The 55,270-nt window shown below is 68.9% G+C and carries 54 protein-coding genes, 1 tRNA gene and 1 pseudogene (1 of these 56 cut by a window edge); 36 read left to right on the top strand and 20 right to left on the bottom strand.

Annotation, left to right across the window (positions count from 1 at the left end; all coding sequences use genetic code 11):
* Positions 1–780, bottom strand: the 5' portion of a protein-coding gene (locus tag HXX10_RS19615; RefSeq protein ID WP_296524529.1) for an alpha-D-ribose 1-methylphosphonate 5-triphosphate diphosphatase. 423 nt of this gene lie to the left of the window's left edge; the window shows 780 of its 1,203 coding nt (coding positions 1–780); it begins with the start codon at positions 778–780; the stop codon falls past the left edge of the window.
* A 5-nt stretch (positions 781–785) separates the two neighbouring features.
* Complete coding sequence (locus HXX10_RS19610; protein WP_296524528.1) at positions 786–1,448, bottom strand: chloramphenicol acetyltransferase; 663 nt, start codon at positions 1,446–1,448, stop codon at positions 786–788.
* A 181-nt stretch (positions 1,449–1,629) separates the two neighbouring features.
* Here HXX10_RS19610 and phnC point away from each other — a divergent pair, with 181 nt between their 5' ends.
* From phnC to phnE (HXX10_RS19590), 4 genes are all read left to right on the top strand, one after another.
* Complete coding sequence (gene phnC, locus HXX10_RS19605; protein WP_296524526.1) at positions 1,630–2,445, top strand: phosphonate ABC transporter ATP-binding protein; 816 nt, start codon at positions 1,630–1,632, stop codon at positions 2,443–2,445.
* Positions 2,446–2,502: 57 nt separating this feature from the next.
* Positions 2,503–3,417 (top strand): phosphonate ABC transporter substrate-binding protein, encoded by a 915-nt coding sequence (gene phnD / locus HXX10_RS19600; RefSeq protein ID WP_296524525.1) that lies wholly within the window; start codon positions 2,503–2,505, stop codon positions 3,415–3,417.
* Between the two features lie 70 nt (positions 3,418–3,487).
* Positions 3,488–4,372 carry a phosphonate ABC transporter, permease protein PhnE gene (phnE, locus tag HXX10_RS19595; RefSeq protein ID WP_296524524.1) on the top strand — a complete coding sequence of 295 codons (885 nt, stop codon included), beginning with the start codon at positions 3,488–3,490 and terminating at the stop codon, positions 4,370–4,372.
* Positions 4,369–5,232 (top strand): phosphonate ABC transporter, permease protein PhnE, encoded by an 864-nt coding sequence (gene phnE, locus HXX10_RS19590; RefSeq protein WP_296524522.1) that lies wholly within the window; start codon positions 4,369–4,371, stop codon positions 5,230–5,232. The genes phnE (HXX10_RS19595) and phnE (HXX10_RS19590) overlap by 4 nt, the downstream gene beginning before the upstream one ends.
* A gap of 9 nt (positions 5,233–5,241) precedes the next feature.
* Here phnE (HXX10_RS19590) and phnF read toward each other — a convergent pair whose 3' ends face one another.
* A complete protein-coding gene (gene phnF / locus HXX10_RS19585; RefSeq protein ID WP_296524564.1) occupies positions 5,242–5,949 on the bottom strand; it encodes a phosphonate metabolism transcriptional regulator PhnF in 708 nt (235 codons plus the stop codon).
* Positions 5,950–6,141: 192 nt separating this feature from the next.
* On the opposite strand from phnF, the gene phnG reads away from it, so the two are divergent.
* The 8 genes from phnG to HXX10_RS19545 are packed head-to-tail and all read left to right on the top strand — an operon-like array spanning position 6,142 to position 12,327.
* Positions 6,142–6,597: a phosphonate C-P lyase system protein PhnG gene (gene phnG, locus HXX10_RS19580; protein ID WP_296524563.1), complete on the top strand. Its 456-nt coding sequence runs from the start codon at positions 6,142–6,144 to the stop codon at positions 6,595–6,597.
* Between the two features lies 1 nt (position 6,598).
* Positions 6,599–7,195 carry a phosphonate C-P lyase system protein PhnH gene (gene phnH, locus HXX10_RS19575; RefSeq protein WP_296524521.1) on the top strand — a complete coding sequence of 199 codons (597 nt, stop codon included), beginning with the start codon at positions 6,599–6,601 and terminating at the stop codon, positions 7,193–7,195.
* 1 nt (position 7,196) lies between these two features.
* Positions 7,197–8,333 (top strand): carbon-phosphorus lyase complex subunit PhnI, encoded by a 1,137-nt coding sequence (locus HXX10_RS19570; RefSeq protein WP_296524520.1) that lies wholly within the window; start codon positions 7,197–7,199, stop codon positions 8,331–8,333.
* Positions 8,330–9,229 (top strand): alpha-D-ribose 1-methylphosphonate 5-phosphate C-P-lyase PhnJ, encoded by a 900-nt coding sequence (locus HXX10_RS19565; protein WP_296524519.1) that lies wholly within the window; start codon positions 8,330–8,332, stop codon positions 9,227–9,229. The genes HXX10_RS19570 and HXX10_RS19565 overlap by 4 nt, the downstream gene beginning before the upstream one ends.
* Positions 9,222–9,692: a GNAT family N-acetyltransferase gene (locus HXX10_RS19560; RefSeq protein ID WP_296524518.1), complete on the top strand. Its 471-nt coding sequence runs from the start codon at positions 9,222–9,224 to the stop codon at positions 9,690–9,692. Before HXX10_RS19565 ends, HXX10_RS19560 begins: the two co-directional genes overlap by 8 nt.
* Complete coding sequence (gene phnK / locus HXX10_RS19555) at positions 9,689–10,471, top strand: phosphonate C-P lyase system protein PhnK (RefSeq protein WP_296524517.1); 783 nt, start codon at positions 9,689–9,691, stop codon at positions 10,469–10,471. The genes HXX10_RS19560 and phnK overlap by 4 nt, the downstream gene beginning before the upstream one ends.
* 9 nt (positions 10,472–10,480) lie before the next feature.
* Positions 10,481–11,176, top strand: coding sequence for a phosphonate C-P lyase system protein PhnL (gene phnL, locus HXX10_RS19550; protein WP_296524515.1), 696 nt, complete (start codon positions 10,481–10,483; stop codon positions 11,174–11,176).
* A complete protein-coding gene (locus tag HXX10_RS19545) occupies positions 11,173–12,327 on the top strand; it encodes an alpha-D-ribose 1-methylphosphonate 5-triphosphate diphosphatase (RefSeq protein ID WP_296524514.1) in 1,155 nt (384 codons plus the stop codon). The genes phnL and HXX10_RS19545 overlap by 4 nt, the downstream gene beginning before the upstream one ends.
* A 27-nt stretch (positions 12,328–12,354) precedes the next feature.
* On the opposite strand, the gene HXX10_RS19540 is transcribed toward HXX10_RS19545, so the two are convergent.
* The 4 genes from HXX10_RS19540 to HXX10_RS19525 are packed head-to-tail and all read right to left on the bottom strand — an operon-like array spanning position 12,355 to position 15,986.
* Positions 12,355–13,320 (bottom strand): tripartite tricarboxylate transporter substrate binding protein, encoded by a 966-nt coding sequence (locus HXX10_RS19540; RefSeq protein ID WP_296524513.1) that lies wholly within the window; start codon positions 13,318–13,320, stop codon positions 12,355–12,357.
* 41 nt (positions 13,321–13,361) lie between these two features.
* Positions 13,362–14,129, bottom strand: a complete 768-nt coding sequence (locus HXX10_RS19535; RefSeq protein WP_296524511.1) for an ABC transporter permease — start codon at positions 14,127–14,129, stop codon at positions 13,362–13,364.
* The gene (locus HXX10_RS19530; RefSeq protein ID WP_296524509.1) at positions 14,126–14,920 is read right to left on the bottom strand and encodes an ABC transporter ATP-binding protein; all 795 of its coding nucleotides are present in this window, start codon (positions 14,918–14,920) and stop codon (positions 14,126–14,128) included. Before HXX10_RS19530 ends, HXX10_RS19535 begins: the two co-directional genes overlap by 4 nt.
* A 40-nt stretch (positions 14,921–14,960) precedes the next feature.
* Complete coding sequence (locus HXX10_RS19525) at positions 14,961–15,986, bottom strand: ABC transporter substrate-binding protein (protein WP_296524506.1); 1,026 nt, start codon at positions 15,984–15,986, stop codon at positions 14,961–14,963.
* A 263-nt stretch (positions 15,987–16,249) separates the two neighbouring features.
* Between HXX10_RS19525 and HXX10_RS19520 the strand changes: the two genes are divergently transcribed.
* The 7 genes from HXX10_RS19520 (at position 16,250) to HXX10_RS19490 (ending at position 21,726) form a co-directional block, all read left to right on the top strand.
* A complete protein-coding gene (locus HXX10_RS19520; RefSeq protein WP_296524504.1) occupies positions 16,250–16,960 on the top strand; it encodes a GntR family transcriptional regulator in 711 nt (236 codons plus the stop codon).
* A 74-nt stretch (positions 16,961–17,034) separates the two neighbouring features.
* On the top strand, positions 17,035–18,099 hold the full coding sequence (locus tag HXX10_RS19515) for an Ldh family oxidoreductase (RefSeq protein WP_296524503.1): 1,065 nt from the start codon (positions 17,035–17,037) through the stop codon (positions 18,097–18,099).
* A 26-nt stretch (positions 18,100–18,125) separates the two neighbouring features.
* A complete protein-coding gene (locus HXX10_RS19510; RefSeq protein ID WP_296524502.1) occupies positions 18,126–18,533 on the top strand; it encodes a RidA family protein in 408 nt (135 codons plus the stop codon).
* On the top strand, positions 18,530–19,453 hold the full coding sequence (locus HXX10_RS19505; RefSeq protein WP_296524501.1) for a fumarylacetoacetate hydrolase family protein: 924 nt from the start codon (positions 18,530–18,532) through the stop codon (positions 19,451–19,453). The genes HXX10_RS19510 and HXX10_RS19505 overlap by 4 nt, the downstream gene beginning before the upstream one ends.
* Positions 19,450–19,842: a hypothetical protein gene (locus HXX10_RS19500; RefSeq protein WP_296524500.1), complete on the top strand. Its 393-nt coding sequence runs from the start codon at positions 19,450–19,452 to the stop codon at positions 19,840–19,842. Before HXX10_RS19505 ends, HXX10_RS19500 begins: the two co-directional genes overlap by 4 nt.
* A gap of 44 nt (positions 19,843–19,886) precedes the next feature.
* Positions 19,887–20,711 carry a cupin domain-containing protein gene (locus HXX10_RS19495; protein WP_296524498.1) on the top strand — a complete coding sequence of 275 codons (825 nt, stop codon included), beginning with the start codon at positions 19,887–19,889 and terminating at the stop codon, positions 20,709–20,711.
* Positions 20,692–21,726 (top strand): amidohydrolase family protein, encoded by a 1,035-nt coding sequence (locus HXX10_RS19490; protein ID WP_296524497.1) that lies wholly within the window; start codon positions 20,692–20,694, stop codon positions 21,724–21,726. The genes HXX10_RS19495 and HXX10_RS19490 overlap by 20 nt, the downstream gene beginning before the upstream one ends.
* A gap of 258 nt (positions 21,727–21,984) precedes the next feature.
* Here HXX10_RS19490 and HXX10_RS19485 read toward each other — a convergent pair whose 3' ends face one another.
* From HXX10_RS19485 to HXX10_RS19475, 3 genes are read right to left on the bottom strand one after another with little or no spacing between them, the layout of a single operon-like run.
* On the bottom strand, positions 21,985–22,536 hold the full coding sequence (locus HXX10_RS19485; RefSeq protein ID WP_296524495.1) for an NADPH-dependent FMN reductase: 552 nt from the start codon (positions 22,534–22,536) through the stop codon (positions 21,985–21,987).
* 41 nt (positions 22,537–22,577) lie between these two features.
* Positions 22,578–23,105, bottom strand: a complete 528-nt coding sequence (locus HXX10_RS19480; RefSeq protein ID WP_296524493.1) for a VOC family protein — start codon at positions 23,103–23,105, stop codon at positions 22,578–22,580.
* A gap of 38 nt (positions 23,106–23,143) precedes the next feature.
* A complete protein-coding gene (locus HXX10_RS19475; RefSeq protein ID WP_296524492.1) occupies positions 23,144–23,569 on the bottom strand; it encodes a DoxX family protein in 426 nt (141 codons plus the stop codon).
* 119 nt (positions 23,570–23,688) lie between these two features.
* Here HXX10_RS19475 and HXX10_RS19470 point away from each other — a divergent pair, with 119 nt between their 5' ends.
* The 5 genes from HXX10_RS19470 to HXX10_RS19450 all read left to right on the top strand — a co-directional run bounded on the left by HXX10_RS19470 (position 23,689) and on the right by HXX10_RS19450 (position 28,856).
* A complete protein-coding gene (locus tag HXX10_RS19470; RefSeq protein ID WP_296524491.1) occupies positions 23,689–24,615 on the top strand; it encodes a LysR family transcriptional regulator in 927 nt (308 codons plus the stop codon).
* 107 nt (positions 24,616–24,722) lie between these two features.
* Positions 24,723–25,703: a tripartite tricarboxylate transporter substrate binding protein gene (locus HXX10_RS19465; RefSeq protein WP_296524489.1), complete on the top strand. Its 981-nt coding sequence runs from the start codon at positions 24,723–24,725 to the stop codon at positions 25,701–25,703.
* Positions 25,704–25,944: 241 nt separating this feature from the next.
* The gene (locus HXX10_RS19460) at positions 25,945–26,772 is read left to right on the top strand and encodes a substrate-binding domain-containing protein (protein ID WP_296524487.1); all 828 of its coding nucleotides are present in this window, start codon (positions 25,945–25,947) and stop codon (positions 26,770–26,772) included.
* A 105-nt stretch (positions 26,773–26,877) separates the two neighbouring features.
* Entirely contained in the window at positions 26,878–27,756 is an 879-nt protein-coding gene (locus HXX10_RS19455) for an NAD(P)-dependent oxidoreductase (RefSeq protein ID WP_296524485.1), read from the top strand.
* 152 nt (positions 27,757–27,908) lie between these two features.
* The gene (locus HXX10_RS19450) at positions 27,909–28,856 is read left to right on the top strand and encodes a tripartite tricarboxylate transporter substrate binding protein (RefSeq protein ID WP_296524484.1); all 948 of its coding nucleotides are present in this window, start codon (positions 27,909–27,911) and stop codon (positions 28,854–28,856) included.
* On the opposite strand, the gene HXX10_RS19445 is transcribed toward HXX10_RS19450, so the two are convergent.
* From HXX10_RS19445 to HXX10_RS19435, 3 genes are all read right to left on the bottom strand, one after another.
* Positions 28,853–31,243, bottom strand: coding sequence for a tetratricopeptide repeat protein (locus tag HXX10_RS19445; RefSeq protein ID WP_296524483.1), 2,391 nt, complete (start codon positions 31,241–31,243; stop codon positions 28,853–28,855). The genes HXX10_RS19450 and HXX10_RS19445 overlap by 4 nt on opposite strands.
* 206 nt (positions 31,244–31,449) lie before the next feature.
* A complete protein-coding gene (locus HXX10_RS19440; protein WP_296524481.1) occupies positions 31,450–31,896 on the bottom strand; it encodes a hypothetical protein in 447 nt (148 codons plus the stop codon).
* 210 nt (positions 31,897–32,106) lie between these two features.
* Complete coding sequence (locus HXX10_RS19435) at positions 32,107–33,045, bottom strand: hypothetical protein (RefSeq protein ID WP_296524479.1); 939 nt, start codon at positions 33,043–33,045, stop codon at positions 32,107–32,109.
* 248 nt (positions 33,046–33,293) lie between these two features.
* On the opposite strand from HXX10_RS19435, the gene HXX10_RS19430 reads away from it, so the two are divergent.
* Both HXX10_RS19430 and HXX10_RS19425 read left to right on the top strand, forming a co-directional pair.
* Positions 33,294–33,977 (top strand): nitroreductase, encoded by a 684-nt coding sequence (locus tag HXX10_RS19430; RefSeq protein WP_296524478.1) that lies wholly within the window; start codon positions 33,294–33,296, stop codon positions 33,975–33,977.
* 17 nt (positions 33,978–33,994) lie between these two features.
* Positions 33,995–34,630: a YciI family protein gene (locus HXX10_RS19425; RefSeq protein WP_296524476.1), complete on the top strand. Its 636-nt coding sequence runs from the start codon at positions 33,995–33,997 to the stop codon at positions 34,628–34,630.
* A gap of 115 nt (positions 34,631–34,745) precedes the next feature.
* Here HXX10_RS19425 and HXX10_RS19420 read toward each other — a convergent pair.
* Positions 34,746–34,820 (bottom strand) — tRNA-Val (locus HXX10_RS19420).
* A gap of 179 nt (positions 34,821–34,999) precedes the next feature.
* On the bottom strand, positions 35,000–35,362 hold the full coding sequence (gene cpdR, locus HXX10_RS19415) for a cell cycle two-component system response regulator CpdR (RefSeq protein WP_296524475.1): 363 nt from the start codon (positions 35,360–35,362) through the stop codon (positions 35,000–35,002).
* Positions 35,363–35,653: 291 nt separating this feature from the next.
* Between cpdR and HXX10_RS19410 the strand changes: the two genes are divergently transcribed.
* Positions 35,654–36,541 (top strand): N-formylglutamate amidohydrolase, encoded by an 888-nt coding sequence (locus tag HXX10_RS19410; protein WP_296524474.1) that lies wholly within the window; start codon positions 35,654–35,656, stop codon positions 36,539–36,541.
* Positions 36,542–36,910: 369 nt separating this feature from the next.
* Here HXX10_RS19410 and HXX10_RS19405 read toward each other — a convergent pair whose 3' ends face one another.
* Entirely contained in the window at positions 36,911–38,188 is a 1,278-nt protein-coding gene (locus HXX10_RS19405) for a nitrate/nitrite transporter (protein ID WP_296524473.1), read from the bottom strand.
* Positions 38,189–38,500: 312 nt separating this feature from the next.
* Between HXX10_RS19405 and hisN the strand changes: the two genes are divergently transcribed.
* On the top strand, positions 38,501–39,286 hold the full coding sequence (gene hisN, locus HXX10_RS19400) for a histidinol-phosphatase (RefSeq protein ID WP_296524472.1): 786 nt from the start codon (positions 38,501–38,503) through the stop codon (positions 39,284–39,286).
* Between the two features lie 184 nt (positions 39,287–39,470).
* Here the strand turns inward: hisN and HXX10_RS19395 are convergent, their stop codons facing one another.
* Complete coding sequence (locus tag HXX10_RS19395; RefSeq protein ID WP_296524469.1) at positions 39,471–40,418, bottom strand: alpha/beta hydrolase; 948 nt, start codon at positions 40,416–40,418, stop codon at positions 39,471–39,473.
* A gap of 252 nt (positions 40,419–40,670) precedes the next feature.
* On the opposite strand from HXX10_RS19395, the gene HXX10_RS19390 reads away from it, so the two are divergent.
* Positions 40,671–41,150, top strand: a complete 480-nt coding sequence (locus tag HXX10_RS19390; protein WP_296524466.1) for an Hsp20 family protein — start codon at positions 40,671–40,673, stop codon at positions 41,148–41,150.
* 169 nt (positions 41,151–41,319) lie between these two features.
* On the opposite strand, the gene HXX10_RS19385 is transcribed toward HXX10_RS19390, so the two are convergent.
* On the bottom strand, positions 41,320–41,757 hold the full coding sequence (locus HXX10_RS19385; protein WP_296524464.1) for a hypothetical protein: 438 nt from the start codon (positions 41,755–41,757) through the stop codon (positions 41,320–41,322).
* A 496-nt stretch (positions 41,758–42,253) separates the two neighbouring features.
* On the opposite strand from HXX10_RS19385, the gene gltB reads away from it, so the two are divergent.
* The 3 genes from gltB to HXX10_RS19370 are packed head-to-tail and all read left to right on the top strand — an operon-like array spanning position 42,254 to position 48,773.
* Positions 42,254–46,969 carry a glutamate synthase large subunit gene (gene gltB, locus HXX10_RS19380; protein WP_296524462.1) on the top strand — a complete coding sequence of 1,572 codons (4,716 nt, stop codon included), beginning with the start codon at positions 42,254–42,256 and terminating at the stop codon, positions 46,967–46,969.
* 5 nt (positions 46,970–46,974) lie between these two features.
* Complete coding sequence (locus HXX10_RS19375; RefSeq protein ID WP_296524461.1) at positions 46,975–47,343, top strand: hypothetical protein; 369 nt, start codon at positions 46,975–46,977, stop codon at positions 47,341–47,343.
* 14 nt (positions 47,344–47,357) lie between these two features.
* Positions 47,358–48,773, top strand: a complete 1,416-nt coding sequence (locus HXX10_RS19370; RefSeq protein ID WP_296524460.1) for a glutamate synthase subunit beta — start codon at positions 47,358–47,360, stop codon at positions 48,771–48,773.
* A gap of 26 nt (positions 48,774–48,799) precedes the next feature.
* Here the strand turns inward: HXX10_RS19370 and HXX10_RS19365 are convergent, their stop codons facing one another.
* Positions 48,800–49,729 (bottom strand): LysR family transcriptional regulator, encoded by a 930-nt coding sequence (locus HXX10_RS19365; RefSeq protein ID WP_296524459.1) that lies wholly within the window; start codon positions 49,727–49,729, stop codon positions 48,800–48,802.
* A 241-nt stretch (positions 49,730–49,970) separates the two neighbouring features.
* Between HXX10_RS19365 and HXX10_RS19360 the strand changes: the two genes are divergently transcribed.
* The 4 genes from HXX10_RS19360 (at position 49,971) to HXX10_RS19345 (ending at position 54,003) form a co-directional block, all read left to right on the top strand.
* Positions 49,971–51,329 (top strand): citrate:proton symporter, encoded by a 1,359-nt coding sequence (locus HXX10_RS19360; protein WP_296524458.1) that lies wholly within the window; start codon positions 49,971–49,973, stop codon positions 51,327–51,329.
* Between the two features lie 51 nt (positions 51,330–51,380).
* Complete coding sequence (locus HXX10_RS19355; protein WP_296524457.1) at positions 51,381–52,253, top strand: NAD(P)-dependent oxidoreductase; 873 nt, start codon at positions 51,381–51,383, stop codon at positions 52,251–52,253.
* A 22-nt stretch (positions 52,254–52,275) separates the two neighbouring features.
* Positions 52,276–52,965 carry an RraA family protein gene (locus tag HXX10_RS19350; RefSeq protein ID WP_296524456.1) on the top strand — a complete coding sequence of 230 codons (690 nt, stop codon included), beginning with the start codon at positions 52,276–52,278 and terminating at the stop codon, positions 52,963–52,965.
* Positions 52,966–53,040: 75 nt separating this feature from the next.
* A complete protein-coding gene (locus tag HXX10_RS19345) occupies positions 53,041–54,003 on the top strand; it encodes an amidohydrolase (RefSeq protein WP_296524455.1) in 963 nt (320 codons plus the stop codon).
* Between the two features lie 188 nt (positions 54,004–54,191).
* Here HXX10_RS19345 and HXX10_RS19340 read toward each other — a convergent pair.
* A pseudogene (locus HXX10_RS19340) lies at positions 54,192–55,270 on the bottom strand (DUF459 domain-containing protein); the annotation flags it as partial.

Raw genomic sequence — 55,270 nt, 5'->3', positions numbered from 1 at the left:
CTCCTGGGCGGTCTCCAACGTGGTCGGGAACTCGGCGACCCGGCAGCCGAGCGCGCGATAATGAAGGCGCTGCTCCGGGCTCGCATCGTCGTGCGACAGCATCGGCACGCCACATGCCTCGGCTGCGGCCGCGATCCGCGCCACCGAGCCGGGCACCTCGCTCCGGCGCTCGCGGACACGCGCGGCGATCCGCAGGAACTCCTCGCGCGAAACGCCGGACCGCTCGACCATGCGGGCGAGGCTCTGCTTGCGGGTCATGCCCTCGGCTGTCGCGGCCATGTGGTCGTTGAAGGCCAGGATGTCGATCCGCTTGTCGGAGAGCCATTCCACGATCGTCGCTTCGGCGTCGAGATTGAACACTTCGTGGCGCAGATGAAAGCGCGTGTCGGCCGAAAGCGTCGGCCGCAGCCGCTCGATCGCGGCGAGCAGCCGACGCGCATTGTCGGGTCCGCGCAGGCCCGGCTCCCACGACCAGGTGACGCCGTGGAACACCGTGGTGATGCCGTTGGCGACCGCCTGGCGATCGCTGTCGGCGAGCGCGACGTCGATCGGAAAGTCGACGCCGGGCCGCGGCATGATCTGGCGCTCGAAGGCGTCACCGTGGATGTCGACGATGCCGGGCAGCACCAGCAGCCCGCTCGCGTCGACGACGCAATCATCCGCGACCTCCGGCGCAACGGCGAGGCCGTCGGGTGAGGCCGCGATCGTCTCGGTGACGAAGCCGTCGTCGATCAGGCACTGGCCATCCGCGATCGTGAGGCCGGCCGCAGTGCGCGCCATGAGTCTCATGGTCCGACCGCCGAGATGGCGCGCTCCGCCGCCTCCGGTTCGTGCGCCTCGTACGTCTCCAGGAAGTCCTCGATATCGAGCCGCCGGAAATCCGGGAGCGCAGCGCGCAGGCGGTCGTGGTCCCAGTCCCACCAGGCGAGGTGCTGCAGCCGTGCCGCGATCTCCTCCGAAAAGCGCCGGCGCACCATCCGGGCCGGATTGCCGGCGACGATCGCGTAGTCCGGCACGTCCTTGGTGACGACCGCGCCGGCCGCGACCACGGCGCCGGTGCCGATGTTGCGACCGGCCAGCACGATCGCGCCATGGCCGATCCACACGTCGTGCCCGAGCGTGACGGCGTGGGTGCGCCGCCAGGCGAAGAACGCCTCGTCGTCGGCCTCGCCGGGAAAATAGGTGCTGGCCCGGTAGGTGAAATGCGCCTGGGTGGGCCGATGCATCGGATGGTTGCCCGGATTGATCCGCGTCATCGCTGCGATCGAGCAGAACTTGCCGATCGTCGCATAGGCGATGTCGCTGTCGTTGACGACGTAGGAGTAGTCGCCGAGCGCGACCTCGAGCAGCTTGGTTCGTGCCCCCACCTCGGTGTAGGCGCCGAGCCGGCTGTCGCCGACCGTCGCGGTCGGGTCGACGAGCGGCGTGGTCGAAAGGAGTTTTGTCATTGCGGTATCTGCGGCGTCCCGATCGAATGAACCGAGCCGATCGAGGCCATGCGCTGATCATGCTTTGATGACGGTCTGATGTCGATCGGATGACGATCGGCGCCGTCGACAAACGAGATCGTGAAAAGCCGTCACACGACTGTCGAGCGATCCCGCTAGTCATCAGGCGAGAGGATCGCCCATGCTCGTCGTCGAAGGCCTGACGCGTCGTTTCGGAAACCTCCATGCCGTGAGCGGCGCGAGCTTCGCGGTCGAGCGCGGCGCCTTCGTCGGCGTGATCGGGCCGTCCGGCGCCGGCAAGTCGACGCTGCTGCGCATGATCAATCGGCTGGTCGATCCGAGCGCCGGCCGCATCCGCTTCGACGGCCAGGACGTGACGGCGCTTACGGGCAGCGACCTGCGGCGCTGGCGGCGCCGCGCCGCGATGATCTTCCAGCAGTTCAACCTGGTCGGTCGGCTCGACGTGCTCACCAATGTGCTGATGGGCCGCATCGCCACGGTTCCGGCGTGGCGCTCGCTCGCCGGCCTGTGGCCGGACGACGACAAGCTGGTGGCGCTCTCGGCGCTCGAGCAGTTCGACATCGCGCCGCTGGCGGCGCGGCGCGCCGAGCATCTCTCCGGCGGCCAGCAGCAGCGCGTCGCCATCGCCCGCGCGCTCGTGCAGGAGCCCGAGATCATCCTCGCCGACGAGCCGATCGCCTCGCTCGATCCGCGCAACACCCGCGTCGTGATGGATGCGCTGCTGCGGATCAACAAGCATTTCGGCATCACGGTGCTGTGCAACCTGCATTCGCTCGACATCGCCCGCGCCTATTGCGACCGGCTGATCGGCATGGCGGCGGGACGGATCGTGTTCGACGGCGCGCCGGTCGCGCTCACCGACGCGCTCGCCCGCGACATCTACGGCCTCGACTCCGACCAGGTTCTGGACGGCGCCGCCCGCGCGCCGCAGCCGGATCTGCCCGAGGCGGCACTGGGCGAAGCCGCCGCGGCCTGAGGCCGCGCCGCAAACGTCCAGCTTCTCTTCGACATTCTGCAGCAGGAGACGCAAACCATGCTCGATCGTCGCACCCTCGTCGCCGGCGCGATGGCGCTCGCCGCCCTCGGCTCCGCCGTCCAGGCGCAGGACTACAAGGCCAAGTATCCGGAGCTGGTGTTCGCCAAGATCCCGGACGAGAACGCCTCCGGCACCACCGACCGCTGGACGCCCTTCGTCGCCTATCTCTCCAAGGAGCTCGGCGTGAAGGTGACGCTGCGCATCGCCAACGACTACGCCGCCGTGGTCGAGGGCCAGCGCGCCGGCAACATCCACATCGCCATGTACGGCCCTGCGTCGTACGCGCGCGCCTACATCACCGGTGCCCAGATCGAGCCCTTCGCCATCGAGGTCAGCGCCGACGGCACCAAGGGCTACTACTCGGTGCTCTACGTGAAGGCCGATTCGCCCTACAAGAGCGTGCAGGATCTCCAAGGCAAGAACCTCTGCCTGGTCGACCCGAACTCGACCTCCGGCAACAACGTGCCGCGCTACGCCATGAACAAGATGGGCATCGATCCGGAGGCCTTCTTCGGCAAGATCGTCTATGCCGGCAGCCACGAGAACGCGGTGATCGGCGTCCAGCAGGGCACCTGCGACGCCGCCTTCAACTGGTGGAACGACGAGACGGAGTCGAACCTCCTGCGCATGGCGCGCAAGAACATGGCCAAGGCCGAGGACTTCCGCATCGTCTTCAAGTCGGACCTGATCGTCAACTCGCCGATGGCCTATCTGACGACGCTCCCCGACAACCTCAAGGCGGCGATCCGCACCGCGGTGCTCGAGGTCGCGACCAAGGATCCGGCGGCCTTCAACGCGATCTACGAGGGCAAGCAGCTCCCCTTCGTGGCCGTCACCCACAAGGAGTACGAGCCGGTGGTCGAGCTGATCAAGTTCGTCGACGAGCTGCGCAAGAAGAAGCGCGCGTCCTGATGCGCCGATGAAAACGGGGCGGCGCCCGCCGCCCCGCTCACTGTGCACATCCCCGCTGTCAGCCCGCCCCATGGCCTCGACCCTCGTCCGGCTGCCGCCCGAGCAGGCCGCGCGTGCGCTCGACCACTACCGCGAGGCGGTGGGGGCGCGTCGCGCGCGCGTCGTGCTCGGCGTCGTGCTGCTCGCCGGCGCCATCGTGCTGGCCGGGATCGGCGGCGAGGTCGACATCGAGAAGTTTCTCGCCAACAGCCATCGGCTTCCCGCCTATGTGTGGAACCTGACGCCGCCGCTCGCGCTGGCGACGCTCGGTTCCGATCTCGCCGAATGGTTCTGGAATCTCGACGGCTGGCTGCTGCTGCTCGGCGACACGCTGCTGATCGCCTATCTGGGCACGCTGCTCGGCGCCGTCGGCGCCTTCGTGCTGTGCTTCGCCGCCAGCGCCAATCTCGAAAAGCGCCTGTGGCTGCGCTTCGCGGCGCGGCGTCTGCTCGAGTTCTGCCGCACCGTCCCGGAGCTGGTGTTTGCTCTGCTGTTCGTCATGGCGTTCGGCCTCGGCGCGCTGCCCGGCGTGCTGGCGCTCGCCATCCACACCATGGGTGCGCTCGGCAAGCTGTTCGCCGAGGTGGTGGAGAATATCGACATGAAGCCGGTCGAGGGCGCGGTCGCCACCGGCGCCGGCCGGCTCACCAGCATCCGCTTCGCCGTGCTGCCGCAGGTGCTGTCGAACTTCGCCTCCTACGCGCTGCTGCGCTTCGAGATCAATGTGAGGAGCGCCGCCGTGATGGGCTTCGTCGGCGCCGGCGGCATCGGGACCGACCTGATGGTGGCGATCCGCAAGTTCTACTACACGGACGTCTCCGCCATGCTGCTGCTGATCATCGCCACCGTGATGATCATCGATCTCGCCACCGAGCAGCTCCGCCATCGGCTGATCGGCCTGGAGCAACGCCCGTGAGCCCGCTTCGCCGAATTGCCGTGGCCAATGCCGACGCGCTCCGGGCCCGCCATTCCGACCTGTTCGACGGCGTGCTCGCCCGGCGGCTGACCGCAATCGCCGTCGTCGTCGTCCTGGCGGCACTGGCTGCGCTCGCGGTGTGGCGGCTCGACGTCTCGCTCGCCCGGTTCGGCAGCGGCCTGGTGCAGATCGCCAATATCGTCGGAGCGATGTTCCCGCCGACGCCGGGGACGCATCTGGTCGTTTTCCTGCATGCGCTCGCCGAGACGTTGGCGATCGCCTTTCTCGGCACGCTGATCGCGGCCGCGATCGCATTTCCGCTCGGCCTGCTCGCGGCCAAGAACGTCATCCCCAACGTCTTCGCCCACTTCGCCGTGCGGCGCCTGCTCGACACGGTGCGGGGCGTCGACGTGCTGATCTGGGCCCTGATCTTCATCAACGTGGTCGGGCTCGGGCCGTTCGCCGGTATTCTCGCCATCGCGGCCTCCGACACCGGCTCGTTCGGCAAGCTGTTTTCCGAAGCGATCGAGAACGCCGACCGGAAGCCCGTCGAGGGGGTGGTCGCGGCGGGCGGATCGGCGCTGCATGCGGTGCGCTACGGCCTGGTCCCGCAGGTGGTGCCGGTGATCGCCAGTCAGGTGCTCTATTATTTCGAGTCCAACACGCGCTCCGCCACCATCATCGGGATCGTCGGGGCCGGCGGCATCGGGCTGCACCTCGCCGAGCAGATCCGGGTGCTGGAGTGGGGCCAAGTCGCGTTCCTGGTGCTGCTGATCCTGGTCACGGTCGCGGTGATCGACTGGGTGTCGGGCCGGCTGCGCTTCGCGATCATCGGCCGCAGCACGGTCGGGGCTGGCTGACGCCGGGGCTCAGCTCTCGATCACCAGCTCGACCCGCTCGGCGGCGAAGCGCGCCCGGGTGGTGAGGACCGGCCTGCCTGCATGATCGACGTCGACGCTGTCGACCAGCAGGATCGGGCTGCCCGGCCGCAGGTCGAGCCGCGCCGCGTCGCCGAGGTCGACGGCGCCGGCCGTCACCCGCGTGCTGGCGCGCCGATAGTCCTTCACGCCGAGCTGCGCCAGCGTCGCCGTGATGGAGCGCTTCGCCGCATAGATTTTCGCCGCATCGGGAAATCGTCGCGCGCAAAGACATGTGGTGGCGATGCAGAGCGGCACCCGGTCGGCGTGCCGCATCAGCTCCAGCCGCACCACCAGGGCGCCGCGGGCGAGGCCGAGCCGCCGGGCGATCCCGGGCGGCGCCGGCTCGACGGCGCTGGCGATCAGCCGGCCGCCGGCCTGCCGGCCGCTGGCGCCGACGATCTGCGAGAAGCGCGTGCGCGCGCCGATCGGATAGGCGAGCCGCGGCGCCTCCACAAATGTGCCGCTGCCGCGCGCCGGCCGCACCAGGCCGCGCTCGCGCAACGCCGCCAGCGCGCGCCGCACCGTGTGGCGGTTGACCCGGTAGAGCTCGGCGATGTCCGTCTCGGCCGGCAGCTTGGTGCCGGTCGCGTAGGTGCCCCGCGAAATCTCGTCGGCGATCTGGTCGGCGACCTGGCGCCACAGCGTGACGCCCGGCATGGTCTCGGCGACCGCGGTCGTCGGGGCGGATCGAGGGCGACTGGAAACGGACCGCATCGGCCTGTCATCATTCGGTCGTAGGCGCGCGCTACGAAGTTGTCTAGTATCATAGACAACATGATCATGCCAGCCCAGACCGTGCATTCACCCTCCGATCCCGCCGCGACCGACGTCGCGACGAGCGACGTGTCGATGAGCGGCGTCTCGACAAACGGCGTCGCGATGCGGCGCGCCGTCATGGCCGTGCTGGTCGAGGCTTCGGCCACCGACCTCGCCGCTCTGGTGTCGCAGGTCGCGGTGCCGGAGCACGACATGATCCGGCGACCCGAGATCGGCCTCGTGATGGTGCAGGGCCGCGTCGGCGGCGACGGCCAGGCCTTCAATCTGGGCGAGGCCACCGTGACGCGGGCGGCCGTGCGGCTCGCCAGCGGCGAGACGGGATTTTCCTGCATGCTCGGGCGCGATCCCGAGAAGGCGCGCCTCGTCGCGCTGTGCGACGCGCTGGTGCAGACCGATGCGGCACCCGTGATCGAGCGCGCGGTCGTCGCGCCGCTGCGAGCGCGGCTCGCCGAGGTCCAAAAGCTCGCCGAGGCCCGCACGGCGGCGACACGGGTCGACTTCTTCACTCTGGTGCGCGGGGAGGACTGAGATGGGCGCGCTGCTCGCCGGCTTTGCCGATCCGGTGCTCGCCGCCCAGGCGACGTTCCGCGGCGTGATGGATGCGCTCGCGCGCCCGGGCACGATCGTGCCGTTGATCGACACGATTGCGGCCCCGGCGCCGCTTTCTGCTGCTGCCGCCGCCGCCGCCCTCACCTTGCTCGACGGCGACACGCCGGTTTGGCTCGATGCGCCGCTCGCCGCGCAGGCGGATGTCGCCGCATGGCTGCGCTTCCACACCGGCGCGCCCATCGTGTCGTCGCCGGCCGATGCGGCTTTCGCCATCGTCGCCGATCCCGAGCGGCTGCCGCCGTTCGAAAGCTTCGCCATCGGCAGCCTGGAGAATCCGGATTGCTCCGCGACCCTGATCCTGCAGGTGAGGAGCTTCGACGCCGGCGCGCCGCTCGCCGTCGCGGGACCCGGCATTGCCGACCGCGCGATCCTGAGGGCGGCGCCTTTGCCGAATGACTTTCCGGCCCGGCTGGTCGCCAACCGGGCAATGTTTCCGCGCGGCGTCGATCTGCTGCTGGTGACCGGCACCGCCGTCGCGGCGCTGCCGCGCTCGGTGACGCTGCTCGGGGAGGCCTGACATGTATGTCGCCGTGAAGGGTGGCGAGCGCGCCATCGAGAACGCGCACCGGCTGCTCGCGCACGAGCGGCGCGGCGACCGCAGTCTGCCGGAGATCACCACGGCGCAGATCGCCGAGCAGATGACGCTGGCGGTCGACCGGGTGATGACCGAGGGCTCGCTGTACGACCGCGAGCTCGCCGCGCTCGCCGTCAAGCAGGCGCGGGGCGACCTGATCGAGGCGATCTTCCTGCTGCGCGCCTTTCGCGCGACGCTGCCGCGCTTCGGTACGACGTTGCCGCTCGACACCGCGGCGATGCGGATCCGGCGGCGCATCTCGGCCGCCTTCAAGGATCTGCCTGGCGGTCAGGTGCTCGGCCCCACCTTCGACTACACGCACCGGCTGCTCGAGCCGTCATGCTCCGATCCGGCGGAGCCGGCGACCGCGGAGGCGGCCGCCGGGCCGACGCCGCGTGTCACCGATCTCCTGGCCGCCGACGATCTGATCGAGACGACGGCGCGGCCCGCTGGCGACGGTGGCGAGACGCCGCCCGGCGATCTCACCCGCGAGGCGCTGACCTTTCCGGCGGAGCGCGACCTCCGGCTGCAGAATCTCGCGCGCGGCGACGAGGGCTTTCTGCTGGCGCTCGGCTATTCGACGCAGCGCGGCTACGGCCGCACCCATCCGTTCGCCGGCGAGATCCGGCTCGGCGAGGTCGCGCTCGAATTCTTCGCCGAGGATGCCGGCTTCGCGCTGCCGCTCGGCCGCATCACCGTCACCGAGTGCCAGACCATCAACCAGTTCAAGGGCTCGGCCTCGACTCCGCCGCGCTTCACCCGCGGCTACGGGCTGGCCTTCGGCCACTGCGAGCGCAAGGCGATGAGCATGGCGTTGGTCGACCGCGCGCTGCGGGCGCGCGAGCTCGACGAGGAGGTCAAGGCGCCGGCCCAGGACGAGGAGTTCGTGCTGTCGCATTCCGACAACGTCCAGGCGACCGGCTTCGTCGAGCACCTGAAGCTGCCGCACTATGTCGACTTCCAGGCCGAGCTCGGCCTGGTGCGCCGCATGCGCCGCGATCACGAGGCGGCGAGCGGATCGTCGCGCGAGGCGTCGTCGGACGACCCTGCGCCGGAGCAGATCCGGGAGGCGGCGGAATGACCGTCACGTACAACTTCGCCTATCTGGACGAGCAGACCAAGCGGATGATCCGCCGCGCCATCCTGAAGGCGATCGCGATTCCGGGCTATCAGGTGCCGTTCGCCAGCCGCGAGATGCCGATGCCCTATGGCTGGGGCACCGGCGGCGTGCAGGTCACGGCCGCCATTCTCGGACCGACCGACATCCTCAAGGTGATCGACCAGGGCTCCGACGACACCACCAACGCGGTGTCGATCCGAAAGTTCTTCGGCCGCACCGCCGGCGTGCGCACCACGACCCGCACGGCGGATGCGACCGTGATTCAGACCCGCCATCGCATCCCCGAAACGCCGTTGCGGGACAACCAGGTGCTGGTGTTCCAGGTGCCGATCCCGGAACCGCTGCGCTTCCTCGAGCCGCGCGAGACCGAGACGCGGCGCATGCATGCGCTGGAGGAATACGGGCTCGTGCAGGTGAAGCTCTACGAGGACATCGCCCGCCACGGCCACATCGCCACCACCTACGCCTATCCGGTGAAGGTCGACGGCCGCTACGTGATGGACCCCTCGCCGATCCCGAAATTCGACAATCCGAAGATGAGCGATTGCCCGGCTCTGCAACTGTTCGGCGCCGGGCGTGAAAAGCGCATCTATGCGATTCCGCCGCACACGCGCGTCGCGTCGCTCGATTTCGACGACCATCCGTTCGAGCGCTGGCGCCATCCGGGCCGCTGCGCGCTGTGCGGCGCCGACGACAGCTTCCTCGACGAGGTGATCACCGACGACCACGGGACCCGGATGTTCGTATGCTCCGACACGGATTTTTGCGAGGCGCGGCGGGCGGCCGGGCACGGCCCAGATGCGCCCGGTGCCACTGCGCCCGATCCGGCGCGTGGGACGGAGGCGAGCCATGGCTGAGGCGGAGGTTCTCGACATCCGCGCCGCGCAAGACGCGGATCTGCCGGCCGTGCTGGCCCTCTATGCGCAGCCGGACTTCGACAATGGCGACGTGCTCTCGGATGACGAGGCGGAAGAGATCTTCCGGCGCTTCCAAAGCTATCCCGACTACACGCTCTATGTCGCCGTCGAGGCAGGCGCCGTGGTCGGCAGCTTCGCGCTGCTGGTGATGGACAATATCGGCCATCGCGGCGCGCCCTCGGCGATCGTCGAGGACGTGGTGGTGACGCCGCACGCGCAGGGGCGTGGCATCGGCGCGGCGATGATGCGCTTCGCGCTGGCGCGCTGCCGCGACAAGGGCTGCTACAAGCTGATGCTGTCGTCGAACGCGCGGCGCGAGGCCGCGCACGCCTTCTACGAGGGGCTCGGCTTCACGCGCCACGGCTACAGCTTCCGGGTCGACATCGCCGAGGCCGCGCCATGAACGGTGCCGACGAGCCGCTGCTGATCGCCGAGGGCCTCACCAAATGGTACGGCCGCCAGCTCGGCTGCCGAGACGTGTCCTTCGACATTCACGAGGGCGAGGTGCTGGCCGTGGTCGGCGAGTCCGGCTCGGGCAAGTCGACGCTGCTGCAGATTCTCTCCAGCTTGATGACGCCCGACGCCGGCTGCGTGCGCTACCGTATGCGCGACGGCGTCACTCGCGACATCGCCGCGCTGACCGAGGCGGAGCGCCGCTTTCTGTTCCGCACCGATTGGGGCTATGTCCACCAGGATCCGGCGGCCGGCCTGCGCATGGCGGTGTCGGCCGGCGCCAATGTCGGCGAGCGGCTGATGGCGATCGGAGCGCGCCACTACGGCCGCATCCGCGGCAGCGCGCTCGACTGGCTGGCCCGGGTCGAGATCGATCCGGACCGCATCGACGAGACGCCCCAAAACTATTCGGGCGGCATGCGCCAGCGCCTGCAGATCGCCCGCAACCTCGTCACCGCTCCGCGCCTCGTCTTCATGGACGAGCCGACCGGCGGCCTCGACGTCTCCGTGCAGGCGCGCCTGCTCGATCTCCTGCGCGGCCTCGTCGCCGAGCTCGGCCTCGCCGCGATCGTGGTCACGCACGATCTCGCGGTGGCGCGCCTTCTGTCGCAGCGCATGCTGGTGATGAAGGGCGGCGCCGTGATCGAGAGCGGGCTGACCGACCAGGTGCTCGACGATCCGCGCGAGGCCTATACGCAGCTCCTCGTCTCCTCCATCCTGCCGCCCTGAGGACCCGCCATGGCCGCGCTGGCGCTCTGCGGAGCCGAGAAGACCTTCACGATGCATCTGCGCGGCGGCATGCGCCTGCCGGTCGTCGCCGGCGTGGAGTTTTCCGTCGAGCCCGGCGAATGCGTCGTGCTGGCCGGCCCGTCCGGCGCCGGCAAGTCGTCGATCCTGAGGATGATCTGGGGCACCTATCGGTGCGACCGCGGCGCGATCCTGGTGCGGGACGGCGCCGCGATGGTCGATGTCGCTGCCGCGACGGCGCGCGAGATCCTGCGGCTGCGCAGCCGGGTGATCGCCAGCGTCAGCCAGTTCCTCCGCGTGGTGCCGCGCGTGCCGGCCCTCGACGTCGTCGCCGAGCCGCTCGGCCGCGCCGCCGACGAGGAGCCGCGCGCCGCGGCGGAAGCGATGCTGCGCCGGCTGAACGTTCCGGAGCGGCTGTGGTCGCTGCCGCCGGCCACCTTCTCGGGCGGCGAGCAGCAGCGCATCAACATCGCCCGCGGTTTCCTCCCCGAGCGGCCGATCCTGCTGCTCGACGAGCCGACCGCCTCGCTCGATGCCGCCAACCGGGCCCGGGTGGTGGAGCTGATCGGCGAGAAGAAGCGCCGGGGCACCGCCGTCGTCGCCGTCGTCCACGACGACGACGTGCGCACCAGGATCGCCGACCGGATCGTCGACGTCACCCAGTTCACCAAGCCGAGCGAGCCATGACCGAACCGCACGACCTGCTGCTGACCGAGGCCCGCCTGGTGCTCGCCGACTGGACGATCGAGCGGGGCTGGGTCGCCGTCTCCGGCGGCCGCATCGTCGAGATCGGCGAGGGCAAGGCGCCGGAGCGCGGCGAGGCGCTCGACGGCGATCTCCTGATGCCCGGGCTGGTCGAGCTTCACACCGATCATATCGAGGCGCATTTCATGCCGCGCCCCAAGGTGAATTGGCCGCCGGGCGCCGCCGTCGTGGCCTATGACGGGCAGATCGCGGTCAGCGGCATCACCACGGTGCTTGATTCGCTGCGGGTCTGGCGGGAGGAGGGTGCCGAGGAGGTCGACGGCGAGGCGGCGACGCTCGCCCGCGCCATCGCCGAGGCGCGCGACGCCGGGCTCCTGCGGGTCGACCACTTCCTGCATCTGCGCTGCGAGGTGCCGATGCCGCATTCCGTCGCCGAGGCCGCGGAGCTGATCGACCGCCCGGACGTGCGGCTGCTCTCGTTGATGGACCACACGCCGGGTCAGCGGCAGTTCCGCGACGAGGAGAAGCTGCGCACCTATTACCGCGGCAAGAAGGCCGGCGCGACCGATGCCGAGCTCGACGTGCTGTTCGCCCGGCGCGTCGCGTTCCAGGCGGCGCATGCCGAGCCGAACTATCGCGCGTTGGTCGAGCTGGCGCGGACGCGAAACATCCCCTTGGCGAGCCACGACGACACCACGCTCGACCATGTCGACGACGCGATCCGCGACCGCATCGCCATCGCCGAGTTCCCGACCACGCCGGAGGCGGCCGAGGCCCTGCATGCGGCCGGCGTCCGCGTCCTCATGGGGGCGCCCAATCTGGTGCGCGGCGGCTCGCATTCGGGCAATGTCGCGACCGCGGACCTGGCCCGCGCCGGGCTGCTCGACATCCTGTCGTCCGACTATGTGCCGTCGAGCCTGCTCGCTGCGGTGCTGCGGCTGCCTGATGTCGTCCCGGAGATCGATCTGCCGGCCGCCGTGCGTACCGCGAGCAAGACGCCGGCCGAGGCGGTCGGCCTGACCGATCGCGGCGAGATTGCCGGCGGCAAGCGCGCCGACCTCATCCGGGTCCGCCGCGTCGGCGACGTCGCGGCGGTGCGCAGCGTCTGGTCCGCCGGCCGCCGGGTCGCGTGAGCGCGGCGGCGGAGCAGGCCGCCGCCGTCACTCCAGGCGGATCTTCGCGGTGTCGACGACGGTCTTCCACATCAGGGTCTCGCGGGCGATGCGGTCCGCCAGCGCCGCGGAGCCGGCCGCCGCGACGTCGACGCCGGCGGCGGCGAGCTTTTCGCGTACGTCCGGCGCGGTCAGGGCGGCCAGCGCGGCGCGCTCGATCTCGGCGCGGCGCGCCTCCGGCACGCCCTTGCCGGTGAGGAGCGCGAACCAGGCCGTTGCGTCGAAGCCCGGCAGTCCGGACTCGGCGATGGTCGGCACGTCGGGCAGCCGCGGGTCGCGCGCCGCCGTGGTCACGGCGATGGCCTTCAGCGTGCCGGCCTTGATCTGCGGCAGCGAGGCCGGCAGGTTGTCGAACATGAGCTGGATCTGGCCACCGAGCAGGTCGTTGAGGGCCGGCGCGCTGCCCTTGTAGGGCACGTGCAGCAGCGCGACGCCGGTGCGCTGGCGGAACATCTCGCCGATCAGATGGCCGTTGGAGCCGACGCCCTGCGAGCCGTAGCTGAGCGCGCCCGGCTTCGCCTTGGCGAGCGCGATCAGCTCCGGCACCGTATTGGCGCCCACGCCCGGATGGGCGACCAGCACATTGGCGACCTCGCCCGTGCCCGTGATCGGCGCGAGGTCGCGCTCGACGCTGTAGGGCAGGGTCGAATAGACCAGCGGATTGAGCGTCAGCCCGCTCGATGCGGTGGCGAGCAGCGTGTAGCCGTCCGGCGCGGCGCGCACCACCGCCATGACGCCGAGCGCGCCATTGGCGCCCGGACGGTTCTCCACCAGCACGGGCTGGCCCCACGTCTCGGAGAGCTTTTGGGCCACCACCCGGGCGATGATGTCGCTCGTCCCGCCCGCCTGGTAGGGCGACACGATGGTGACGGGGCGGGTCGGGAACTCCTCGGCGGTCGCGGGATGCGACGCCACGCTGGCCAACAACGCAAGGCAGGCGGCAAGCCGAATCATGATGTCTCTCCGAAACAGGCGGCCGGCCGTGCCGCTGCCGCTCAGTGATGTCCCCACGGCATCAGCACCCGCTCGGCCGCGACGACCACGAAGAACAGCACGATGCCGAGCACGCTCAGCCACACCAGCGCGGCCCAGGCGAGCGGCCCGTCGAGCTGCGCATTGGCCGACAGCAGCAGGTTGCCGAGGCCCTCGTTGGAGCCGACGAACTCGCCGATCACGGCGCCGATGACGGCGAGCGTCACGGCGACCTTGGCGCCCGAGATGATGAACGGCATCGCGGCGGGAAACTGCACCTTCCAGAAGGTCTGGCTGGGCGAGGCACTGACCGAGCGGGCGAGCTCCAGCAGCCCGGCCGGCGTCGCCTTCAGGCCGGTCGCGGTGTCGACCACCACGGGGAAGAACGCCACCAGGAAGGCGATGACCAGCTTCGATTCCATGCCGATGCCGAACCACACCAGGATGATCGGCGCCACCGCGACCTTGGGGATCGACTGGGTGGCGATCAGGATCGGATAGAAGGTGAGATTGAGGATCCGCGAGTTGGCCACGCACACCGCCAGCGGAATGCCGACCAGCAGCGCGAGAACGAAGCCGTAGACGGATTCTCTCAGGGTCGGCCAGGTCTGCGACAGCAGGATCTCGTGGTTCGCGGCGGTGGCGCGCGCGATGGCGAGCGGGCTCGGCAGCACGATCGGATTGACGGCGAAGGCCCAGACATAGCCCTGCCACAGCGCCAGCACGGCGACCATGCCGGCGATCGGATAGACGATGGATTCGAGCGTGCGGATGCTGGTGCGAAGCCTCATCGGGTGATCCCCAGGGCGATGCCGGCGCGATGCTCGAAGTCCGTGAAGGCGGTCTCGTAGCGCAGCGCGGGCGTGCGCGGATAGGGCAGGTCGACCTCGATATAGTCGGCGATGCGGGCCGGCCGCTTGCTGAAGGCGACGATCACGTCCGACAGGTACACGGCCTCGCTGATGCTGTGGGTGACGAACAGCGTGGTCGCGTTGGTGACGCGGCGGATCTCCAGCAGCAGATCGTGCATCTCCATGCGGGTCAGCTCGTCGAGCGCGCCGAACGGCTCGTCCATCAGGAGAAGTTTGGGGGCATGGACGAGGGCACGGCACAGCGCGGCGCGCTGCTGCATGCCGCCGGAGAGCTGCGAGGGCCGCGCATTCTCGAAGCCGGCGAGGCCGACGAGCTCCAGGAGCTCCATCGCGCGGCGCTTTGCGGCGGCGTCCTTGCGGCGCTGGATCTCCATCGGGAACAGGACATTGTCCAGCACGGTGCGCCACGGCATCAGATTGGCCTGCTGGAACACGAAGCCGAAATCCGGCTGCGGTCGCGTCACCTGCCGGCCGCGGATCTCGACCACGCCGTAGGTCGCCTCGGCGAGCCCGGCGACGATCTTCAGGAAACTCGTCTTGCCGCAGCCGCTGGGGCCGAGCAGGCTGACCAGCGTGCCCTCCTTCAGATCGAACGAAATGTCCTCGATTGCGACCAGGCGCTTGCTGTCGTCCTGGAGGAATTCCTGGTGGACGTTGCGGAAGCGCCCGAACGCCCGGGCGGCCTCCGCCGCCGGGGAACTGTCGGTCATCGGCTGGGGGACCTGCGCGAGCATCCTCGGCCGCCCGCCCTCACGGCTTCACCGGCTGCGCCGGCAAGAAGCTCGTGTCGTAGAGATCGGCCGCCGTCGGCACCGCGCCGCTGACGCCGATATATTTCACCGTGAAATCCAGGCTCTTCTGCATCTTGGCCGGGTCGATGGTGCCGAGGCCGTTCTTCTCGGTATCGGGCGTGATGGCCAGCGCGCGCAACACCTCGATCTCCGGCACGATCGACTCCTCCTTCAGGCCGACCACCATCTTGCTCTGCAGCTCGGCCGCCTTCTGCGGGTTGTCGAAGGTGAACTTCCAGCCCTTCAGGGCGGCCCGAACGAATTTCTTCACGAGGTCCGGATTGGCCTTCAGATACTCGTCCTTGGCGGCGATGCCGTTCGAGTAGAGATCGAGGCCGTGATCGGCGAGCAGGAAGGTCGTCAGCGTCGCGCCGGAGTTTTTCGCGCCCGCCTCCAGGCCGGGCTTCGCCATCACGAAGAACTCGATGGCCGGCACCTGGGCCGTCATCAGCATGCTGGCGCGGGCCGGCGGCGCGACGTTGGTGATCTGCAGCTTGGCCGGGTCGAGGCCCTGCTGGGCCATGAAGCCCTGGATGATCTTCGGTGTGAAGCTGCCGGCGCCGCTGCCGAGGCTCAGGCCTTCGAGCTGCTTCGCCGTGGTGACGTTGGCGCCCTTGGCGAGCGAGAAGATCGCATAGGGCGATTTCTGATAGTTCACCGCGACCATCTTCAGGGTCGCGCCGCCGGCCCGCCCGAGCACCAGCGCCGGGACGTCGACGAAGCCGATGTCGGCGGCGCCCGACTGCACCGACTGGATCACCTCGGCCGTGCCCTTGCTCGGCACGATGGTGACGTCGAGGCCTTCGCCCTTGAAGTAGCCCTGGGCCACCGCGGCGTACCACGGGGCATGGCGGCCGAGCGGGATGAAGTCGAGCGCGAACGTCACCTTGGTGTCGGCCGCGCCGGCCGGCACGATGAGCGCCGCGACCGTGAGAACGGAGGCCGCCATACCGGCGCGAATGGCCGTGCTGAGCCGGTTGGACATCTGCTTCGAGCTCCTCTGCCAATGCCGCCGGCCGCAGCGCGGGGCGCTTTCCAAACGAGTTCGGTGAATGCCCGGCAGGACTCACCGCGACGGTGCCGCGTTTCCGGCCATCGAGAGGGTCTCCGGTCGATGGCCGTGATTTTATAAGATCGCCTCTCCAAGCCTCAGTCAACACATTTTATAAAATCATTTGATTTTGTGGAATCGCTTCGCTAAGCAGGAGGCACGCGCCGGCGTCGTGCCGGGCCGACACCGGGACTGCCATGTCGATCAAGAGCAATGCCCGCGGACGAGCCGAGCTCTCGGAACCGCAGACACTGGGGGGAATCGCGCTGGATGTCCTGCGCGCCGACATCCTGCAATGCCGGCTGCGGCCCAACACGCGGCTGCGGCTGGAGGAGCTGCGCGAGCGCTACGGGATGAGCATCAGCCCGCTGCGCGAGGCGCTGATGCGGCTCGAATCGGAAGGGCTGGTGACGCTCGCCGAGAACAAGGGCTTTCGCGTCTCGCCGGTGTCGCCGGCCCATCTGACCGACCTCACCGAGACCCGTATCGACATCGAGACCCTGATGCTCCGCCGCGCCGTCGCGGCCGGCGACGTCGCCTGGGAGGCCGAGATCCTCGGCGCCTTCCATCGGCTGTCGCGCCAGCAGAAGACCGATCCGGCGGCGCCCGGCGAGATCTCGCGGGCCTGGTGGCGCGAGCACCGCGCTTTCCATGCGAGCCTGTCGGCGGCGTGCCCGTCCGAGCTGCTGCGCGCGTTCCGCGACCAGCTTTTCGACCAGGCCGAGCGCTACGTCGCCCTGTCGATCGGCTTCACGGCCAAGCCGCGCGACGACATCGGCGAGCACGAAGGGCTGATGCGCGCCGTTCTGGCGCGCGACGCCGAGGCGGCGTGCCGGCTGTGCGAAAGCCACATCCGCCAGACCACCGCCAAGGTGCTCGCCGCCACCAATGCGCTCACCGCCATCTGACCGGCCGCCTGCGGCCACGGCCGCGCGCGCGGCTGACAGGTCATCTCGTATCCCCGGGTAAGGAGTCCCGCTTCATGACATCGGACGGTACGGTCGAGGTCGATGCCGGAACGCTGGTCGAGCGGGTCGCCGCGCTGTTCGTCGGGGCGGGCCTGTCGGCCTCGGCAGCCCGCACGGTCGCGACCGCGCTGGTCGATGCGGAGCTGGACGGCGTCGCCTCGCACGGCATCGCCATGGTCGAGATGTATCTCGATCGCCTGCGCAAGGGCTCGGTGTCGCGGCGCGAGACCGCCGAGGTGGTGTCCGACCGGGGCATCGCCGTGGTGCTCGACGCCGGCCATGCCTTCGGCCATCTCACCGGCCGGCAGGCGATCGGCATCGCGGTCGACAAGGCGAAGCAGCTCGGCGCCGGCATCGTCGCGGTACGACACGGCTTCCATTTCGGCGTGGCGCGCCATTACGCCAACGTCGCGGCGGCGGCCGGTTGCATCGGCATCGTCATGTGCAACACGCGCCCGCTGATGCCAGCGCCGGGCGGCGCCGAGCGGGTCGTCGGCAACAATCCGATCGCCATTGCGCTGCCGAGCGCCGACGGACCCCCGCTCGCCCTCGACATGGCGATGAGCGAGGCCGCGATGGGCAAGATCCGGCTCTTGGAAAAATCCGGCCGGCCGATTCCGCCGACCTGGGCGACGCGCGCCGACGGCAGCCCGACCACGGATCCGCGCGAGGCCATCGCCGGCATGCTGCTGCCGGCGGCCGGACCGAAAGGGTTCGGGCTCGCCTTCATGATCGACCTGATGTGCGGCCTCCTGTCCGGCGGCGCCTGGGGCGAGGCCGTCAAGCCGCTCTACGGCGATGCGGCAGAGCCGTACGACTGCGCGCATCTCTTCATCGCCATCGACGTCGGACATTTCGGCGACCCGGAAACATTCCGCCGTGATGCGGCGCTGGCCGGCGAGCGGGTGCGCGGCTCGGCGCGCGCGCCCGGCGTCGATCAGGTGTTCACGCCCGGCGAGATCGAGTGGCGCCGGCGCCAGGCGAGCGGCGGCCGGGTGCGGCTGCCCGCGAGCGTCGCTGCGACGCTGGACCGGCTGTCCGACCAGATGAACGCGGGCGACGGCCGCGCGATCGCGTGACACCACACGAATAAGAGGCGAAACCGATGAGCAAGCAGGAACTCTCGACCGAGAAGCTGGTCAAGCCGCTGGGCCATTACGCCCAGGCCGCCGTGGTCGAGGCGCGCGGCAAGCTGGTGTTCGTGTCGGGCATGACGGCGCGCCGCGCCGACGGCACCATCGCCGGCATCGGCGACATCGAGGCGCAGACCAGGCAGGTCATCGAGAACATCAAGGCGGCGATGGAGACGGCGGGCGGCACGCTCGATCACGTCTGCCGGGTCGACGTCTATGTCCGCAACATGGAGCACTTCCAGCAGATCCACAAAGTCCGCCGCGAGTATTTCAAGGCGCCGCTGCCGGCCTCGACCCTGGTCGAGGTGACCAAGCTGGCCTCGCCCGAGTACCTGATCGAGATCAACGCCATCGCGGTCGTGCCCGAGGCGCAGTCGTGAGGATCGCGGCCGTCCGACACGGCGGTGCTGCGCGCCTCGGCGTCGTCGACGGCGACACCGTGACGCTGCTGCCCGAGTCGATCGGCGATCTGGTCGACGTGATCCTCGGCGGCGCCGACGGGCGCGACGAGATCCGCCGGCTGGCGACGCAGTCGCGCGAGCGCCTCGCGCTCGACGCCGCGCGGCTGCTGCCGCCGATCGGCCGCTTCGGCCGCGATATCCTCTGCACCGGCTGGAACTACTGGGATCACTTCGAGGAGGGGTTCGGCCGGCGCGAGGGCCAGGACGTGCCGAAGCCAGACCATCCGACCTTCTTCACCAAGCGGCCCGATACCGTCATCGGCCCGCATGATCCGATCGCCTTCGATCCGGCGCTGTCGCATCAGTGGGACTACGAGGCCGAACTCGCCGTGGTGATCGGCCGGACCGGACGGAACATCGCGGCGGCCGACGCCATGGATCACGTGTGGGGCTACTGCCTCGCCAACGACGTCTCGCTGCGCAGCGTGCAGCGTGCCCATGGTGGCCAGTGGCTCAAGGGCAAGAGCGTCGACGGCACCATGCCGATCGGTCCGTATGTGGTCACGGCTGACGCGCTCGACTGGCGCGACGTGACGCTGCAATGCCTCGTCGACGGCCAGGTTCTTCAGGATGCCTCGACCCGGCTGATGGCGTTCGACCTGCCGACCCTGATCGCCGAAGCCTCGACCGGCATGACGCTGCACGCCGGCGAATTGTTTCTGACCGGTACGCCGGCCGGCGTCGGCAACGCGCGCACCCCGCAGCGTTTCCTCAAGGAAGGCGAGGAGGTCGTCGTGCGCGGCACCGGACTCGGCGAGCTGCGCAACCGGATGACCCTGACGGATCTGCACTCGCCGGTGCGCGGGGCCGGGACGCGCGAGCGCGAGGTGTTCTCATGACCGATCGGCACGGGCTGAAGCTCGCGCAGGCGCGCGGCATCACGCTGGACGATGTCGGCTCGACCATCGTGCTGGAGAACGATCACGTGCGCATCTGGGAGGTGCGGGTCGAGCCGGGGCAGACGCTCGGCTGGCACATCCACTTTCATCCGTACGTCGTCATCGCCATCACGGGCGGCAAGAACGAGATCGAGACGATCTTCGGCGACAAGCGCACGACCTACGAGCCGTCCGGCCACGCCGTGCTGATCGACGGCATGCGCCCCGTGCACCGCCTGACCAACCGCGACAAGACCACCTATCTGGCGCGGCTGATCGAGCTCAAGCATGTGCGATGGGTGCCCGAGACGGCGCCGCTGCCGAGTCACGAGCTTCCCGAGACCGAATGACCCCGAACAACCTGGGCGCTGCCCGCCCGCACGCTGGAGGATCCATGAGCGACATTCACGGCCTGAAGCGCGCCGCGGAGCGCGGCGTCACGCTGCGCCAGATCGGCAACCGCATCGTGCTGGAAAATGATCACGTCCGCGTCTGGGAGGTGAAGCTCGAGCCCGGCCAGACCATCGATTTCCACATCCACTACCATCCTTACGCCGTGATCTCGCTCGGCGGCGGCGAGAACGAGGTCGAGACCATCTTCGGCGACAAGCGCGACACATACGAACCGACCGGCCACACCGTCTTCATCGACGGCATGCGGCCCGTGCACAAGCTGACCAACAAGTCGAAGGTCACGTATCTGGCCCGGCTGGTCGAGCTGAAGCACATCACCTGGACGCCCGAGGAGGCGCCGTTGCCGAGTGCGGAAGCCCCCAAGACCGAAGCCGCGAAGGCCGAGCCGGCTGGCGGCGGCGCTGCCGCGATGCCGGCGGACGCGATGAGCGCCTTCAAGGAAATCCTCATCCAGACCGCCGACCTGGAATGGGCGGCGAAATCGCTCGCCGGCCTGTCGCAAAAGATGCTGTGGCGCAACGAGGAGACCGGTGCCTCGATCGGCCTGGTCAAGTTCGAGCAGGGCTCCGGCGTGCCGGAGGCCCACGCCCACGCCTCCAATCAGTTCATGTTCTGCCTGTCGGGCAAGTACCGCTACATCCCGACCGGGACGACGCTGACGCCGGGCTGCTTCTACTGGAACCCGAAGGGCAGCGTGCACGGCCCGACCATCGCCGAGGAGACCTCGATCCTGCTCGAGATCTACGACGGCCCGCACTATCCGGTGCGCCCGACCTGGTACACCGATGACGCAGACGCCCACTGATCTCGGCGGTTGGGATGTCCACACGCACCTGATCCCGCCGGCGCTGGTCGAGGCCGTCGCCGAGAAGGCCGTGTTCGGCATGACGACGGCGGCCGGCACGCTGCGGGTCTGCGCCCACGGCGTGCCGCTGCATCCGATCTCGGACGCCGACAAGCTGGTCGATCGCGTCGCCCGCGACGGCCTCGACGGCGCTCTCGTCTCGGTGCCGCCGCCGCTTTTCCGGCCCGATCTCGGCGCCGGCGAACGCCGCGCCTATGTCGCGATGATCAATGCCGGGTTGCGCCAGGCCTGCGCGGCGCACGGGGCGCGGCTGCGGCCGCTCGCCTATCTGCCGGTCGAGGATCCGGCGCTCGCCGCCGAGGTGGCCGAACAGCTCGACGAGTCGCTGGACGAGTCTTGGGCCGGCGTCGTCATCGGCACCGAGCTTTTGGGGCGCAGCTACGCGGACGCCGACTACGCGCCGCTGTGGACCGTGCTCGAGCGACGCGGGCTCGCGGCCTTCCTGCATCCGGGCACGTGTCCGGATGCGCGGCTCGACCGCCATTATCTGAGCAACCTGCTCGGCAATCCCTACGAGACGACGCTCGCGGCCGCCGACTTCATCCTCGGCGGCGTGTTCGAGCGGCATCCGCGGCTCACCATCGTGCTGGCCCATGGTGGCGGCTGTGCCGCGACACTGGCGGGCCGCTGGCAACAGGGCGTGCTGACCAAGCGACCCGGCGTGCCGGAGCGGACGCTCTTGCCGCGCGATGCGCTGCGACGCTTCTACGTCGACAGCCTGGTGCACGACCCGGCCTATCTCGATTATCTGATCACGGTGATGGGCGCGGATCGCATCGTGCTCGGCAGCGATTGGCCGTTTCCGATGGGGGCGGCGGACGCCGACCACGATCTCGGCCATCTCGACGAGGCGCTGCGCCGGAAAATCCGGTGCGCCAATGCCGAAGCCGCATTCGGCCGGCACCGCCTTCGGGGCGGCGGCACCGGCCGGGATGCCCAGGTCGCGGGAGGCTGAGCGCGACCCGGGGGCCACCGCATACGCGCTGACTTGACGAGTGAGGCGATGACCCCCGGTCTTCGTCGTTCCGGAGCGCGGCCGGCAGGCCGCGAGCCCGGAACCCATAACCCCGGTCTGTGTGTATGGATTCCGGGCTCGCCGCGGAGCCTGTCATCGGGCCGGCCGAAGGCCGGACCCGTTGGCGGCGCCCCGGAATGACGGAGAATTGGCGGCTCGCAGAACCTTGACTTCGAGCCAATGGGGGCAATCGGGGACTCAGCCGGCGTGGGTCTTCACGAAGGCCAAGTAGCGGTCGAGCCAGCCCTTGACGAAGCCGCGGCTCGCCGCGCCGATCGCGCCGTCGGCGTCGAACAGGCCGTCTTTGGCCTGGATGAAGGCCTCGGGCTGGCCGAGCGTCGGCATGTCCAGATAGGCCAGGACGTTGCGCAGGTGCTGCTGCGCCAGCGCCGTGCCGATCGCCCCGACCGAGACGCCGATGACGCCGGCCGGCTTGCCGGCCCAGGCGCTCTGCCCGTAAGGGCGGGAGGCGTTGTCGATGGCGTTCTTCAGCACGCCCGGGACCGAGCGGTTGTATTCCGGCGTGACGAAGATGACGCCCTGCGAGGCGGCGATCTCGGACTTCAGCCGCTTCACGGCCGGCGCCTGGTTGCCGTCGTCGTCCTGGTTGTAGAGCGGCAGGTCGCCGATCTCGACCGGGGTCAGGGTGACGTCCGCCGGCGCCAGCTTGGCGAGCGCGGCGGCGAATTTCTTGTTGAACGAGTCGCGGCGCAGGCTGCCGACGATGACGGCGATCTTGATCTGGCTCACGGGGGTCTCCTCTTGAGTGAAACGGGTCCGGGGCGGTGGCGTCACGCCACCTCGGTCAGCAGGTTGTCGAGATCGAGCGGCCGGGTGACCATGGCGAGCGTGCCGTCGGCCGAGCGCGGCCAGTCGGTCTCGTCGCGATCCCAGTAGAGCTCGACGCCGTTGCCGTCGGGATCGTGCAGATAGAGGGCCTGGCTGACGCCGTGGTCGCTGGCGCCGTCGAGCGGCACCCCGGCGGCGATCAGGCGCCGCAGGGCGTCGGCCAGCGTCGCCCGGGTCGGATACAGGATCGCGACATGGAAGAGCCCGGTGGTGCCGCGCGGCGGCGGCGACCCGCCTTTGCTCTCCCAGGTGTTGAGGCCGATGTGGTGGTGGTAGCCGCCGGCGGACACGAACGCCGCCTGGCTGCCGTAGCGCTGCGTCAGCTCGAAGCCGAGGACACCGCACCAGAAGGCGAGCGCACGATCGAGATCCGCCACCTTGAGGTGGACGTGGCCGATGCGGGTGCCCGGATCGATCGGGGCCGGGGTCAGCGCCGGCTCGATCCGGTCGAGGGTGGACGCGTTTGACATGCGAGCCTCCAGTGCGGTCGACGGAGAGGTAATGCGCGTCAGCGCGCTTCGGCTATGCGGAGCTGCTGAAAAGACGGCCGCAGGGCAAAGGCGCCGTCGCCGAGCAGGGCCTGCACGACCAGCATGATGGTCCAGAACGCCGGGAACTCCCAGCCGCCGCCCTTGCCGGCGAACATCCAGCCGTTGCCGACATGCTGCAGGGTGGCGCCGATCAGGAGCGGCAGCAGCAGGAGCGCGATCGGCCGGGTCCACAGGCCGAGGATCAGCGCGAGGCCGCCGCCGATCTCGCCGAGAATGACCAGATAGGCGAAGAAGCCCGGATAGCCGATGCTCTCGAAGTAGCCGACCGTGCCGGGAATCCCGAAGGTCAGGACCTTGAGCAGGAGCCCGTGCGCCAGCAGCAGGGCGCCGAGGCTGACGCGGAGCAGGAGAGCGGCATAGGGAGCGGTACGATCGTCGATCATGGATGCCTCCGTGGGGGTGAGCGTCGCGTTCCGATGGCCCTTATGTGCCATCATTTCCCTGGTTTGATTATTACCCGAGGCAGGATATCATCTCACACCAAAGGTGTGAGGAAGCCAAAATGCTCGATCGCGTCACCGGAATGCAGGTGTTCGCCCGGGTGGCGGCGCTCGGCAGCCTGTCGGCGGCCGGGCGGGCGCTCGGCATGTCGCAGACCATGGCGACCAAGCACCTCGCTGCCCTGGAGGCGCGGCTCGGCACCAAGCTCCTGCACCGCACCACGCGGCGGCTGACGCTGACCGAGGCGGGGCGGCGCTATCTCGAATCGGTCGAGCGCATCCTGGCCGAGCTCGAGGAAGCGGACGCCGCAGCCTCGATCGAGACCGTCGAGGTGCGCGGCACGCTGCGCCTCAACGTGCCCTTCTCGTTCGGCATCCACGAGATCGCGCCGCTGCTGCCGGAGCTGTCGCGCCGCCACCCCGACCTCACCGTCGATCTCGGCCTCAACGACCGTTTCGTCGACCTCATCGAGGAAGGCTGGGACATGGTGGTGCGGATCGGCCGGATGCAGAGCTCGACCATGGTGGCGCGCCGGCTGGCGCCGTGCCGCATCCTGGTCTGCGCCGCGCCGACCTATCTGGCCAGCCACGGGACGCCCCGCACCATCGCGGATCTCGGCCGGCACAACTGCCTCGACTACACGCTGGCGCAGTCGGTCGGCGCGGGGCGCTGGCCGTTCGGCCGCGACGGGCGCCACAGCGTCGAGGTCTCGGGGAACCTGAAAGCCAACAACGGCGACGCCCTGGTGGTGGCGGCGGTGGCCGGCCAGGGCATCGTCTACATGCCGAACTTCCTGGTCGGGCGCGAGATCCGCGCCGGTCTCCTGGTGCCGCTGACGCTGGACGAGGAGCCGGTGCCGATGGCCGGCGTCTTCGCCGCCTATCCGGCCGACCGCCGACCGCCCGCCAAGGTGCGCGCCATGATCGATCTCCTCGCCGAGTTGTTCTCGCCGGTTCCGCCGTGGGAGCGCGACCCGACGGCCGCGTGACCGGCGCTGATCAGCACGGTGTCGAACTGGAACACTGCGTATGTCGCACGCGCCGGTGGAAGGCTAGGATTCGGGCCCGAATTTCTCACGTTCTGGGAGGAACGATCGTGACGCTCACCCGCCGTCGGGGTCTGCAGCTCGCCGGAGCCGCACTCGCCGCGCCCGCCTTGTGCCTGACCGCACGTGCCGAGACTTGGCCGTCGAAGCCCATCAAGGCGATCGTCACCCTGTCGGCCGGCAGCACGATCGACATCGTCGCCCGCATGACGCTCGATCCGCTGTCGCGGCTGATCGGCCAGAACATCATCGTCGAGAACCGGCCCGGCGCGGGCGGCACCATCGCCGGCGCCACGGTGGCGCGCTCCGACCCGGACGGCTACACGGTGCTGATCAACTCGTCGATGCATTCGGCGACCCCGGTCGTCTATCCGAAGCTCGCCTACGACGTCGCCCGCGATCTCTCGGCCGTCGCCGCGCTCGGCTCGTCGCCCAACGTGATCGTGGTGCCGCCGTCGGCCGGCTACAAGACGCTGCAGGACTTCGTCGCCGCCGCCAAACGCAAGCCGGGAGGCGTCACCTTCGGCACCGCCGGTGTCGGCTCGGCCACCCATGTCAGCACCGAGCGCTTCCGCTACGCCGCCGGCTTCCCGGGCGTTCATGTGCCGTTCCGCGGCATGCCGGAGGCGCTGGTCGAGGTGATGACCGGGCGCGTCGATTTTTCCTGCTCGAGCATCGCGGCGGCCCTGACCTTCGTCCGCGACGGCTCGCTGGTCGCGCTCGCCGTGACGACGCCGAAGCGATGCTCGGCCCTGCCCGACGTGCCGACCACGACCGAGCTCGGCTACGCCAATTCCGACTACACGTTCTGGACCGGCATGTTCATGCCGGCCAAGACGCCGCGCGACATCGTCGAGAAGATGAACGCCGAGACCCAGAAGGCGCTGCGCACGCCGGGGCTGGCCGAGAGGCTGTCCCAGGAGGGCGTCGACGTGATGCCGATCACTCCGGCGGAGTTCGACGCACTGATCAGGACCGAGATCGCCAACACGTTCGCGCTGGTGAAGGCGACCAACATCAATTTCAACTGACGGCTGCCGACCGGACTACGAAACGAGCAGCGAAACGGATCGTCCTCGGCGTCATCGCCGGGCTCGACCCGGCGATCCATCTTTCTGTCGAACACATGCATTTTTTCGTTCTGGATGGATGCGCGGGTCGAGCCCGCGCATGACGGCTCTCGGGCATGGATCCCGGCTGGACACGGCCGACCGCCTGCTCGACAGTGGCGGCCCCCCGGCGGGACCGTCCGCCGCCATCCGAGGACGACAGATGCCGAATATTTTTGCGCATGCGCTCCACCGCTTTCGGTCGACGACCGGGTCCGCGTGGCCCCGCCTGTCCGGGCCGATGCTGGGCGCGCTCCTCGCCGCGACCGTCGCCGGTGCTCCGGCGCACGCCGCCGACATAAAGGTGCTCACCACGGGCGCCTACAAGTCGGTCGTTCAGGAGATGGTCGCGCCGTTCGAGAAAGCGACGGGTCACAAGGTCGAGGTGGTCAACGACACGGCCGGCGCGGTCGTCAAGCGGGTCGCGGGCGGCGAGACGTTCGACGTGCTGGTGCTCACCCCCGGCGGCTTCACCGAGCTCGCCAAGAGCGGCCGCGTCGTCGCTGATACGCCGGTCGGCCTCGCCAAGGTCGGCATCGGCGTCGCCGTGAAGCAGGGCGCGGCGAAGCCGGACATCTCGACGGCCGACGCGTTCAAGCGGGCGCTGCTGAATGCTCGCGCCGTCGCCATGATCGATCCGGCTGCCGGCGGCTCCAGCGGCATCTATCTGATGAAGCTGTTCGAGCGCTGGGGTATCGCCGATGCCGTCAAGGCCAAGGCCGTGCTGGTGCCGGGCGGCCTGGTGGCGACGCGGGTCGTGTCGGGAGAGGCCGACCTGGCGATCCACCAGATCAGCGAGATCATCGCCGTCAAGGATGCCGTGCTGGTCGGGCCGCTGCCCGCCGACATCCAGAATTTTACCGTTTATGCGGGCGGTGTCTCGGCGACATCGAAGGCGCCCGACGCCGCGCGGGCGTTCCTGAAAGTCCTGTCCGGCCCGGAGGCGGCGCGCGTGCTCGCCGCCAAGGGCATGGAGCCGGCCGGGCCGTGATCCGCGGCCGGGCCACGGCCGGCGGATCGCCGGCACCTTGCATACCAAGTTGTCGTCCCGCATAACCTCGGACGTCCCGCCCTCCTGCACGGACCAGCCATCGTCATGACCAGTGTCGGTGTCGTCGGCCTCGGCCAGATGGGCCGCGGCATCGCTGCCAATCTGAGCCGCGCCGGTTTTTTGCGCGCCGTGTTCGACCCGGCCCCGGGCGCGCGCGAGCTGCCGTTCTGCCGCGGCATCGTGTTTGCGGCCGGCCGCGAGATGGCGGCGGGCTGCGACGTGATCGTCTTCGTGGTGCCGACCTCCCGCGAGATCGCCGCCACGCTCGACGGCCCGGACGGGATTCTGTCGGTCGACCACCCGGGCCAGGTGCTGGTCGACCTCACCACCTCGGATCCGGAGCGCACCCGGGAGCTTGCGGCGCGGGCCGCCGTCGCCGGCCGCGCCTATCTCGACTGCGGCATGACAGGCGGGGCCGCCGGCGCCGACGCCGGCACCCTCACCCTGATGGTGGGCGGCGAGGCGGCCGTGCTGGAGCAGGTGCGCCCGGTGCTGGCCGTCATCGCCAAGACGGTCGCGCTGGTCGGGCCGCGCGGCGCCGGGCATACGCTGAAGCTCATTCACAACATGATCGTCCACACCAACTTCCTGGTGCTGGGCGAGGGCTGCCGGATGGCCGAGAAGGCCGGGCTCGATCTTTCCGCCGTCATCGACGTCTTCAACGCCGGCAACGCCCGCAGCTTCATCAGCGAGAAGCGCTTCCCCAACCACATCTTGTCCGGCCGCTTCGACGGGCGTTCGACGGTCTCCAATCTGGCGAAGGATTTGGGCATGGCGGCCGCCTATGCGGACCGGCACGGCGAGCCGGCGCCCTACACGCATCTGACCGCCGATCTGTTGAAGCGCGCCATCGATCTCGGCTGGGCCGGCGACGACTTCACCACGATCTATCCGCGCCTCGCGGAGCTGCTCGAGCCGAAGTGAGGCCCGGCCCATCCGGGAATGCATACAAAGTGCGGCGTCGTCGTTGCCAGGCGTCGCGCACTCGGCCATAACGGTCGCAACAAGAAAACGACGGGCGGAACGACCAGGAGGAGACGATCGTGTCAGTCACGCGCCGAGGCGCGGTGGCCGGAATGGCTGCTGCGACACTGCTGTGCCCGCGACCCGCGCGCAGCCAGACCTATCCGGACCGGCCCATCACGCTGGTCATTCCGTTCGCGCCGGGCGGCGGCACCGATGTGCTGGCGCGGATTCTGGCGCCCGTGCTGGCCGAGAAGCTCGGTGGCACCATCGTCATCGAGACGGTGAGCGGCGCCGCCGGCAACATGGGCTCGGCCCGCACCGCCCGCTCGAACCCGGACGGCACGACGCTGCTGCTGCACAATGTCGGCTTCGCCATCAACGCCGCGCTCTATCGCACGCTGCCGTTCGAGTCCGAGCGCGACCTCCTGCCCGTCGCCTTCGTCAGCGACTCGCCGCTGGTGATCCTCGGGCGCAAGACGATTCCGGCCGACACGCTGCCCGAGCTGATCGCCTGGATGAAATCGTCGCCGACGCCGGCCACGCTCGCCCATGCGGGCGTCGGCAGCGCCAGCCATTTCGCCATCGTGCCGCTGGCGACCGCCGCCGGGAAGGCCGACATGATCCCGTATCGCGGCGGCGGGCCGGCCATGCAGGACGTCATCGGCGGCCATGCCGATCTCACCGCGACGCCCCTGCAGGCGGCGGTCGGCCCGGCCAGCGAAGGGCTCGCCAAGGCCTTCGCCGTGACCTCGGCGGAGCGCGCCCCGATGATGCCGACCGTGCCGAGCCTCGCCGATGCGCTGGGGCCGAAATCGCTGACCAATTTCTGGAGCCTGCTGCTGACGCGGGCCGGCACGCCGCAGGCGATCACCGACAGGCTGCGGGCGGCGCTGGAGGCCGCGCTGGTCGAGCCGCAGCTTCTCGACGCCTTCGCCAAGGCCGGCGTGACGGTGTCGGCCAAACAGTATCGCAGCGAGGCCGGCGCGAAGGCGTTGCTGCACCAGGAGATCGAGCACTGGCGCGAGGTCGTCCGCGAGAACAGGATCGAGGCGCCCTAGAGCGATCCACCGAGAGCCCCGTGTGATTCGACCTGAGCTTTCAAACCAGATGCCCGCTCGTCCCATCGATCGGCTAGATCAGTGACGGCCAGCTTCCGGAGGCAATCCGCACCGGCGATAAGACTCACATAGACGCTCGCGGGATTGACCCGGTCATGAAGGTCACCTTTCTCCTTCGCTGCGACGGCGCGTTCGAACCACGGCCAAGCGGCAGTGAACTCGCCAGTGTTGGCTAAGCAGGAGCCGATCTCATGAAGGCTCTCGCCTAGGCTATCGTGATCCACTCGGTTGTGGAAATCGCCCTTTTCCTTGGCGGAAGCAGCGAGTTCGAATACACGTCGCGCGGCGTCGAATCCCGTAGCGTGAATCAAACAGTTGCCGATCTCATGAAGACTCCTGCCGAGTCCATGGTGATCAACACGCCTGTGAAGGTCGCCTATATTTTTAGCTTCCACAGCTCGTTCGAACCAAAGCCGAGCAGCATCGAAATGACCGTTACGAGCCAGGCAGACACCAACTTCATGAAGGCTCGATCCGAGGCTCTCGTGATCGATCCGGCCATAAATATCGCCCTTTTCGATTGCCTCTATAGCGCGCTCGTAGCAGGGCCGCGCAGCTTCGAAATTGCCAGATTTTGCCAGGCAGTCACCGACACTATGAAGGCGCTCACCGAGGCCGTCATAGTCAATTCGTCCGTGGATATCACCTTTTTCGGTCGCGGCGACAGCGCGCTCGAACCATGGTCGAGCCGCGTCGAAGTCACCGGTTTTTGCCAGACACTCGCCAACCTGATGGAGGCTGGACCCGAGACTTTCGTGATCTAATCGGCCGGAAACATCACCTCTCTCGATAGCGGTGACTGCGCGTTCAAACCAGCCGCGCGCCGCATCGAACATGCCTGTGCTGGCCAGACAGTCGCCGACTTGATGAAGACTCGCACCGAGCCCCACGTAATTGATCCGGCCCTGAATGTCACCTTTCTCGGTTGCTTCGACGGCGCGCTGATACCAGGGGAGTGCGGCGTCAAAATGCCCCGTAGAGGATAGGCAATAGCCGACCTGGTGAAGACTCGATCCGAGACTCTCGTGATTGACGCGGCCGTCAATGGCGCCTTTCTCGGCGGCTGCTGCGGCGCGCTCGAACCAGAGGCGGGCGGCATCGAAATCTCCGATCTCGCTCAAGCATTCGCCGACTTGGTGAAGACTCCGGCTTAGGTTCTCGTAGTCGACATCGCCATGATTGCCAGGCATCTCCTTATGCGTGACGGCGCGCTCGAACCAACGCTGGGCGGATGCAAACTGCCCAAACTCGATTAAGGCTTTGCCGACCGTCTCGCCATCTGCGACCGAAACAAAATCGTCGACATTTGTCCAGGAATCTAGGGCGGTCGGATATGTCGCCAGGACAGTGGTGAGGTCGATTCGGTTCGGGGCTTTTGCGATCTCCCGCGCGATCTCGATCATCCGCTGGGCTTGCGCACCGACAACTTTGGCGAACGTCGCTGCGATCTCCGCCCCCGGCGCGGCGTCGCGCAGAAAGGAGACGAAGAGCTGGTGCATTCGTAGCTCGGCGCCGCCCTCGATCAAAGTCACGTCCAGGCATGCGTTGAGCTGATCGACAAACACGGATCTGCTCCATCCGGCCGCCGCGGCTAGTTGACTCGCGATCTCGTCACGCGGGATGCGCTGGCAATTCATACGCGCTGCGGAGTGGAGAAGAAGCGCGGCCTTCGGCTCCAACCGCTCGTAAACTCCGCGAAAGCTCTCCGCCGCCTCCCTGCTGATGGTCTGGTCGATCGCAATGTCGTGGCCGCGGCGAACATCCCGTGCGATCGACCGGCAGGTTGGAATAATCTGAATCGGAAGGCCTCCGGCGATAGTCGCGATCTTGTCGCCGTATTGGTCTGCCGCCACCGGCCCGGCAATTTTTGCGACCAGCGCCACGACGACGTCGTGCGCCAACGGGCCGACCGGCACGACCCGCCAACCCGTGTGCCAGCAGTCGACGACCGAGGTGATCACGGTGTGGCAGGGCAGCCCGCTCGGCGGTAGCCAGCGCAGCACGTCAGCCTCGGCGCCTACATTGTCGAAGATAAGGAAGGACAGGCGTTCGGCGAGCCCGTATAGGGTCCGGAGCGCCTGCTCGTCGATCGAAAGATCGCTTGTGAAAGTCAGCCCGAGACAGGTACGGCCGATATGGGCAAGGTCGATCGCGATCGCGCCGGGCCGCGCGTCGATGAAGAACGTCCCGCCGGAATATCGTTGATGATTCCTCCGGGCATATTCGCGGGCAAGCTCGCTCTTGCCGACGCCCGGTTGACCGTGCAGCACGACGACGTGCTCTGATTCCGGATCATCCAGCAATTTACGGAGGTCGTCGAGCAGCACGTTCCGGCCCAAGAAGGGCAAGGCTTGGCGTGTCGCCACGTTGCTCTGAAACAGCTTTAGCGATTGGCCAGCGAGCAGCCGTGCGACTGCGTCCGGCGCGATGCCGTGATAGTGGATGGTCGTCGAGAAATCTCGGCCGGCCGAAATTGATTCGGATATTAGCCCGCCGGAGACGGCAGCGGTCGGGCGTCGGTCCGCTGCCGCGACTATTTTTTTCCGGTGTCGGGTCCGACCGTGATGTCGCCGATCTTGAACGTGCGCCCCACTTTCACCTCGCCGATGTTAACTCCTGTGCCTGCCGTGACCGTCACGTTGCCCAGTATCGCGTCGAGCGCGTCGAGCTTGCTGATGACGAGTCCGGTCGGGTCTGAGTCTCGCAATGCTTTGATCAGCTTTTCGGCAAGTGCGCGGACATCGGATTTGTCGGTCTCCGCCAGTTGGTCGACCACCTCGGCGATCAACTGCTGGCGCGGCCCCGAGGTCGGCGCTTTCTCCAGGGCCTGGACATCGTCGTTTGCCCACGCCGCGATTTTTTCCTTGAGGGCCTTATAAGCTTCCTTCGCGGCTTCCCCGACATAGCCTTTAATGAACGTCTCGCCTGCCAGGCCGAGGGCTGACGCGGCAAGCACGCCAATGGTGACTGGATCGGCCATCCTGTTCCTCCAGACTACGGTTGTTGATGGCTTATAGTACAAGCGGCGGGTGCAATCGCAACGTTTGCCTCGACGCTTCGCACGCGATTGTGCTTCCTCGCCCCCAGTCAGCGCTCGATATTTGGCTTATGCAGTTGATCGTATTACGGATGCCTCTTTCGGCCTTGCCGACCTGTCCGGTGCGCAATTGCGGCACCGCGGTCGCCGGCCTCAGCGCCGGTCGACGCCGACCGACGGCTTGGGATGGGCGAGCAGGACCATCAGCCGGCCGGCGACCGCCGCCAGGACATCGGCCAGGACGCCGGCGAGCCGAAGCCCGATCGTGATCGCGGCGGCATCGCCGCCGATCGCCGGCGCCAGCAGCACCGACAGCACGACCTCGCGGACGCCGAGGCCGGCCGGCGCGCCCGGCACCACGAAGCCGGCGAGCCACGCGGCTGCCGCGACGGCGGAGAGCGACAGGAGATCGCGCTCGACCGCCGGCGCCACCACGCCGATCAACGCATCGAGTGCGAGGCCCATGGCGACGAAGGTCGCGACATCGAGGCCGACCGCGAACAGCATCCGCACGAAAGCCCGCCGCGATGCCAGCAGGCGGGCGACCACCGAGCGCTGCATCACGAGCAGCACCAGGAGAGCGCCGCCGGCGAGCCCCGACACCGCCAGCGAGAACTCCGACGCGATCCGGAACGAGATGCTCCAGTCGAGCCGACCGAGCGCCGCCGCCGTGCCGACCAGCAGGCCGACGGCGGTGAGCAGGCAGAGCGCCTCCGCCATGGCGACCGTGATGGCGTCGCCGATCGTCACCCCGAACGGCGCCAGGGCCGCCTGGCGCGACACATACTGCAGGACATTGCCGGGACGGTAGCGGTCGAGCTGGGTGAGGAGGAAGATGCCGAACAGGCAGCTCCGCCGCATGGTCGGCCGTACCGTGAGGCGAAGCAGCACGACCCAGGCGAAGCCGGTCAGCATGGCCCCGCCGGCCAGCGTCAGGGTCGCCTCGGCCAGCACGCCGGCCGCGACGCCCGGCGCCGTGATGACGGCCTGCGGCAGGCCCTGCATGACGGCCTGGACGAACACCACCAGGAGCCCGGCGACGCTGACGAGAGGGCCGAGGCGGTCGAGCAGGCGGCGATAGGCATCGGTCATGAAATGCGTCCGGGACCGGCGAACATGGGCCGACCCTCGGCGCATCCTATGTCACCGCTGCGGGTCGGCCACAAGTCCGCGCCCTTCCCGACGCGCGACGCGACGCCGGTCGTTACGCCGTCTCCGACGGACGCAGGCCTGCCGCGCCGCTTCGTGCGATTGACGCTGTGTCGCCGCAGTGGATTCTCGTCCGAGCGCAGCGGCCGCGAGTCGCGGCGGGGCGCCGTTTCCCGAGGGTTTGTGCTTCCATGGACGTGTTCGAGGCGGTCGACTCGCGAAAGAGCTGCCGCGCCTTTCTGGACAAGCCGGTCGACGGCGCGACGGTGCGCGAGCTGATCGGCCGCGCCACCCGGGCCGCCTCCGGCGGCAATCTGCAGCCGTGGTCGGTCTACGCGTTCACGGGCGCGCCGCTCGCCGAGCTGGTGCGGACCGTGCTCGCGGCCGTCGACACCGTCGATCCACGCGGCCTGAACGGCGAGTTCCCGGTCTATCCGGAGCCGCTGTTCGAGCCGTTCCGGTCGCGCCGCTTCGAGAACGGCGTCGGGCTCTACCGGGCGCTCGGCGTGGCGCGCGGCGACGACGCCGGCCGGCTCGCCCAGTACAAGCAGAACTATGCCTTCTTCGGCGCGCCGGTCGGCCTGTTCCTCGCGCTCGACCGCCGCTGCGGGCCGGGCCAGTGGACCGATGTCGGGGGCTTCCTCGCCACCCTGATGCTCTTGGCGCGCGGCTATGGCCTCGCGACCTGCGCCCAGGAGTCCTGGGCCCGCATCGCCGCCATCGTGACGCCGCTGATCGGCCTGCCCGACACCGAGATGCTCTTCTGCGGCATCGCGCTGGGCCATGCCGACGCGGCGGCGCCGGTGAACCGCTTCCGCACCGCCCGGGCCGGCGTCGACGAAATCTGCCGGTTCGTGGGCTTCGAGACGGCGTGACGCCGGAGGAGACCGCGATGCAGTTCTTCGTCTACGGCCGCGACCGCGACGGCGCCGGGCCGACCCGGCGCGCCCTGCTGAAGGACCACTGGGCGTTCATGACGCCGTATATCGACGCCATGATCGCCCGCGGCCCGACCATGTCGGCCGACGGCAAGGCCGTGACGGGCAGCCTGCACATCGTCGACCTCGCCGATGCCGAGGCGGCCCGGGTGTTCGCCGAGGACGACCCGCTCGCCAAGGGCGGCGTGTTCGCCGAGGTGATGGTACGGCGGTTCGACAACCTCTCCGGCCGCACCATGTGGCAGTTCGCCGGCGACCCGAAGAACCCGCGCTTCCTGTTCGTCGGCGAAGCGCGGCCGGATGCCGCCCGTGCGGCCGGAAAGGCCCGCGCCGCCCAGCGCGCCTGGCTCCTCGATCCGGCGCAGGCGCGCGCCGTCATCGTGGCGGGGCCGCTGCTCGGTGCGGACGGCGAGAGTTCGGCTGGAGAGACCTGGGCCGGCACCGCGATGCTGCTGGAGGCGTCCGACACCGCGGCCGCCGAGGCGCTGCTGCGCGACGATCCCGCCGCGGATCTCTACGAGACGGCCGTTCTCCGACCCTGGCGCTTCGGCGGTGCCGAGAACCTGCAGGACCTGATCGCCGGGCGCTGAGACATCGTCTGGAGCGAGGGTCGCCGACCTCTGCCGGACAGTCATGCCGTCCGGGGCCTCGACCGGGCCGGTCGAGCCGCAAACCTTCGGTGCTGTCCGGGACTCGAGGAGGGGGTGGTGGGCGCGACAGGGATCGAACCTGTGACCCCTACCATGTCAAGGTAGTGCTCTTCCGCTGAGCTACGCGCCCGCCGTCCGAGGACGGTTCGGAGTCGTCATCGGCATCCTGACTAGCTTCCGGGACGCCGGGGCCGACCGTGACGGTTCTATATCGGCTCGATCGGGTCCGGGCAAGGGCGAGAAAGAGCCGCGATGCCAAGGTCGGCCTGCCTCGGCCCGCGGTGCCCGGACCAGCCGGCTCGGCGGCCGTCAGGCGGCCGCCAGCATCTTCTGGACCTCGTTGACCAGCTCGCGCAGGTGGAACGGCTTGGAGAGCACCTTGGCGTGCTTGGGGGCGGCCGAATCGGGATTGAGGGCAACGGCCGCGAAGCCGGTGATGAACATGATCTTGATGTCCGGGTCGAGCTCCGAGGCCCGGCGGGCCAGCTCGATGCCGTCCATCTCGGGCATCACGATATCGGTGAGGAGGAGCTGGAACGGCTCCTCGCGCAGCCGGTGATAGGCCGAGAGCCCGTTGTCGTAGGACGTGACCTCGTAGCCTGCGGTCTGCAGCGCCTTCACCAGAAAACGCCGCATGTCGTTGTCGTCTTCGGCCAGCAGAATTCTGGACATACCCCGTACCCGGATGTTTTCGCCCGCACGCCCGGCGCGTCGCCCGCCCGTGCCCTAAGTCCCTTGTTCAGCATTCCATAAGCGCGACTCCTGGTAAACACGAGGTGAAGCCACAGTCGATCTTGGCAGAGTGTGTCACATCATGGACAATGACGGTCTCCGGGCGGCAGCGACGCCTGTGCCGACCGGATACGCCGGGCCGGCGCACGGCCCGATTGTCCCCTGTTGCTCGAACCGCGGCGGCCGTCCCGGGGTTCGTCGTCCACCATCGCCGAGGCCAGCCGGAGCCGCATGAGCGATTCGTTCGACGAACTCGATCCCCCGTTCGACGTGCTGGAGCCGGACACCCTGCGCGGTCCGCTGGTGTTCAACTCGCCACACAGCGGATTCATCTATCCCGACAGCTTCCTCGCGGTCACGCGCCTCGATCTGTCGACGCTGCGCCGGTCCGAGGACACCTTCGTGGACGAGCTGTTCGGCGGCGTGGTGGCGCGCGGCTACCCGTTGATGCGGGCCTTCTTCCCGCGCTGCTTCATCGACGTGAACCGCGAGCCCTACGAGCTCGACCCGCGCATGTTCGACGGGCGGCTGCCGTCCTATGCCAACACCCGCTCGATGCGGGTCGCCGGCGGGCTGGGCACCATCGCCCGGGTGGTCGGCGACGCCCAGGAGATTTACGACCGCCGCATCCCGGTCGACGATGCGCTGCGGCGAATCGAGACCCTCTACAAGCCGTACCACCGTGCCTTGCGCCGGCTCCTCGCCCGCACGCACCGGGAGTTCGGGGCGGCCGTCCTGGTCGACTGCCACTCGATGCCGTCTAGCGCCGGCCCGCGCGACGAGCGTCCGCGCGCCGATGTGGTGCTGGGCGACCGCTACGGAACGAGCTGCTTCCCGATTGTCGCGGAGATCCTGGAGACGACGCTGCGCGGGCTCGGCTACGTCGTCGGGCGCAACAAGCCCTACGCGGGCGGCTTCATCACCGAGCACTACGGCAATCCGGCGACCGGGCTGCATGTGGTGCAGATCGAGATCAACCGGGCGCTGTATATGGACGAGCGGCGGCAAGTCCACGGTCCCGGCTTCGAGCAGGTGGCGGCACACATGGCCGTCGCAGTCGATCGCCTGGCGGAGATTCCGCTGGAAGAACTCAAGCCCTGCCGCGCCGCGGCGGAATAGAGACCGCGGTATTAATTCCTCAGTCCAGGATATAAGCAGTGCCTGCGCACGCCATAAGTGTCGACAGCGGTGGCAGCATCCACGGTTAATCAATCATAACGCGCAGGATCGTTTTTCCAACATCCTGTCTCGGTCGACCAAGAATTACTCGCTCACGGTCCAAGTGTAGCCACAAAAAAAGAGGCCGCTAGCGGAAGCTAGCGGCCCAAGTCTAGGGAGGAAACGCCCAAGGAGGGCGGCGGTAACACGAGTCATCGCGCTACCGCACCGCAGAAATATGTCATCGCGTCGCACAAAAGGCAAGCCGAGCGCCACATGGCAGACCTGCCCGAGCGGGATCATCGGGGGCCGTTGCCGGGGTGCCATAGACTAACGTAGGGGTTCGCGGACTGCCCGATAAACCAGCAGGCCGCCCACGCCGAGCACGGATTGTGCAAAGAAAACCGCGCGATAAGCGTCGGTCGGATATTGGCCGCCGGTCGATTCGAAGAAATTGATCAAGAAGCCGGCGAGCAACTGCGACAGAAAGCCGCCCCCCATGGTCCCCATATTCATAAGTGTCATGCCCCGGCCGATCAAACGCGGCGGGAAAAGCGCCCGCCCATGGGCGATCACGGCGGGCAGAAAGGCCGAGCAGAAGCCAAAGGCGGCGAGCCACGCCCACAGGGCCGGTGGTGGCAGGGTGCCGACCGCGGCGAGCAGCAGCAGGAGCGCCGCCGTCGTGCCGGCGCCCAGGAAGGTCGCCGGCCGGTAGGCGCCGAACAGGCGGTCGGCGGCGCCCCACACGATCATCCCGATCCCCTGGGTCAGTGCCGGGATGAACAGGAGCGTGCCCCGCTGGGTCAGGTCGTAGCCGTAGGCATGGCTCAGGTAGGGGCCGCCCCACAGCCCGACGAACATGGCGTAGCTCGCATAGGCCGTCAGGTTCATGAAGAACAGACGCGGGATGTCGGGCTGCCGCCACAGCGTGGCGACCCCGCGCAGGCCGTCCGCCACGGTCTCCCGCTTCGCCTCGGGATCGGGCGGCGGCTCGTGCAGCAGGAGGGCGACCAGGAGCCCGATCAGCCCCATGACGACGGCCGTCGCCACGAAGGCGGCGCGCCAGCCGACCATTGCGGTGGCGAAAGCGAGCGGGGCGGTGCCGAGCAGCGAGCCGATCGTGCCGAGCCCCAGTTGCAGTCCGGCCAGCATGGCGAAGCGCTCCGGCGCGACGGCGCGGGCATAGAAGGCGAGCGGCGCCATCAGGTAGCACGAGGTGCCGAGCCCCATCAGGGCGCGGGCCGCCATCATCTCGGCCGCGCTCTCCGCCGCCGCGAACTGCAGCGTGCCGGCGATCACCACGACGGCGCAGACCAGCATGCAGCGCTTGGGGCCGAAGCGGTCGATCGCCACCCCGAGCGGGATCTGGGCGGCGACGAAGACGAAGAAGAAGATGCTGGCGATCAGCGCGAGGTCCGGCGCCGACAGGCCGAGCTCGGCCGTCAGGGTGGGGGCGAGGACGCCGATGCCGTTGCGCAGGAACTGGCTGACCACATAGGTGGCGCCGAGCGTGGCGACGAGGCCGACGGCGATCCTGGTCGTCGCACGGGGTGTCGCGCCGGCGGCCGGCGCGGCCTTGCCGGCCGGCCGGGAGAGATCTTCGGTCATGACATCCTCCCGGCGGACCCGTGTGGCCCTCTGCCGTGGTCGCACGGCGGCCGGTGGCGAGGCAAGCCGAGCCGACGCGCGACCCCGCGTGCCGCCGGGTCGACCAAGGACCGGGTTGCCGGCCGGCCCGACCTCTTATAGGCCATCGGGGTCTGCCGGTGCCGGCTGCGCTGCCGGCGGGGGGACCCGATCCGACGCATTGCCCGGGCCGGCCATGGCCCGACACAGACCAGTGGCGGTTGACGTGATCATATCGCAGGCCATTACAGCTCGGGGTCCGGGATCGCCCCGCCGAGGCGGGGGACCGACATCATGACGGCGATCGACTTTCAGACCTTCATCGACCGGCTGGCGACAGCCTCGGGTGAGGCCATCCTGCCTTTCTTCCGCACCGCCCTGCTGGTGGACGACAAGAACGCCGGCGGTGCCTTCGACCCGGTGACGGCGGCCGACCGTGCCGCCGAGCTCGCGATGCGGGCGCTGATCCGCGACACCTTCCCGAGCCACGGCATCATCGGCGAGGAGTTCGGCGCCGAGCGGGCCGACGCCGACTATGTCTGGGTGCTCGATCCGATCGACGGCACCAAGTCGTTCATCGCCGGCATGCCGGCCTGGGGCACGCTGATCGCCCTCACCCGCAAAGGCCACCCGGTCTACGGCATGATGCACCAGCCGTACTTCTCGGAACGCTTCAGCGGCGACGGCAAGGCGGCGCACTATCGCGGGCCGCGCAGCGAGCGCGCCCTGATGGTCCGCCCCTGCGACAGCCTCGACCGTGCCCTGCTGTTCACCACCAGCCCGCGCCTGATGAACGCCGCCGACCGCGCCGCCTTCGGCCGTGTCGAGGAGGCGGTGCGGCTGTCGCGCTACGGCGGCGACTGCTATTCCTACTGCATGCTGGCGGCCGGCCACATCGATCTGGTCATCGAGACCGAGCTCAAGCCGCACGACGTCGCCGCCCTGATCCCGATCATCACCGGGGCGGGCGGCATCATCACCACCTGGGAGGGCGAGCCGGCCGAGCGGGGCGGCCGCATCGTCGCGGCCGGCGACCGCCGCGTCCACGCCGCCGCCCGCATGGCGCTGATGACGGGGTGACGGTCGACGCTTTCGGGTCTCGGCGGACGACGTTCTTACCCTCATCCCGAGGGGAGAGGGTCGGGCGCGAGCGAAGCTCGCGACCGGGGTGAGGGGCGTATGCGCCGATAGCTGGCCTCGGCACCCCCGCACCCGACGCGCTTTGCGCGTCGACCTCTCCCGAGGGGAGAGGTCAAAAACACCCTCACCCGTACAGCGGCGTGCCGGGCACGAAGGCGTCGAAGGCGGCCCAGAACAGCTTTCGGATCGGCTCCTGCTCCATCATCAGATCGTGCATGGCGCCGGGCACGATCAGGTGCGAGCCGGCCCGCAGGTGGGTGCCGAAGCGCTCGATGGCGGCGGTCGAGACCAGCTCGTCGCGCCCCGCCGCGATCAGCAGCATCGGCTGGCGCAGGCGCCCCGCATAGGACGGGCGTTGCATCGCCGCCATGGTCCGGTAGGCGGCGTCCGCCCAGGCGACCGTCGGGGCGGCGACGGCGAGCGTCGGCTCGGCCTCCAGCACGGCGGCCGTGCGGGCGTGGCGGACCGGATCGGAGGTCAGCGGGTTGCCGGCGAAGGGCTCGGAGGCACTGGTGCTGGCGCTGCCGCCCGGCACGTAGAGGCGGCCGAGGCCGAGCAGGCGCAGCGCGCGGGTCAGCGGCGCGGCGGCACCGAGCAGCGGCCGCTGGGCGACGTCGATCATCGGGCTCGCGAGCACCATGCGATCGAACCAGCGATGGCCGCGGGCGGCCGACTCGATCAGCACGGTGGCGCCCATGCCCTGTCCGAGCGCGAAGAAGGGCGGCGGACAGTCCGGCAGCACCACCTCCTTCACGAAGGTCTCGAGGTCGATCAGATAGTCCGAGAAGCGGCGGGCATGGCCCTTGCGGCTGTTGCGCACGGCGCGCTCGGAGAGGCCCTGGCCGCGGAAGTCGAGGGTCGCCACCGCGAAGCCGCGGTCGTACAGGTCGCGCGCCACCTCGAAATACTTCTCGATGAACTCGGCCCGGCCCTGGAACAGGCAGACCGTACCCTTGCGACCGGGTGGCGGCGCGAAACGCGCATAGCGCAGCGTCACCCCGTCCGGGGTCACGATCGTGCCGGCGCTGGCGCCGGCAGGCGCCGGATTGGCCGGAATGGAGACGAGCTTCACCGCAGGGGCTTTCTTCCCGGAGGGCATGGGCGGCGGACGGCCGCTTATAGCAGTCCGCGCGGAGGGCTCAACCGGCGCCGCTCCGGCAAGGGCCGGTGCCGGCGCCGGCAGGGAGTCGGGTCGAGGCCTTGAAGGTGCCGACGGCACAACCATATCAAGATTGGCGCCGGCCATTCGGCGGCGCTCGAACGGGTCCGGCCATTGCGGCGGACCGTTTCGCATATCGCTCATCGCTCTTCAGGAGGATTTGCAATGCGTACGACCTTCGATCTCACACCGTTCTATCGCTCGACCGTCGGCTTCGACCGGCTGTTCTCGATGCTCGATCAGGCCACCGGCGTCGACGGCCAGAGCCAGGGCTCGACCTATCCGCCCTACAATATCGAGCGGACCGGCGAGAATGCCTATCGCATCACGCTCGCGGTCGCCGGCTTCGGCAGCTCCGACCTCTCGATCGAGGCCAAGGAGAACACCCTGACGGTGCGCGGCGAGAAGCAGGCGACCAAGACCGAGGAGAAGTCGGGCGAGGTGCTCTACCAGGGCATCGCCGCACGGGCCTTCGAGCGCGCCTTCCAGCTCGCCGACTTCGTCGAGGTCCGCGGCGCCACGCTGGAGAACGGTCTCCTGCACATCGATCTGGTTCGCGAGATTCCCGAGAAGATGAAGCCGCGCCAGATCGCCATCGGCACCACGCCGGCGGTCGGCCAGGTGATCGACGCCAAGGCGGCGTGAGCCATGTCGCGCGCGCAAAACGCGCGCGATCGCCTAACACCCGCGAGGAGCGCGCCCCAGAGCGCGCCCGATCGCGAAACTGGGAGCGCCCCGCAAGGGGCGCTTTCTTTATGGGCGTCTCGGCGTGACGGGGCGTCGGCCTCGGCGGTCGCCTGTGGGGACGCCTGATCTAATTCAGCGGAGCAATCGGCACGTCGATGGCGCCCGGCGCCCGCGGCGGCATCGGCCGTTTTCCGGATGTCGTCGCGGTCGTCCCGTCCGGGCCCGAGGGCCGGGTGCGCGGCAGCGGCGTGCGCGCGGGGTCGGTGGCGTGGCCGGCACGGCCGGCCGGGATGTTGCGCGGCGGCACCAGCCGGGGCTCGCCGCCGCGGCCGAACACCCAGGGCGGGATCGGCCGGCGCTGGCTCGCCGGGGTCGCGTCGCCCGCGAGCCCGCTGTCGAGCCCCGGCGCCGGGCTGCGCGGCTGGGCCGCGAGCGGCGTCGCGGCCATGGCCAGGACGGTCCCCAGCACGGCCGCCACCGGCGTCATCTCCATGAAGAAACCGGCCCGCATCATCCACTGGGCGGCCAAGCCTGGGAAAATGTGCCCGTTTTGTCCACGACGCATGCCCACCGTCCCCCCGAGCGGCCATACAGACCCTCGAATCCGGCAGGGCTGGGGCGCATGGAAGGCGGGACGGCGGAGGCCGGAGGCGACGAAAAACCCGCGCCGCGCCGGTAGTGCGATGCGGGAGGAGGGGCCCATTCGCTGGCGGAGGCCGTGGAATTCGGGCACAGTCCCGGAATCAGAGGCCCGGTGCCTTGAATGCATGGCAAGATTTTGGCATTGTTATTTAGGACAGCATTGCTGTCTTAGTTTTCTGAATTGGTTCTGACGTCTCCGGTCGGGATCTCGGCGGGTCCGGCGCATGTCGGCGGAAGTCGCGCGTCACCGGAGGTGAGCCGCATGACGTCATCCGGCCGGACGTTCGGCTGATGACAACCAGCCTGCCTTTGTCGCATCACCGCGAGGTGGTGATGCGGCAGGGTGGGCATGCCCGCGTCGGGTGCGTCCGTTCTCGGATGGGGCGCGTCGGATGGGTGAGCGAGACGAGGGTTTGCACATGACCGCGATCGGGTCCGACCAGGATTTCGAGGACCAGCAGGCCGGCGGGTTGCAGGCGACGGATGCGGCGCAAAGCGTGCCCGCGGCCGCGCAGGCGCGTGGCCTCTACGATCCGGCGCTGGAGAAAGATTCCTGCGGGGTCGGCTTCATCGCCGACATCAAGGGCCGCAAGTCCCACAAGATCGTCGAGGACGCGCTGGCCATCCTGTGCAACCTCGAGCACCGCGGCGCCGTCGGGGCCGATCCGCGCGCCGGCGACGGCGCCGGCATTTTGGTGCAGATCCCGCACAAGTTCTTCGTCAAGAAGGTGGCGGAACTCGGCTTCGGCCTGCCGGAGCCCGGCCGCTACGCGGTGGCGCAGCTCTTCCTGCCGCACGACGAGGACCGCCGCGAAGAGATCATGGAGCTGATCGCCGCGCAGGCGCATCGCGAGGGCATGACCATCCTCGGCTGGCGCGACGTGCCGACCGACGATTCGAGCCTCGGCTATTCGGTGAAGCCGACCGAGCCGTTCCACCGCCAGGTCTTCATCGGCCAGGGCGATCGCCGGTTCGAGGAGGACGATTTCGAGCGCCGCCTCTACGTGGTGCGCAAGACGATTTCCGGGATGCTCTACGAGAAGCGCGGCCGTAACACGGCGCTCTACTATCCGGTGTCGTTCTCCTGCCGCACCGTGATCTACAAGGGCATGTTCCTGGCCGACCAGCTCGGCAGCTACTATCCCGACCTCTCCGACCCGGACTTCGAGAGCGCGCTCGCGCTTGTGCACCAGCGCTTCTCCACCAACACGTTTCCGACCTGGTCGCTCGCCCACCCGTACCGCTTCATCGCCCACAACGGCGAGATCAACACGCTGCGCGGCAACGTCAACTGGATGGCGGCGCGGCAGGCCTCGGCGCGCTCCGACAAGTTCGGCGACGACATCGAGCGGCTGTGGCCGATCTCCTACGAGGGCCAGTCGGACACCGCCTGCTTCGACAACGCGCTCGAGTTCCTGTTCCAGGGGGGCTACTCGCTCGCCCATGCCGTGATGATGATGATTCCGGAGGCGTGGGCCGGCAACCCGCTGATGGACGAGCATCGCCGCGCCTTCTACGAGTACAACGCCGCCCTGATGGAGCCTTGGGACGGCCCGGCCGCCATCGCCTTCACGGACGGCCGCCAGATCGGCGCGACGCTCGACCGCAACGGCCTGCGGCCCGCCCGCTATCTCGTCACCCGCGACGGCCGCATCCTGATGGCCTCCGAGATGGGCGTGCTGCCGATCCCGGAGAAGGACATCGTGGTGAAGTGGCGCCTGCAGCCCGGCAAGATGCTGCTGGTCGATCTCGAGCAGGGACGTCTCATCCCCGACGCCGAGATCAAGGCCAGGCTGGCCCAGAAGCACCCCTATCACGAGTGGCTGTCCCGCACCCAGCTCGTGCTGGAGGATCTGCCGCCGGCGAGGAGCCGCCCGGTCGCCTCCAACCTGTCGCTGCTCGATCGCCAGCAGGCCTTCGGCTACACCCAGGAGGACATCCGCTTCCTGATGGCGCCGATGGCCTCGACCGGCGAGGAGCCGGTCGGCTCGATGGGCAACGACACGCCGATTTCGGCGTTGTCGTCCAAGCCGAAGCTGTTGTTCACCTACTTCAAGCAGAACTTCGCCCAGGTGACGAACCCGCCGATCGACCCGATCCGCGAGGAGCTCGTGATGAGCCTCGTGTCGATCATCGGACCGCGGCCGAACCTGTTCGACCTCGAAGGCCTGTCACGGGTGAAGCGCCTGGAGGCGCGCCAGCCGATCCTCACCAACTGGGATCTGGAGAAGATCCGCTCGATCGCCGACGTGGAAGGGTCGGAGTTCCGCTCGACCACGCTCGACACCACCTGGGCGGCGGCGGCCGGCGTCGACGGGCTGCGCCCGGCCATCTCCGAGCTGTGCGCGCGCGCCGAGCAGGCCGTGCACGACGGCATCACCATCATCATCCTGTCGGACCGTGCCGTCGGCGTCGACCGCATTCCGATCCCGTCGCTGCTCGCCTGCGCGGCCGTGCACCACCATCTCATCCGCCAGGGTCTGCGCACCTCGGTCGGCCTGGTGGTCGAGTCCGGCGAGCCGCGCGAAATCCACCATTTCTGCTGCCTCGCCGGCTACGGCGCCGAGGCCATCAACCCCTATCTCGCCTTCGAGTCGCTGCTCGCCATCCGTGACGAGCTGCCGAACAAGCTCGACGAGAAGGAGGTGGTGAAGCGCTACATCAAGTCGATCAACAAGGGCGTGCTGAAGGTGATGTCCAAGATGGGCATCTCCACCTACCAGTCCTATTGCGGCGCCCAGATCTTCGACGCGGTGGGGCTCAAGTCCGACTTCGTCTACTCCTACTTCACCGGCACGGCGACCCGCATCGAGGGCGTCGACATCGACGAGATCGCCGAGGAGACGGTGCGGCGCCATCGCGACGCCTTCGGCGACGCGCCGGTCTATCGCAACGCGCTCGACGTCGGCGGCGAGTACGCCTACCGCACCCGCGGCGAGGAGCACGTCTGGACGGCCGCCAGCGTCGCGGCGCTCCAGCACGCGGTGCGCGGCAACTCGCTCGACCGCTACCGGGCCTTCGCGGCGATCGTCAACGAGCAGTCCGAGCGGCTGCTGACCATCCGGGGCCTGTTCCGCATCAAGTCGGCGCAGGAGGACGGCCGCACCAGGGTGCCGCTCGACGAGGTCGAGTCGGCCGCCTCGATCGTCCGCCGCTTCGCCACCGGGGCGATGTCGTTCGGCTCGATCTCCCGCGAGGCGCACACCACCCTCGCCATCGCCATGAACCGCATCGGCGGCAAGTCGAACACCGGCGAGGGCGGCGAGGAGTCCGACCGCTACAAGCCGCTGCCGAACGGCGACTCGATGCGCTCGGCCATCAAGCAGGTGGCGTCGGGCCGCTTCGGCGTCACCACCGAGTATCTCGTCAACTCGGACATGATGCAGATCAAGATGGCGCAGGGGGCCAAGCCCGGCGAGGGCGGCCAGCTTCCCGGCCACAAGGTCGACAAGACCATCGCGCGGGTGCGCCATTCGACCCGGGGCGTCGGCCTGATCTCGCCGCCGCCGCATCACGACATCTACTCGATCGAGGATCTGGCGCAGCTCATCTTCGACCTCAAGAACGTCAATCCGCTGGGCGATGTCTCGGTGAAGCTCGTGTCCGAGGTCGGCGTCGGCACGGTCGCGGCCGGCGTCTCCAAGGCGCGCGCCGATCACGTCACCATCTCGGGCTTCGAAGGCGGCACCGGCGCCTCGCCGCTCACCGCCATCAAGCACGCCGGCTCGCCGTGGGAGATCGGCCTCGCCGAGACCCACCAGACGCTGGTCGCCAACCGCTTGCGCGGCCGCATCGCCGTGCAGGTCGACGGCGGCATCCGCTCCGGCCGCGACGTCGTGGTCGGCGCGCTGCTCGGCGCCGACGAGTTCGGCTTCGCCACCGCGCCGCTGATCGCGGCCGGCTGCATCATGATGCGCAAGTGCCACCTCAACACGTGCCCGGTCGGCGTCGCCACCCAGGACCCGGTGTTGCGCGCCCGCTTCAAGGGCACGCCCGAGCACATCATCAACTACTTCTTCTTCGTCGCCGAGGAGGTGCGCGAGCTGATGGCCGAGATGGGCTATCGGCGCTTCGACGAGCTGGTCGGACAGATGCAGATGCTCGACCAGCGTCGTCTCGTCGAGCACTGGAAGGCCAAGGGGCTCGACTTCTCGCGCCTGTTCATGAAGCCGATGGCGCCGGCCGGCGTGCACATCCGCAAGCTGGAGCTGCAGGACCACGGGCTCGACAAGGTGCTCGACCGCAAGCTGATCGCCGAGGCTCGCCCGGCGCTCGACCGCGGCGCGCCGGTGCGCATCGTCGCCGAGATCCACAACACCGACCGCACGGCCGGTGCCATGCTGTCGGGCGAGGTGGCGCGCCGCTACGGCCATGCCGGCCTGCCGGACGGCACCATCCATATCCGCCTGGTCGGCACCGCCGGGCAGAGCTTCGGCGCCTGGCTCGCCCATGGCGTCACGCTCGAGCTCGAGGGCGACGCCAACGACTATGTCGGCAAGGGCCTGTCGGGCGGGCGCATCATCGTGCGGCCGCAGACCGACTCCGCCATCGTGCCGGAGGAGTCGATCATCGTCGGCAACACGGTGATGTACGGCGCCATCGCGGGCGAGTGCTATCTCCGCGGCGTCGCCGGCGAGCGCTTTGCGGTGCGCAACTCGGGTGCGATCGCCGTCGTCGAGGGCGCCGGCGACCACTGCTGCGAGTACATGACGGGCGGCATCGTCGTCGTGCTCGGCATGACCGGGCGCAACTTCGCGGCCGGCATGTCGGGCGGCATCGCCTATGTGCTGGACGAGGACGGCACTTTCCGGAGCCGCTGCAACATGGCGATGGTGGAGCTGCAGCCGCTGCCGGCCGAGGAGGCCACCAACTTCGCCGTCTATCACCAATCGAAGGATCTCGAGACCGCCGGCCGGGTCGAGGTGCTGCGCGACATGACGCGCTACGACGCCGGGCGGCTGCACCTGTTGATCACGCGGCACGCCCGCTTCGCCGGCTCGCGCCGCGCCCAGCACATCCTCGACAACTGGGACGACTATCTGCCGAAGTTCCGCAAGGTGATGCCGCTCGAGTACAAGCGCGCGCTCGCCGAGCTCGCCAAGGAGCAGGAGGCCGCCATGCAGGCGGCGGAGTGAGTGCGGTGGGTCGACGTCGAACCATCGCGTTCGGGTCGATCCTCGTCTTGATCGCCGGGCTCGTGAGCCCGGCGGAGGCATGCCGGGTGTCGCGCCCGCATCCCACTCGGGCCGATGCTGCGGCGGCTGAAAAGCCGCGCATCGGGCTGGTCGGAAGGATACTGGAGCGGTTCGTCTCCGAGCGGTCAATTCGTGGAGATCGGGTCGTCGTCGCGGTCGAGGTGACTGAAGATTTCGGAGCGGAGCTTCCGCACGTGATCCACATCCTCGATCCCGGGTGCTGCATGTGCGTCGACCTCGCAGGCAAGACAGGCGACGAGGTTCTCACGATCGTGAAGCGCCAAGACGACGGCCTCTTCCACCTCGATTACTGAGATGATGGTCAGAAATGGGTAAGGTCACGGGTTTCCTGGAATTCGAGCGCACCGACCGCAAATACGCGCCGGTCGAGGAGCGCCTGCGCAACTATCGCGAGTTCGTGCTGCCGCTGCCCGAGGGCGACCTCAAGCAGCAGGCGGCGCGCTGCATGAATTGCGGCATCCCGTACTGTCACACGGGCTGTCCGGTGAACAATCAGATCCCGGACTGGAACGACCTCGTCTATCTGGACGACTGGAAGACGGCGGCGCAGAACCTGCACTCGACCAACAACTTCCCGGAGTTCACCGGGCGGGTATGTCCGGCGCCGTGCGAAGAAGCCTGCACGCTCAATCTCGAGGACAACCCCGTCACCATCAAGACGATCGAATGTGCGATCGTCGACAGGGCCTTCGAGCAGGGCTGGGTGCGGCCCGAGCCGCCGGTGCACAAGACCGGCCGCCGGGTCGCGGTGGTCGGCTCCGGCCCGGCCGGCCTCGCCTGCGCCCAGCAGCTCGCCCGCGCCGGCCACGAGGTGCACGTGTTCGAGCGCCACGCGCGGGCCGGCGGCCTCCTGCGTTACGGCATCCCGGACTTCAAGCTGGAGAAGCATCTGGTCGAGCGCCGCGTCGCGCAGATGGAGGCCGAGGGCGTCGCCTTCCACTACTTCGCCCATATCGGGTCCAACGTGCCGGCCCGGGAGCTGATCGACACCTTCGACTCGGTCGTGCTGGCCGGCGGCTCCGAGAAGCCGCGCGACCTGCCGATCCCGGGCCGCGAGCTCGCCGGCGTCCATTTCGCCATGGACTTCCTGCCGCAGCAGAACCGCCGCAACAGCGACGAGACGCAACACGTCACTCCGATCCTCGCCACCGACAAGCACGTCGTGGTGATCGGCGGCGGCGACACCGGCTCCGACTGCATCGGCACCTCGGCCCGGCAGGGCGCCCGCTCGATCGTGCAGTTGGAAATCCTGCCGCGCCCGCCCGAAAAGGCCGACAAGCTGCTGACCTGGCCGAACTGGCCGGCGAAGCTGCGCACCTCGTCGAGCCATCTGGAGGGTGCCCAGCGCGAGTTCTCGGTGCTCACCGAAAAGTTCTCCGGCGAGAACGGCCAAGTGAAGAAGCTGCACTGCGTGCGGGTCGACGACACGATGAAGCCGATCCCCGGCTCCGAGTTCGCGCTCGACGCCGAGCTGGTGCTGCTCGCCATGGGGTTCGTCCACCCCGTCAAGGAGGGCATGCTGGCCGAGCTCGGGGTGGCGCTGGACCCGCGCGGAAACGTGCTGGCCGACACCGAGAGCTACCGCACCTCGGTCGACAAGGTGTTCACGGCCGGCGACATGCGCCGCGGCCAGTCTCTGGTCGTGTGGGCGATCCGGGAGGGCCGCCAGGCCGCCCGCGCCGTCGACGAGTTTCTGATGGGGGCCTCTGCGCTGCCGCGGTGACCTTCGGGCGGGTCCGGAGACGGTGCCTACCCGCGGTGCGCCCGGCCGGACGCCGAAATCTCCGGCCCGTGCTGCTGCAGCACGTCGATGAAGTAGCGGGTGGCCGGCGACAGATAGGCCTTGACGCGGTGACCGATGTCCATCGTCCGCTCCATGGTGGTGTGGACGTTCGGTATTTCGACGATGCCGCGGTTGCCGCGACCCGAGCCGATGTTGAGCCGCGACACGAAGGCCAGCAGGTCGGTCTCGACGAGGATCTTCGGCGCGGAGAGCAGCAGGTTGGTGGTGACGACCGCCTCCGGGGGCGGCAGGTCGGACTGAAGAAACACCTTTTCGAGCCACCGCCGCGTCGAGACGGAGCGCAACGGCAGCACCCAGCCGTATTTGCTCATCTCCTTCAGGGTCGCCGTCCTGCGCGACAGGGGATGACCGGATCGCCCGACGACCACGACCGTGTCCGAGAACAACGGCGTCGTCACGATCCCGTCGTTCGCGGCGGCCATGCGGGCGGGGCTCACCGTGACGTCGAGCGCACCGTTGCGGAGCGCATCCTGCAGCACCACGTCGAGCGCGACATCGACCAGCAGCCGAATCTGCGGCGCCCGCTCGCGGAGAACCCTGCAGATTCCCGGGATCACGAACGACGCGATCGATCCGGCGCAGCCGAGCCGGACGACTCCCGCCACGCCCCGGCCGAGCTCGGACACCTCACGACGGATGTCCTGAAGATCGTGCTCCAGCACCCGTAATCGTCCGAACAGGCAGTGGCCGGCCTCCGTCAGCGCGATGCCTCGCCCGGCGCGGTCGAACAGCTTGGCCCCGTAACTGTCCTCGAGACGGACGACGCATTTCGACAGCGCCGGCTGGGTGACGTGGAGCTCCTCGGCGGCCCTGCCGATGTGACCGAGCTCGGCGATCTTCAGAAAGTATCGGAGGTCGCGAAAATCTATACTCATGACCGGCAGGAATGATTGCATGAGATTTTGCGATTAGACCTCGCCACAGGGGCTGTCAATATCGCCGGCGACAAAGAAGCCGAAACAGAAGAGCCCATCGTCCAGATCGCAACCCCTGCCTGTTCCGAGCGAGCCGCACGACCGGAACCATCGCTCGTGACGTGACCCCCGAGCATCCGAACAAGAACACGACGTGGGCCTCTCTGCGGCTCCGCATGTGCACGGCGTCGGGAGAGACGACATGACAGCACTGCTCGGATATCTGATGATCATCAGCTTTCTCCTGCTGGTGATCGGGAAGAAAGCCTCCGCCTTCGGCGGGCTCGTGCTCGTCTCCGTGGTGTTCGGGCTGGCAGCGGCCTATCAGGGCGGTCACGACGCGTCCACGCTGATGGGCTGGTTCCGGGACGGTCTGTTCTACAGCACGGGCAAGAACGGCCGCGTCTCGCTCGGAACGATCAACCCGACCGTCATGATCCTGTTCGCGATCATGTACTTCAGCATCATGATGAATGTCGGCCTGTTCGACCCGCTCTGCACGGTCCTCATCCGGAAGGCCAAGGGCGATCCGCTCAAGATCATCCTGGTGACGGCAGCGACCGCGACGGCCGTGACGCTCGACGGCGACGGCACGACGACCATCCTGATCATCACGGCGACCTTCGTGCCGCTCTACCGGCGCATGGGCATGAAGCTGTCGAACCTGGCGATGCTGATCATCCTGCCGACCAGTCTCGGCAACTGCCTGCCCTGGGGCGGTCCGCTGGCGCGCGCCGCGGCGGTGCTGAACGTCGAGGTGAACGAGCTCTTCGTCCAGATCCTGCCGATCCTCGGCGCCTCGCTCGTCTACGTCTTCGCCATGGCCTGGGTCATGGGGCTGCGAGAGCGCAAGCGGCTGGGATTCGGCGCGGTCGGAACCAAGGCGATCGCGCCGGAGCAGATCGAGGAGATGGTCTCCGTCATCCTCGAGAGCGACAAGGAGCTGAAGCGCCCGCGTCTCTTCGTCTTCAACGTGGTCCTCACGCTGGCGGTCCTCGGCGTCCTGCTGATGGGCTGGGTCAGCGGCGCGATCGCGTTCACGATCGGCACGGCCTTCGCCCTGGCGGTGAACTACAGCGCGGCGGAGCAGCGCGATCGGATCACCGCGAACGGCGGCGACGCGATCGCCGTGACCTCGATCATCATCGCGGCCGGATTCTTCCTCGGCACGCTCAACGGCAGCGGCATGGCCGGCGCCATCGCCCAGACCCTCACCGAGCTGATGCCGGAATCGCTCGGCAGCCACATCGCCATCATCTTCGCCTTCGTCGGCGCCATCGCGTGTTACGCGCTGCCGGTCGACGCCTACTATTTCGGGATCCTGCCGGTCGTCGCGCCGATCGCCTACAAGTACGGCATCACGCCGAACGAGATCGGCATGGCCGCCTTCATGGGGCAGGCGATCAGATACGGCAGCCCGACCGTGGCGTGGCTGTTCCTGCTCATGGATCGGACGGAGATGTCGTTCAGCGAGTATGAGAAGCTGTTCTTCCTGTACTCGATCCCGATGTTCTTCATCTTCATCGTGACCGCGGTCGCGACCGGCGTGCTGCCGGTGTGATCGGTCGGCCCCGGCTGGGCGCGCCGGAGCGAGCTCAACGGAGTGCAAGGCATGACAACGTTAGGGTTCCTGGGATTCGGAGAGGCGGCGTTCAACATCGCCGCCGGACTCAGGGAGGCGGGCCTCGGGAGGATCCGGGCCTACGACAAGGCCTGGAATGTCGAGGGTCGGTCGAAGCTCGTGCGCGAGCGCGCGGCGACCGCGCAGGTCGCCCTAGACGAGACCCCGGAGAGTCTGATCGCCCGGGTCGACGTCGTCGTGTGCTCGATCAGCGCCGACGCCGCGATTCCGGTTGCCGAGGCGAGCGCGCCCCTGCTCTCCAAGGATCAGATCTATGTCGATCTGAACTCGGCCGGGCCGGACACCAAGGTCGCGGTGGACAAGATCATCTCGCCGCACGCGACGTTCGTCGACGTCGCGGTCATGGGCGCGGTGCCGGGCAATCGCCACAAGGTGCCGATGCTCGCCGCCGGCGCCGGCGCGCAGCGCCTGCACGACATCCTCGCACCGTACGGTACCAACATCACGGTGCTGGAAGGCCCGCCCGGCAAGGCCTCGGCGTCGAAGATGTTCCGCAGCATCTTCATGAAGGGCTTCATGATGCTGCTGCTGGAGACCGTGGTCGCCGGACGCTCCTTCGCCATCGAGGACGACATTCTGGCGTCGATCGGCAAGTCGCTGAGCGCCGGCGACTTCAAGGCGTATGCGAGCGACATCCTGTGCCGCGGCGTCGTCCATTCGGAGCGTCGCGAGCACGAGATGGACGAGGTGATCGCGACGCTCAGGAGCATCCGGGTCGACAGCACCATGTCGGAGGCGACCAAGGCGAAACTGAGCTGGTGCACGCAGCACCGGCTGCGTGAGCACTTCGGCGGCGTCGCGCCCAAGGACTATCACGAGATCTTCGAGGCACTGCAGGCTTAAACGACAAGAAGGAACCGCTGCCATGTCCAATCCAGGCTTCCGCATATACACCAGGATCGACCGCCCCGATCGAGCACTGGTCGAGAGCTTCCGCGGACTTCCGGTCGCCAATATCGGCGACACGATCAACCGGTCTTTCATCCTGGATGGCCGGATCAGGAAGATCAGCAAGGGCAATCTCCTCGGCCCGGCGTTCACGGTAAAGACCCGGGCGGGCGACAACCTGATGTTCCACAAGGCACTGCAGATGGCGCAGCCCGGCGACATCGTCGTCGTCGATGCGCACGGCGACTGCACGAACTCGATCACCGGCGAGCTGATGATGCAGGATGCGGCCCGGCGGGGGCTCGGCGGGATCATCATCGACGGCGCCATCCGTGACGTCGCGTCGCTGAGGGAGATGGCGCTGCCGGTCTATGCCGCCGGCGTGACGCCCGCCGGTCCCTACAAGGACGGGCCCGGCGAGATCAACGTGCCGGTCTCCGTCGGAAGCGTCGTCGTGCGGCCGGGCGATATCCTGGTCGGCGACGAGGACGGCATCGTGGTCGTTCGTCCGAAGGATGCAGCCGAGATCCTGGAGAAGGCGCGCAAGAAGCACGCCGCCGAGGAGGCCACCGTCAAGGCGATCGCTGCCGGCACGCGCGACATGTCGTGGATCGACAAGGAGCTGAAGGCGAGGGGCTGCGAGTTCATCGACGACGTCTGCCCCTGACCGGCGAGAAGGGACGCTCCGGCCTCGCCTCCGTGGCCGGAGCGTGAGTTCGAATTCTCAAGCAGAGAGGTTGTCATGAAACGCCACGAGATCGATCGGCGCGCGCTGCTGCAGGCCGCGGCCGGCCTCGGCCTCGCCTCCGGTCTCGGCATTGCGCCGAGCCGCGCCGCCGACGCAGTGCCCTTCACGGCCGGCACCGAGCCGCCGAAGCTGAAGGTGCCGCCGCATGCGTGCGACTGCCACCATCACATCTACGATGCGCGTTTTCCGTATCTGCCGAACGCGGTCCTGAAGCCGCTGCCTGCCACCGCGGCCGACTATCGGCTCCTGCAGAAGCGCCTCGGCACCACGCGCAACGTGGTCGTCACCCCGTCGACCTACGGCACCGACAACAGTTGCACGCTCGACGCCATCAGGCAGCTCGGCTCCGCGGCCCGCGGCGTCGCCGTGATCGGGCCCGACATCAGCGATGCCGAGCTGAAGCGCCTCGACGCCGGCGGCATCCGGGGGATCCGGTTCAACATCTCGCGCGGCGCCGCTGCGACGGTCGAGATGATGGAGCCGCTGTCGCGCCGGATCGCGCCGCTCGGCTGGCACATTCAGGTGCACATCGCCGGCGCCGAGCTGCCCGGCATCGCCGACGTGCTGAACCGGGTCGCCTCGCCGATCGTGTTCGACCACCTCGGCCGTATCCCGCAACCGGCCGGCCGCGATCATCCGGCCTTCGCCGTGGTCGCCCGCCTGATCGAGCGTGGGCGCACCTGGGTCAAGTTGTCGGAGGCCGACCGGGAGTCGAAGTCCGGGCCGCCGCACTACGAGGACACGGCGAAGCTCGTCGCCGCCTACATCTCGCTCGCCCCCGAGCGGCTGGTGTGGGGCAGCGACTGGCCGCATCCGGCGGCCACCAACGGCGAGTTGCCGCTGGAGGACGACGCCGCGCTGCTCGACCTGATGCTCGACTGGGCGCCGGACGAGGCGCTGCGCCACCGTATTCTGGTCGACAATCCGGCCGTGCTCTACGGCTTCCCGAAGGCTTGAAGATCGCGGCGGCTGCTGCTCGGCGCCCACGACGGCTGTCGCCGTGAACGGGCGGGTCCGGTCTTCGTCCGGGCTCGCCCGTTGGCATGTTCTCGGAGCGCCCCTGCTGGCGGAGCGTGTCTGCGGTTCGACGCGCGGCGCGGCCGGGCGGTCCCCGAAGGCTCACGCCGGTATGAGACGCGGTGGGGTCATCGTCCCCCGCCGAACAGGAACGGGAAGAAGGTCGGCCGCTGCGGCGCCTGGCGGACCTGCTGCTGGTATTGCGGCTGCGCCGGGCGGTAGGGCTGGCCGAACCAGCCGAACACCTGCGGCTGCTGCTGTTGTTGCGGTTGCACGCGGGCGACCCGCGGCGCGGTCGGGCCGGCCGGCTTGGGCGGACCGGCGGCGGCGGCCGGAGCGGCAGCCGCAGGGGCGTCGGCCATCATCTGGCGCTCCGCCTTCATAGGGGTCATCGGCAGGGTCGTATAGGCGACCACCGGGTCGGCACCGACCGCGGCGGGCTCGCGGCGCGGCCACGCGAAGTCGTCGGCGCGGCCGGCCGGGGCCGGGATCGCCTCGCCCTTCTGGATCACCTTGGCGGCGACGACATCGAGCGCGGCCGTCTGGGTCTGGCGCGTCCCGCCGACGAGCTGCTCGTCGCCCTCGGCCGGGATCGGCACCCCGGAGAGCGTGATCACCGGGCCGGCGAGCGGCCGCGCCGTGCCGGCCGGCGACGCCGTGGCCGGGCCGGTTCCCGGCTTGGCCGGCTCCGGCGTCTTGGCGGGCTCCTCGACCGGCAGCGCGACCGGGGTGGCGCGGGCCGTCATCCAGCGCTGCAGCTCGCGCTCCACATAGTGGGCGAGCTTGCGGGCGCCGGCCTGGGTGAAGTGCACGCCGTCGCCGGCGCGCAGCCGCCGGATCTGGCCCTCGACGTCGGGGCCCTGCATGGTGAAGCGGCCGCCCTCGTCGACGAAGCCGTCCCACACGTCGACATAGACGATGCCGGCGCGTTCGGCGCGGCTGCGAAAGAGGTCGTTGAGATAGCTGAAATCGGCCGTGGAGCGGGCGCCGCGCACCGGCGGCAGGCCGACCCAGAACACCGGGACGCCCTTGCTCTTGAGGGCCGCGATGGTCTCGTCGATGCGGCGGATGTAGAGCTCGGACCAGCGCTCGGAGCGGAACTCGTGGCTGCCGCTGCCGGTGGTCTGGGCCTGCGTCTCGGCGCCCTCGGCGGGCGGCGCCTCGTCGGGGACGCCGGCGACGGGCTTGCGCGGGTCCGGCTTGGCAT

Source organism: Rhodoplanes sp. (assembly GCF_013377085.1).
In the GTDB taxonomy this organism is placed as follows: Bacteria; Pseudomonadota; Alphaproteobacteria; order Rhizobiales; family Xanthobacteraceae; genus Rhodoplanes.
This window is presented reverse-complemented; position numbering and strand designations above follow the sequence as displayed.

What these genes read in the sequence shown, in the direction of transcription:
- HXX10_RS19610 (WP_296524528.1), bottom strand. Translation starts at nt 1,448, where the DNA reads ATGACAAAACTCCTTTCGACCACGCCGCTCGTCGACCCGACCGCGACG.
- phnC (WP_296524526.1), top strand. Translation starts at nt 1,630, where the DNA reads ATGCTCGTCGTCGAAGGCCTGACGCGTCGTTTCGGAAACCTCCATGCC.
- phnD (WP_296524525.1), top strand. Translation starts at nt 2,503, where the DNA reads ATGCTCGATCGTCGCACCCTCGTCGCCGGCGCGATGGCGCTCGCCGCC.
- phnE (WP_296524524.1), top strand. Translation starts at nt 3,488, where the DNA reads ATGGCCTCGACCCTCGTCCGGCTGCCGCCCGAGCAGGCCGCGCGTGCG.
- phnF (WP_296524564.1), bottom strand. Translation starts at nt 5,949, where the DNA reads ATGCCGGGCGTCACGCTGTGGCGCCAGGTCGCCGACCAGATCGCCGAC.
- phnG (WP_296524563.1), top strand. Translation starts at nt 6,142, where the DNA reads ATGAGCGGCGTCTCGACAAACGGCGTCGCGATGCGGCGCGCCGTCATG.
- phnH (WP_296524521.1), top strand. Translation starts at nt 6,599, where the DNA reads ATGGGCGCGCTGCTCGCCGGCTTTGCCGATCCGGTGCTCGCCGCCCAG.
- HXX10_RS19570 (WP_296524520.1), top strand. Translation starts at nt 7,197, where the DNA reads ATGTATGTCGCCGTGAAGGGTGGCGAGCGCGCCATCGAGAACGCGCAC.
- HXX10_RS19565 (WP_296524519.1), top strand. Translation starts at nt 8,330, where the DNA reads ATGACCGTCACGTACAACTTCGCCTATCTGGACGAGCAGACCAAGCGG.
- HXX10_RS19560 (WP_296524518.1), top strand. Translation starts at nt 9,222, where the DNA reads ATGGCTGAGGCGGAGGTTCTCGACATCCGCGCCGCGCAAGACGCGGAT.
- phnK (WP_296524517.1), top strand. Translation starts at nt 9,689, where the DNA reads ATGAACGGTGCCGACGAGCCGCTGCTGATCGCCGAGGGCCTCACCAAA.
- phnL (WP_296524515.1), top strand. Translation starts at nt 10,481, where the DNA reads ATGGCCGCGCTGGCGCTCTGCGGAGCCGAGAAGACCTTCACGATGCAT.
- HXX10_RS19545 (WP_296524514.1), top strand. Translation starts at nt 11,173, where the DNA reads ATGACCGAACCGCACGACCTGCTGCTGACCGAGGCCCGCCTGGTGCTC.
- HXX10_RS19540 (WP_296524513.1), bottom strand. Translation starts at nt 13,320, where the DNA reads ATGATTCGGCTTGCCGCCTGCCTTGCGTTGTTGGCCAGCGTGGCGTCG.
- HXX10_RS19535 (WP_296524511.1), bottom strand. Translation starts at nt 14,129, where the DNA reads ATGAGGCTTCGCACCAGCATCCGCACGCTCGAATCCATCGTCTATCCG.
- HXX10_RS19530 (WP_296524509.1), bottom strand. Translation starts at nt 14,920, where the DNA reads ATGACCGACAGTTCCCCGGCGGCGGAGGCCGCCCGGGCGTTCGGGCGC.
- HXX10_RS19525 (WP_296524506.1), bottom strand. Translation starts at nt 15,986, where the DNA reads ATGTCCAACCGGCTCAGCACGGCCATTCGCGCCGGTATGGCGGCCTCC.
- HXX10_RS19520 (WP_296524504.1), top strand. Translation starts at nt 16,250, where the DNA reads ATGTCGATCAAGAGCAATGCCCGCGGACGAGCCGAGCTCTCGGAACCG.
- HXX10_RS19515 (WP_296524503.1), top strand. Translation starts at nt 17,035, where the DNA reads ATGACATCGGACGGTACGGTCGAGGTCGATGCCGGAACGCTGGTCGAG.
- HXX10_RS19510 (WP_296524502.1), top strand. Translation starts at nt 18,126, where the DNA reads ATGAGCAAGCAGGAACTCTCGACCGAGAAGCTGGTCAAGCCGCTGGGC.
- HXX10_RS19500 (WP_296524500.1), top strand. Translation starts at nt 19,450, where the DNA reads ATGACCGATCGGCACGGGCTGAAGCTCGCGCAGGCGCGCGGCATCACG.
- HXX10_RS19495 (WP_296524498.1), top strand. Translation starts at nt 19,887, where the DNA reads ATGAGCGACATTCACGGCCTGAAGCGCGCCGCGGAGCGCGGCGTCACG.
- HXX10_RS19490 (WP_296524497.1), top strand. Translation starts at nt 20,692, where the DNA reads ATGACGCAGACGCCCACTGATCTCGGCGGTTGGGATGTCCACACGCAC.
- HXX10_RS19480 (WP_296524493.1), bottom strand. Translation starts at nt 23,105, where the DNA reads ATGTCAAACGCGTCCACCCTCGACCGGATCGAGCCGGCGCTGACCCCG.
- HXX10_RS19475 (WP_296524492.1), bottom strand. Translation starts at nt 23,569, where the DNA reads ATGATCGACGATCGTACCGCTCCCTATGCCGCTCTCCTGCTCCGCGTC.
- HXX10_RS19470 (WP_296524491.1), top strand. Translation starts at nt 23,689, where the DNA reads ATGCTCGATCGCGTCACCGGAATGCAGGTGTTCGCCCGGGTGGCGGCG.
- HXX10_RS19460 (WP_296524487.1), top strand. Translation starts at nt 25,945, where the DNA reads ATGCCGAATATTTTTGCGCATGCGCTCCACCGCTTTCGGTCGACGACC.
- HXX10_RS19455 (WP_296524485.1), top strand. Translation starts at nt 26,878, where the DNA reads ATGACCAGTGTCGGTGTCGTCGGCCTCGGCCAGATGGGCCGCGGCATC.
- HXX10_RS19450 (WP_296524484.1), top strand. Translation starts at nt 27,909, where the DNA reads ATGGCTGCTGCGACACTGCTGTGCCCGCGACCCGCGCGCAGCCAGACC.
- HXX10_RS19440 (WP_296524481.1), bottom strand. Translation starts at nt 31,896, where the DNA reads ATGGCCGATCCAGTCACCATTGGCGTGCTTGCCGCGTCAGCCCTCGGC.
- HXX10_RS19435 (WP_296524479.1), bottom strand. Translation starts at nt 33,045, where the DNA reads ATGACCGATGCCTATCGCCGCCTGCTCGACCGCCTCGGCCCTCTCGTC.
- HXX10_RS19430 (WP_296524478.1), top strand. Translation starts at nt 33,294, where the DNA reads ATGGACGTGTTCGAGGCGGTCGACTCGCGAAAGAGCTGCCGCGCCTTT.
- HXX10_RS19425 (WP_296524476.1), top strand. Translation starts at nt 33,995, where the DNA reads ATGCAGTTCTTCGTCTACGGCCGCGACCGCGACGGCGCCGGGCCGACC.
- cpdR (WP_296524475.1), bottom strand. Translation starts at nt 35,362, where the DNA reads ATGTCCAGAATTCTGCTGGCCGAAGACGACAACGACATGCGGCGTTTT.
- HXX10_RS19410 (WP_296524474.1), top strand. Translation starts at nt 35,654, where the DNA reads ATGAGCGATTCGTTCGACGAACTCGATCCCCCGTTCGACGTGCTGGAG.
- HXX10_RS19405 (WP_296524473.1), bottom strand. Translation starts at nt 38,188, where the DNA reads ATGACCGAAGATCTCTCCCGGCCGGCCGGCAAGGCCGCGCCGGCCGCC.
- hisN (WP_296524472.1), top strand. Translation starts at nt 38,501, where the DNA reads ATGACGGCGATCGACTTTCAGACCTTCATCGACCGGCTGGCGACAGCC.
- HXX10_RS19390 (WP_296524466.1), top strand. Translation starts at nt 40,671, where the DNA reads ATGCGTACGACCTTCGATCTCACACCGTTCTATCGCTCGACCGTCGGC.
- HXX10_RS19385 (WP_296524464.1), bottom strand. Translation starts at nt 41,757, where the DNA reads ATGCGTCGTGGACAAAACGGGCACATTTTCCCAGGCTTGGCCGCCCAG.
- gltB (WP_296524462.1), top strand. Translation starts at nt 42,254, where the DNA reads ATGACCGCGATCGGGTCCGACCAGGATTTCGAGGACCAGCAGGCCGGC.
- HXX10_RS19370 (WP_296524460.1), top strand. Translation starts at nt 47,358, where the DNA reads ATGGGTAAGGTCACGGGTTTCCTGGAATTCGAGCGCACCGACCGCAAA.
- HXX10_RS19365 (WP_296524459.1), bottom strand. Translation starts at nt 49,729, where the DNA reads ATGAGTATAGATTTTCGCGACCTCCGATACTTTCTGAAGATCGCCGAG.
- HXX10_RS19360 (WP_296524458.1), top strand. Translation starts at nt 49,971, where the DNA reads ATGACAGCACTGCTCGGATATCTGATGATCATCAGCTTTCTCCTGCTG.
- HXX10_RS19355 (WP_296524457.1), top strand. Translation starts at nt 51,381, where the DNA reads ATGACAACGTTAGGGTTCCTGGGATTCGGAGAGGCGGCGTTCAACATC.
- HXX10_RS19350 (WP_296524456.1), top strand. Translation starts at nt 52,276, where the DNA reads ATGTCCAATCCAGGCTTCCGCATATACACCAGGATCGACCGCCCCGAT.
- HXX10_RS19345 (WP_296524455.1), top strand. Translation starts at nt 53,041, where the DNA reads ATGAAACGCCACGAGATCGATCGGCGCGCGCTGCTGCAGGCCGCGGCC.